Consider the following 57,671-nt stretch of genomic DNA (forward strand, 5'->3'; position numbering starts at 1 on the left):
GGTCAAATTATCGGTGCTGTCGCGATATTTCGCGATGTGTCTCAACAGCATAAGGTCGAGTCTGAACTCAAGTCCGCATTAAACAAGGTACATGAGCTTAGCGAGCAATTAAAAGATGAGAACGCCTACTTGCTAGAAACCCTGAATGAAGACTGGCAGGAGGCGGGTTTAGTGGGGCACAGTGCCATTTTTCAAACCATGCTGGCGCAACTAGAGCTCGTCAGTCAAACCGACAGTACCGTGCTTATTCTCGGTGAAAATGGCACCGGGAAAGAGTTAGTGGCTAGAAATTTACACCGCCTGAGCACGCGAGCAGAGCAACCCTTTGTAAAAGTGAACTGTGCGGCTTTTTCACCCACCTTGATTGAATCAGAGCTGTTTGGTCACGAAAAAGGAGCCTTTACCGGAGCGAACGAACGCCGTAAAGGGCGTTTTGAGTTGGCTCATGGCGGCACATTATTTCTTGATGAAATTGGCGAGTTGCCACTGGAAGCCCAAAGTAAGCTGCTCAGAGTGTTGCAAGAGCGCGAGTTTGAACGGGTAGGGGGAAGTCAGACAATTGCCGTTGATATTCGGGTGGTTGCCGCCACAAACCGCGACCTTTGGCAGATGGTAGAGCAAGGCAAATTTAGGATGGACTTGTATTACCGTTTAAATGTCTTTCCCATTCAGGTTCCGGCGTTGCGCGAACGCATTGAAGATATTCCGCAATTAGCCAATAACCTTATTGTGCAATTGAATAAAAAGTTGGGTAAGCAGTTACGAGGTATAAGTAAGAGCGCCATCAACGCGCTGCAGGCTTATAATTGGCCTGGCAACATAAGAGAGCTACAAAACGTGCTAGAGCGTGAAGCGATATTGGCAAAAGGTCGGCTAATCGAGCTGACTCAGTCGTTAGGGACCGAGATACCCCAGCAAATAGCGGACGATCTCACCTTAGAGCAAGCGCAAGCAGAACACATTTTAAAAGTGGTGGAATTGTGTAACGGCAAAATTGCAGGTGCTAATGGCGCGGCGCAAAAACTAGGATTACCTGAGAGTACATTACGCTCGAAAATGAAGAAATTAAAAATACGTTAATATTCGCGATATATCGTGTGGTTCGCGATATATCACGAAACCTTCTGTTGTTATTATCAAAAACTTCTTTATATACAGTATATTACAAGCTTTCAAATTGGTCTGAAAGTTGCAGTTGTCTGCTTGTGTTTTATTAATGTAAGCAAGTGACATGAAGTTTGATATCAAAGAAGAAGACATGATAATTAAGCCCTACAAACAAGAGGGGCCCATTTATGTAAGGGAGCAGAAAGGCTTTTTTCAGAAAATCAGAAGGAACTTAGGCTGGTTCTTGATGCTCACTTTTATTCTCATTCCTTGGATCCCCTATCATGGCCAGCAAGCCGTATTATTTGATGTCGGTTCGCAGCAATTCAGAGTGTTCGGAGCCACTTTTCTACCACAAGATTTTATGATCTTAGCCTGGATTTTTATGGCTGGTGCGTTCGCACTGTTTTTTGTGACTGCATGGCTTGGGCGCGTTTGGTGTGGTTACACCTGCCCGCAAACCATCTGGATGTTAATGTTTACTTGGGTAGAGCACCGTATTGAGGGCAGCAGAAATCAGCGCATTAAGTTAGATAAATCCAGTTGGGATGCTAAAAAATGGGCCAAAAAGCTCGCTAAGCATAGCGCTTGGCTGGTTATCTCTGTGTTAACTGCGACCACATTTATGACCTATTTTGTGCCTGCAAAAACCCTGTATCTAGAAATGATTACGCTTGAGTGGTCAGGTATTATCAGCTTTTGGGTGTTTTTATTTGCCCTGTGTACTTATGGTAACGCCGGCTTTTTACGTGAAAAAATGTGCACCGTTGCTTGCCCTTATTCACGCTTTCAATCGGTGATGTTCGATAAAGACACCCTAGTTGTGAGTTATGATAGTGAGCGCGGTGAAAACCGTGGCCGCCGTAAGCGTAAAGAAGACCCTAAAGCGCTGGGTTTAGGTGATTGCGTCGATTGTAACCTCTGTGTTGAAGTATGCCCTGCAGGTATCGATATTCGTAACGGCCTGCAGTATGAATGCATCAACTGTGGTCTGTGCATCGATGCTTGTAACGACACCATGGCAAAATTTGGTTATGAGCCGAACTTAATCCAATACCAGAGTGAAAACCAACAAGCGGGGTTAAAAACCAATCCACTGCGATTAAAAATTGTCGGTTATGGTGCCATTACTGTGGCGCTGTTTGCCATTATGATTATTTGGGCTTTTAATCGCACTCCCATTGAGGCTTCCGTGATCCGAGACCGCAATGCACTGTATCGGGTTAATTATGAAGGCTTGGTAGAAAACCCCTACACCTTAAGTGTTATTAATAAAACCCAGCAAACCATGTCGTACAGCATTAGTTTATCGGGTTTACCGAATGCCACGTTAACCGCGCCAGAAGCAACAAAAATTGCCGCAGGTGACATGGCACTCATTCCGGTGACGGTGATTGCAGATGGCTATGAGCTTAAGCGTAAATCAACGCCGATTGAGTTTACCATCTCTTCCGATCAGGAGGCGTCAATCGTCATTACTAAGTCTTCGTACTTTTATAAAAACTAGCAATTAAGCATCTTCTCCTCTAGCACCTTTAGGCGAACTCATTATGGTTCGCCTTTTTTCTGTGCATATTTGCACAGCTGGCCGATAATTATCGCCTTTCCCCATCCCTAAAATCACTATATGCTGGTGTTATTGAGAATGAGTTTTATTGACTGAGATTATGTTGAAAAATACTGCAAAGGGTTATGGCCTCGTCGCCATTGTGCTCCATTGGCTAAGTGCCGCCGCCGTGTTTGGTATGTTTGGTTTGGGCTTATACATGGTTGAATTGAGCTACTATGACCCTTTTTACCGTGATGGTCTAAACATTCATAAAAGCATTGGCATTTTGTTGGCGCTGGTGATTGTAATGCGTTTACTTTGGAAGTGGGCGAACCCAAAAGTGCAGCCATTACAGCAGAGCACACCGCTCGATAAGGCACAAAACACATTAGCGACACTGGCGCACTGGCTAATGTATTTGTTGTTATTTGCTTTATTTACCAGCGGCTATTTAATTTCAACCTCAGACGGTCGAGCCATTGAAGTGTTTGGCTGGTTTGCCGTGCCCAGTTTAGGAGAGCTGTTTGACCAGCAGAGTGATATTGCCGGTACCGTGCACTTGTATTTGGCTTGGGGATTAATTGCGCTTGTTGCTGTGCATGCGTTAGCGGCATTAAAACACCATTTTGTAAATCGAGATAGAACCTTAATTCGAATGTTTAAAGTGACCAATTCAGATAACTAAGGAGTTATGATGAAAAAGACTATGTTAGCAATAAGCTTGGCCTTATTGAGTACCACTTCAGCCGTGAATGCAGCGGACTATGTTATTGATACTAAAGGCGCTCACGCGTTTGTTAATTTTAAAATAAAGCACTTAGGTTACAGCTGGTTATATGGCCGCTTTAACGATTTTGAAGGTCAATTTAGCTACGATGCTAACAACCCTAATAACGCTAAAATTAAGGTTGTTATTGATACGGCATCCATTGACTCAAATCATGCTGAGCGCGATAAGCATTTAAGAGGAGATGACTTTTTAAATGTCGAGGAGCACCCTCAGGCAACGTTTACCAGTGAGAAGATCACTTTCAGCGATGCTACAAATGGCGTAGTGCAGGGCAAATTCACGCTAAATGGTATCACTAAAGACATCGAATTTGCCATCCATAAGATTGGCGAAGGTGACGACCCTTGGGGAGGCTACCGAGTTGGTTTCTCCGGTAATACCCAGTTAAAGCTGTCAGACTATGGCATCGATTACGATTTAGGCCCAGCATCCACTCATGTGGATATTGGCTTGCACATCGAAGGGATCCGTCAATAAACGTCTGCTAGCTCAAACACCCATGTTTGAGCTAATGGCTGAATATACCGGCGAGCTTTGGCCTGAGCTGTTGTGGTAACCAGCGTGACATAGCGAGCCGGTATTGTTCATCTTGATGAACTTGTTGCAGCGCTTTATCAATGGCCACAATGTGCTGACGGCCAAGCTCGTTATTGTTACAGCCACTGTATCCTTTGGTGAGTTGTGAGGTCAGCTGCAATCTCACTTGAGTGAGCCTATTCTGCTTATCTAATTTCACTTTGTGATAATGATGCTCACTGGGGTACCCCAAAATAATATCCACCCGCTTTCTTAATAGCATTACCGTTAAGCTTTCCAGTGTATCCCTCCCAGGTCTTATCAATAGCTGCTGCTGATCTAAACTGGCAAGGGTCGCGTCAATTTCAGTGCCAAAAGAGCGGTTAGCAGCAACACCCACAGTTAATTTATGCTGCTTCATTAACGCGTCAAAGTCGATGGCGTCATTACCGAGCGCCAGCGACTTTGCTGTTTCCTTGGTTAGCGCTGCAGAGGTTGACAAGCCAGTGGTGGAGTGGTTTTCAGTAAAAGCAATATAGCGGCTTCGCTTGGGGGTTTTATAAAGTGAAATCATGCAATAGTTGCTGTTTTGCTTTGCCAGTTCATGTACCGCCCGCGAGGCCGGGAAAAGTTTATAGTCAAACTGATGCTCTGGCATGTACTGCTCTAATAATTTGATCAGTAGCTCATCTCGGCCCTGACCTGCAAGATCATCTGAAAGGATATAGTAAGGAGCAAAGTCAATCACAATCCAGGTGATCTTTTGTGCCTGTACAAACCCAGTTTGAAGCATAAACACGATAAGACACAGCGCTTTGATCACAATCCGCATACTCCTCTGTTAATTATTAAAGCATAGCAGCAAGAGTGGAATAGGTAGTTAGTGGGATGTTTATTTTATTTGTAATTATTGTTTACAGTTTTTTGCGGTATGCTAATTTAATCATAAAGGAAAGGCGCTAAGGCGTAGTGAAAATAACCCTAATAACAATCAAAGCAGTTAAGGAATAACGATGAAAATACTGGTAATCGCGGATATTTATGGCACTTCACCGCAGCTTTTGCAATTTGCATCGGAATTAGCAGGAGATGTAAGCATTATCACTGCTGGTGAAAATAGAACAAGCAAAATAAACAATAAAGCACACAGCTCTGAGGCCAACGAGCAGCAACACTACGCCAATAAAGTGGCAAGCAAAATACGCAATTTGTCGCCACATTTGCTGATAGGTTTTGGGGTTGGCAGCTCTGCAGCTTGGCAGGCATTATCTATGTTGCAAGAGGCAAATAAGCCGCAGCAGTTAATTGCTTTTTACCCCAGCCACACCCTTGACGTGCCGGTTTCACAATTAGCGTGCCCAGTCACATTCTATTTCGCGCAACACGAGTTTGACTTTGACGTGACGCCTATAGTTACTATGCTAAATAGCCAAAAGAGCGTTAGTTGTATTAGAACTCGCTATCAACATGGCTTTATGGAGTCGCTTTCAGGTCACTACGACCCTTGTGCCTACCGTCATTACTTAGGCCTTTGTCAGCAAGAGGTGGCTGATATGTCGTCATTATTAGACGAAGCGCTCTGTAATTACGCCATATAATTACGCTAAGCAATGTCTGATATTGCTTACTACACTGTCAATTTGACGTTTTAAGGAGTGAATGATGTATCCAGAATTACCTGACTATCAGCACTTTTATAGCAACCCCATTGCTAAGCCGCCATGCAGGATGCTAAATGCACAAATGTATGGCTTTTTTGTGGCGGGTAATAGAGAAAAGATTCAAACCTACTTAGATAACACTTTGAATTCAGTACCAAGTAGCGAGTTTAGTTTTAAAGCGTTAAGCGACTGGTGCTTACTGACCTTTACAGATATTGAGAACATTGCTTCTAAGGTCGAACCTTTTAGTGACTACGGCTACATGCAAGAAACCGATATCATTATTTGGCTTCCGGTTTTGCAATTAAACTTAGAAACACTGCGGGCGGAGCACCTTTACTGGTATCCAGCGTTTATTACCGTTAACAACATTAATGCCTTAATTAATGGTCGAGAAACTTGGGGCTACAACAAATACCTTTGTCGTTATGCTATGCCCTCTGAGCCGACCGCACCGTTAAACTTTTCTTTATCGTTAGATTGCTTCAAGACCTACAACCCGAATAACAAAATGGACTGGCATGAATTGCTCAGTATTAGTGCTGAGGACGATGGCGAATCTTGGCTCAAAGAAGCAATGGAAGTAGGTGAAGAAATGTTAACCCTATTCCGTGACTCGGTGGACGAGTTAAATGTCGACGAGCAGTTTTTAAAACAATTTTTATCTGGATTTACTCATCCACAAATGGATCAAATTTTGTTTAAGCAATTCCCAGATGGCATGGCTGAAAAGTCAGTGTATTCAGCAGTAGTGCATTCTCCCTCTGAGGTTAAAAAGATCCATAAAGTGGCCTTTTTAAAAGACGATTTGAAACTGCAGTTAAATAAAATAGATAGCTTCCCATTGGACAAAATGTTTGGCATTGCCTTGGGAGAGAACGAAGTGAAACTTCCTTACTACGTGAAGATGGATTTTGACCAAGCTGGCGCGGAAGAATTGGTATCAACCAATCAAGGCTTGGCTAATATACCTAGGTAAGAGGTTTCACCCACGACCTGCTTGCAGCATTGTCCACCGCGAGCAGGTCGTGGCTCTGTGGTTGCCACGATAAAGTAACAATGACCCTAGGAAGGATATGCGCTCATGAGCAAACAGAAAATTGCTGTATTAGGTGGTGGAGTGTCGGCGATGACCGCCGCAGTGTATTTAACCGAACAAGATGACTGGCAATCACGCTTTGACATTACGGTGTATCAACAAGGTTGGCGCCTCGGTGGCAAGGGAGCCAGCGGGCGCAACAGTCAGTTTGGTGAGCGCATAGAAGAACATGGCCTCCATGTTTGGTTTGGGGCATACGTTAACTCATTTAAAACCATCGAAAAGGTATACCAACAATTAGACCGTGGTGATGAGGTTGCCATTAATACTTGGCAACAAGCACTTAAGCCACATAGCTTAGTGGTATTACAAGAGTTTATTGATAATGAATGGCAAACCTGGCCGGTTGATTTCCCCCTCATACCGGGTAACCCAGCCAATGGCACACTCGATTTGCATTATTGGCAAGTGCTCAAACTGCTTATTGCCTGGCTGCATAAGTGGGTTGAAGCGTTAGAAGACGAAGTCGACCAGAGCACCAAATCAACTCAATTAACCACTCGAAAAGCCCGAGATAAAACGCTATTGGCGCATTTAGGTAATGAAGTGGAACAATTCTTTGATAGCGTTGAATCAGAGGCCAAAACGCTGTTTCAACAGGCTGCGAATCAAGTGGCCGAAGTGGTATCGACACCTAAGCTATTAATTAATCAATTGAGCCGCTTTTTGACGGTTCGCGAAGGCGATAAGCGCCTCGATAACAAAAAAGATCAACTGTTAGTATGGTATTTAGTCCGTAAGATACGGCGTTGGCTGCGCAGCGAAGTGAACGAGCTTATTGCTGAAAACCCCACCATTAGGCGTTTGTATATTTGTGTTGATTTGGCGGTGGCCATGACCCTAGGGATGGTAAGAGACAAGGTATACATTCGTGGTTTTGGTTATTTAAATCAGTATGACTTTCAACAGTGGCTAAGAAGAAACGGCGCAAACGACCCATTAAGTGTGGATTCTGCGCCGGTTCGAGGGTTTTACGATTTAGTCTTTGGCTTTGAAGATGGCGATTTTTCAAAACCCAATGTCGAGGCCGGCGTGGCGGCATTAGCGATGCTCAGGATCATGTTGTGTTACCGTGGCGGGGTAATGTGGAAAATGCAGGCAGGGATGGGCGATATCATTTTTGCCCCAATCTATGAGTTGCTCAAGCACAGAGGAGTCAAATTTAAGTTTTTCCACCAAGTTGAGTCACTGCAAGCATCCTCGCAAAATGGCCAGCAAGTGGTCAGTGAAATCAGCATCATAGAGCAGGTAAAGTTAAACGACAGTGATGACTATGAACCGCTTAAAATCATCAAGTCTTTGCCTTGTTGGCCTAGTGAACCGATTTGGCAACAAATTGAGCCACAGCAAGCGCAGTTATTACGCCAGCATCAGATTAATCTGGAATCCTTTTGGTCACCTTGGGAGTCGATTTATCAACAACACTTCAATCAACCTTTGCCGCGTAAGGTACTAAAACACGGTGAAGACTTTGATCTGGTGGTATTTGGTATTTCAGTAGCTGGGCTTACCAGCTTATGCCCAGATTTATTAGCAAAAGATCCTAAGTTACAACAGCAAGCTGAAAAAATAAAAACCGTGGCAACGCAAGCCATGCAGCTTTGGCTGACTAAGACCGATCAACAGTTAGGCTATCAGGACGGCTCGTCGAGCACAGAAAGGCCAATTTTAAGCGCCTTTTCTCAGCCCTTCGACACCTGGGCTGCGATGTCGAACTTATTAACCGTTGAAGACTGGCAAACCCCAGAACCGAGCAATATTGCTTACTTTTGTAGTGCATTTACCTGCGCCGATTATCCGCCAGCATCGGAGCATGAGTTTCCGATAAAAATGAAAGCCAAGGTGAAGCAAAATAGCTTGGCTAAGCTAAAGAATGAAATGCAGGTATTATGGCCTGAAGCCTATCGTGACGATGAATTTGACTGGCAGGTGCTGTTTGACCCGCAGCAGCAACAAGGCGAGTCGCGTTTTGACAGCCAGTACTGGCGCGTTAATATTGACCCCAGTGAGCGATATGTACTAAGCGTTGCTGGTAGCAGTGCCTACCGTTTAGCCAGTGACGGTACCGTATTCGCGAATTTATACCTTACCGGCGATTGGATCAGCACCGGTGTTAATGCCGGTTGTGTCGAGGCTGCAGTGATGGCGGGTATGCAAACCAGTCGCGCAATTTGTGGTTTCCCAAACACCATTAATGGCGAAGGTGGGTTTTTACCGTTTGATTAGTATGCCCTATGTGTAGCGAGCGTCATTGGGGAAGCTTTGGCCTTTGTTATGGATTTACTAACACAATTGTTTGGGGGGCGGGTTATTTCGGCTATACTCTTAGTGCAATTGCATGATATTACTCAGGATCTAACCAATGCATAAAAAACTGCTGGCAACACCACTTCTTTGTTCCGCGATGGCGACGACGGTCACTGCTGCCAATGAGATAGAGGTCATTGAAGTGTATGCGCAAAAGAGAAAGCAGCCGATCGATGAAGTGGCCATTGCGGTCAAGTCTTTGTCGGGGGAGGTGCTGCAACAAGCTAAACTCAAAGATACCACCGAGCTTGGCCATTTGGTGTCAAACGTTAAAGTCAGTCAGAATGCCGCAGAAGGCACGCCACCGGCGATTAATATTCGTGGTGTCGGCTTGGTAGATTACAACACCGCCAATACCTCCCCGGTGGGTATGTATTTAGATGGGGTTTCCGTGGGCTCCGCCAATAATCAAATTGTTAATTTGTTTGATATTGAGCAAATGGATGTCTTAAAAGGACCACAAGGCACCTTGTTTGGTCGCAACTCAACCGGTGGGGCGATCTTACTGCGCACAGCTCGGCCTCAAGATGGTCGGTTTGGTTACATCAGCGCAGGGGCGGGCAGTGATGAGCTGAGTAAAGCAAGGGCGATGTTTAATTACAGCTTAAATGACACCAGTGCAGTGCGTTTTGCTGCAAGCCACAATAACTATGATTACACCACCTACAATATTTACCCTGACTCGCCTGAAGCTGGCATGGAACAAAACGATCTTAGGTTAAGTTATCTTGGTGAGTTTGAACAATTTAGTGTGTTTGTAAAGCTGGATTACGGTCACTGGAATGGTTTAGTACAACCTGTTGGCAACATTGGTGTGATTGCCAACCCAATGGATGGCAGTTTATGCAGTGCACAAGCGGCAGGGAGTTTAAACTGTTTTGACCTATTTGGTTTCAATAGTGGCAGTGACGATTTTTGGGCTGTGAGTGTCAACAACGAACAAGCTCACCACAGCATCAGCAAAGGCATTACCACTGAGATAAACTACTTTTTAGACGACAACGCTGAGGTTATTTATCTCGGGGCATTTAACCGCCTAGACCGTCAGCATGGCTTTAATTGTGATGGCAGTCCGGCTAATTTATGCGAAGGGGAGTTGGGACTGAAAAACGAGCGCTTAGTGAATGAACTGCGTTATGAAAGCGGCAATGACGGCAGCTATTTGACCGTGGGCGCGTTTCATTTAGAAGAGCGCATTTATCAAGATAATTTTAATGATTTATTGCGCGACTTAAGGGCAACGCCTTTGCGTGGCAACGCGACCAACTTTTTCTACGATAATGACATCAAAGTGACATCCATGGCTTTGTTTGGCCAATACGAGTTTGATGTCAGTGACAAGCTAGCATTAACTCTGGGTTTGCGCTTTAGCGATGAAGAAGTGGATTATGACTCCTTTTCTTATGTCAATGTGATGGTCAACGACGACCTGAATGGGATCTTTTTGCCTTCTTATTCTGTGGCAGGAAAAGAGTCCGATACTAGCTGGTCGGGCAAAGCCGCACTCAAGTATCGCCTCGACCAAGACAAAAGCGTTTATTACAGCTTTGCCAATGGCACTAAAAGTGGAGGCTACAATGGTGGTTATTTATTAAGTGAAGAGCAAGCCTTGCAAGCCAACTATGGTCCAGAATCATTAAACGCCCACGAAGTTGGTTTAAAGGCCGCGTTTCAAGAGCTAGGCTTACAAAGTAACTTTGCCGCTTTTTACTATGATTATAAAGATCAACAGGTCTTTATGAATCAGGCCTCAGATATCCCTGGCACGCCGCCTTATCAGTTACTTGAGAATGTTGGCGAGTCAACCATTTATGGGGTTGAGCTGGAAAATGCATGGCGTATCACGCCACAGGCGACACTCAATCTTGATATTGGTTATATCCCTGAAGCGAACTTTGCCGAGTTTGTTGATCCGGTTGGCAATCGGCTCACCGACAACCGTTTACCATTTACCTCTAAGTGGAACGTTTCGGGTCAGCTCCGTTATGCTTTTAATTGGCAAAGCGTTGCTGTTAAAACCAGAGTAGGCTTTGATTATCAAAGTGATTATTTCTTTGATCAAAATGAGTCTGACTATGCTATGCAACCAGACTACACCTTGTGGTCTGCGGCAATACAGTTTAAATATCAACAATTTCAATTAGATATATGGGGTAAGAACCTGCTTGATGAAGAGTATAGCCATTTAAAGTTTGACCTTAGAGACTTTCTTGGAATGCTAGAAGACTTTAAAGGTGATGGACGGCGTGTTGGTGTCGATGTAAGTTATTATTTCTAAGTTATGGCTTGCCATACTTAGCGAGTTTGTATCGTGGCTGCAATAACATACGAAACCCTGTTACAGTGCTATTGATTTTGGTTTATTGTAATGAAGTTGATATAAGGTTTGGCGCTAGCATGCGTATATTTTTAATACTAATAAGCTTATTCGCATTACCAAGCCTTGCTGATGACAAAGGCTCAGAGCTTTTGCTGCAACAGCCACTGCAATTCAAAAACCTTCATGATCATGGGCAAGCCTATAGGGCTGAGGCGCGAACCAGCTTTCCTTCAAGCTGGGAAGAGGTAGCGCAGTGGCAAACCAACTTAGAACCTTTAAATCGGCGGGCGCTGTTTTCCGGTCGTTATTTTCTCATCACTAAAGTCACTAATCACACCAGTGAAAAAGACTTTGTACTTTATCCGTATAATACTTTGGTGAGTAAAATAGAGTCACGAGTGTATACCAAAGACTCAGTAACCAGGCTGTTATCTGGCGGAAAGTTTGAAAATGAATTTCACTTTCATTATGGCAATAGCATTGAGCTGGCTCCTGACCAAAGTTATTACATTGTCTCACTGTTTGAAAGTGACTTTTTCTATACGCCAATCAAGTTAACCATAGAGCCGTTACAGGAGTTTAAACAGCAAGTGGTGAATGAAAACCTAGTGATGATCCTGTGCTTTAGTGTGGGCATCGTACTAGGTTTGTATAATCTGCTGATTTATCTAGGTTCAAAAGATGTTACGCACTTATATTATGCCTTGTTCACCGCCGTTTGGGTGTTTGCATGGAGCCATTTTTTCCATATCCCGGACCAACTATTTAACTTCTATTCAGCCAACTTACATTGGCTTGGTTTTGCTTTATTGCCACTGACCAATGCCTTGTTCTATATTCATTTACTGAAGTTAAAAGAAACCCACCCAAGGTATGTAGCCATCTCGATTTGGCTAGGTGTGATTGCGGCCATTGGTTTGCCTTTTTGCATTTTATTCCCAGGTTTTGGCTTTATATGGGCCACCCTAGTTACTGGGTTAGCGCTGATTTTTGGCCTCTTTGTTGGCATCAAGCGTTGGAGTGAGGGGTTTAAGCCAGCTCGCTACTTTGTGTTTGCTTATTTAGCCATGGCGTTCCCGAATATGATTGGAAACTTAACCAATTTAGGGTTATTTCCGGAAACGTCTAGCAACTTATATCTTTATGGTTTAATTGGTTCGGCACTCGATGCCTTACTACTGGCCTTTGCGGTTGCCGATAAGTTCCGCTTAACTAACGAACAAAATATTGAGTTAAATAAGAACTTGGAAGCCAAAGTATTAAAGCGTACTTATGAACTCGAACAAGTTGCCTCTGAGCTTCGCGATGCCAGTGAAGCGAAAAGCCGCTTTTTAGCAAACATGAGCCATGAGATAAGAACCCCTATGACGTCAATCATCGGTTACGCTGATGGCATTATGTTAGGGGATATCAAGCCACATGAACGTAATCAGGCGATAGCGGTGATCCTGCAAAATTCACGGCATGTTTTAGGCTTAATTAATGATATTTTAGATATGTCTAAAATTGAGGCCAATAAGTTAGAAGTAGAGCTTTTAGAGTCCAACTTATTTCAAGCGATTGCTCATGTGGATTCGTTATTAGGTAAGCAAATTCGCGACAAGGGGCTGGAGTTTGCGCTGAATTATCAGTTTCCGCTGCCAGATTACGTGGTGATAGATCCAACCCGACTACGACAGATTTTATTAAACCTCACTTCCAACGCGCTTAAATTTACCTCAGTTGGTAAAATTTCAATCGACGTTGCGTGTCGCAATGACAAGCTCCTGATCACCGTGCGTGATACCGGGATTGGCATGACCGCGAGCGAACAAAAAGAGCTCTTTAGTGCATTCTATCAAGCTGATTCATCGACTTCTAGAAAATATGGTGGCACTGGGCTTGGGTTAAATATTTCCAAAAGCTTAGCCAAAAAGTTGGATGGCGATATTACGGTTGAGAGTGAGGTGGGCTCAGGTACGGCATTTACGTTGACGTTGTCGCTTTATACCACGGAGCGCACCACCTGGGTACAAAGCCTTGATCAGATCTCAACCAAGAAGGAACAACAACCGGTTTCACAGCTTGAAAATAGCAATGATCTCAAAGGTGAAGTGTTGCTGGCAGAAGACAATCGAGACAACGCTAAGCTTATCAAGCGCATATTAGAGCGAATGGGCCTCTCGGTGACTGCGGTTGAAAATGGCCAGCTTGCAGTGCAAGCGGTATTAGACAAAGACTTTGACCTCATTTTAATGGATATCCAAATGCCGGTAATGGACGGTGAGCAAGCGTTTAGCTTTATTCAGGCTACGGGCTGTAGTACCCCCATTATCGCACTTACCGCCAATACCATGCCCAATGAAATAGAGCGTTACTTGAAGTTAGGATTTAACGATCACTTGGCAAAACCCATTGACCGCAGTGAGTTTGCTAAAAAAGTGGCTCATTACCTAGATATTAAAGTCGATGAAGAGTTGGACCTACCTGAAGCTGAGTTTAACTTATTGAAGCAGCAATATATTGCCGGCTTAAACGAGCAAATTGTGCAGTTAAAAAACCAAGCCAAATATCAAGATTTTGAGGCTTTAGCGAAGACCACCCACGCGATTAAAGGCACGGCGGCGATGTTTGATTGTCATGATATTCATAACATTGCCACTGAAGTAGACGCTAAACTCAAGCAACAACAATGTGATGAGCGGTTAATCGACTCTCTCATTGCGGCCATGCAAGCCGCCATTCATGCCTCAAGTGACAAGGTTAAGCAGGCCTAATTCCTCACCATAAACACCTAACTGGGTTGGCTTGAGATTATCTCAACTGACCAAGACCACTAATTGTGTCAAACTCACTAACCACAATTATTGATTAATAGTAAGGAAGAACATGAAATACATCATGGCACTGGGGCTGTTCATCTGCGGCAGTACGTATGCAAATCCATTATTGGGCACCTGGGAGTTTGTCGAGGGAAGTTACGCTACCGCCAATGGCGTGGTCACCGCGGCGGCACCAGAAGTGACGTCTACCAAGCTTATCACTGCTGGCCATCACAGTTACATTACTCGTAGCAATGGTCAATTTAAGTACGCCGGTGGTGGCCGCTATGAACTAAAAGACGGTAAATTTATAGAAACGTATGAGTACGGGAATGTTACCTCGTTGCTTGGCAGAACCATGGCATTTAGCTATAAAATTGAAGGCGAATTGTGGCATCATGAACTGTACGAAGATGGCGAATTTGTTGAAAAGGAAATATGGAAAAAAGTCCGCTGATCCCAGAAAAAACGCGCTATATTAGCCATGAGAGTGGCCAATTAACGCTGCAAAGCATGGCAACACCGACGTTAGCCGCATCACAGGTGTTAATTAAAGTATCGGCTTTTGGAGTCAACCGAGCTGATCTACTACAAAGAGCTGGAAAGTACCCAGCACCCAAAGGTGACAGTCCTGTGTTGGGGTTAGAAGTCGCCGGGACGGTTGTTGCTGTGGGAGATACTGCTCACCATCACTTGATAGGCAAACGCGTGTTAAGTTTAACCGCTGGTGGAGGCTATGCTGAGTATGCCGTAGCTGAACAGGCGTTGCTTATTCCAGTGCCTGAGAAGATGCCTTTATATCAAGCCGCTGGCATTGCCGAAGTAATGTTGACGGCGTTTGATGCCATAATGCGCACTGGTAAATTAGCGCCAGGGCAAGTGTTACTTTGCCATGGTGGCGCATCTGGCGTTGGTGCGGCCGCCATTCGTATTGCCAAAGCGGTGGGGGCCACGGTCGTTACGACGCAAAGCAGTGATGAAAAAGGCCAGTTTGCCCGCTCACTGGGTGCAGATCATGTGATTAATTATAAGCAGCAAGACTTTGTTACTGAGATGAAGGCGTTGGATCTGCAAGCCAATGTCATACTTGACCCTGTAGGTGGAGAGTACCTAAAGGGGAATTTGCAGGTGGCCAGCCTTGATTGTCATTGTATTATGCTAGCTATGCTGGGAGGGCGCTTTACTGAGCTGGATTTTGCCCGCTTGCTGCAAAAACGCTTTAACCTGCATGGCAGTACGTTAAGAAACCGCACGCTTGAATACAAAGCAGAGTTAGTAAAGCAGTTTTGTCAGGAGTTTGCTGAGCAACTTGCTGAGCCTCATCTTGAGATCCCCATTTATCGCCAGTTTAATTGGCAAGAAATTGAATTAGCCCATCAAGTGTTGGAGCATAATGAAAATCTTGGGAAGGTGGTGGTGAATGTGGCTTAGGGCTGGTGGATAGAGAGTAGATTAATATGTCCTCGTGACGGGTTTCTGCGCCCGTCCATGGGCGACGACTGACGCATCGATGCTGCCTTAAGTAAAGTAAGCAAAAGAAAGGGCGCTCCCAGCATTAATTTACTTTTGTGTATAAGTTTGGTTGTCCTCGTGACGGGTTTCAACGCCCGTCCGTGGGCGCCGACTGACTTTTCTTTGCCGCCCAAAGAAAAGTAAGCAAAAGAAAGGGCGCTCCCAGCATCACACCAGGAACCTCAAGTAACCAGCCAATTTTAACGTTACCAGCATGTAAGGGCCGTCCATGGCCCTGACATGCTTTTTCGCGCTTCCCTGCGCGAAATAAGTTAATTGGCTGCTGACTTGAGGGTGTGATGAGGGAGGAGGGCGTTGCTGTTTGTTGCTGCTTTAATCCGTTCATAATTTCATTGCTAAAAATTAATGACGCCTATCGCTATTTCCTACGGTGACATTACCTTCCTAGTACAGTACTGATTTATGATGGGTGACAGTGTGATAATAGTCACTCTGCCAATAGGCGACCTGAGGTAGAGCAAGTTCGGCTGTGCCAAGAGCCACAGAACCTTGCCAAAGCGTGAAAAAATAGGTTTAATGAGACTCATAAATAACGTTGTTCAGGCAGGGATTGAGTCAGGTTATAGCGTTTAGCACCAAAAAACGATTCAAGTTAAAAGTCACTCAGCAAAAGCAAATCCCCATAGCATAAACCACATCAGCCGGACACGGCGTGCAGGTAGCAGCCCAGTTCAACAAGCGATTATGCGTACTGCGTACGCATGAATACTAAAGCGTTAGTTGCCTTTCAAAGTATGGAGTAAATAATGAGCAGGGATTGGGAATCAGTTTTCACAACGTGGTCTCAAGGGCCGAGCAAAACAGAGCAAGAACGTGTAGAAAATGCAGAAAAACAAATTAGGCAAGCTATTCAGGCCAGTGAAAAGTTAAAAAGTCGAAATGTCAAAGTGTTCACACAAGGTTCTTACAGGAATAGGGTCAATGTTAGGCAGGATAGCGATGTAGATGTAGGTGTCCTCTGTACTGATACTTATTTTCCTGATTACCCCGATGAAAATGTAAAAATGGAACTTGCTAAAAGTTTCATTCCCGCAACCTACGAATATGCAACTTTTAAAAACGAACTTGAAGAAGCACTTGTAGCTAGATTTGGAAGAGCGGCTGTTACGCGTGGAAGCAAAGCATTCGATATCAAGGCTAACACATATCGTGTTGAAGCAGATGTTGCAGCATTTTTCGAGCACAGGAGATATGTAACTGCAAGTTATTATCACAAAGGTGTCGAAATGATACCTGATGATTATAAACCTCCTAGTGTTAAGAATTGGCCGGAACAACATTACCAAAATGGTGTTTCCAAAAATGACACGACTACAAGAAGATATAAAAGAGTAGTTCGTATACTAAAAAAGCTATCGAACGAAATGGCGTCAAAAGATATTCAATCTGCGAAAGACGCTCCGAGCTTTCTTATTGAGTGTTTAGTATTTAATGCCTCAACACCTTGTTTTGAATATCAAACATTTAGGCAAATGGTGAGAGCAGTGCTCGCGGAGCTATTCAATAACACGATGTCTAATGACAAATGTTCAGAATGGGGTGAGGTAAGTGAATTAAAGTACCTTTTCAGAGGGCCCCAGCCTTGGACAAGGGAAAGTGCACATCAGTTTTTAAGTGATGCTTGGGATTATATAGGTTACGAATAATGCTAACTAGACTTCATATTTCATCTTTTATTGGTCTTACAATAGCCGTTTGGTTGGTGGCTCTTTGGTTGCAAGGCATGCCTGTTCTGAGCGCTGATTTTGTGAAACCATTTGGCACCGTCGTCGGCGTTATTACTTTATTTGTAACCCTTTTTAATAAGTATATGTGGTCTTGGAAAATATTTAAGGGTTGGTATGTAAAAAGACCAGACCTTAGAGGAACTTGGAAAGTAGAACTAAGAAGCAGCTGGGTAGATCCTGAAACAAAAAAGCAAATACCGCCGATCTATGGTTATGCAGTAATTCGACAGTCTTTGACCTTTTTAAGTGTAAGGCTTATGACTAAGGAGTCACGGTCGGTTCTTGTTGCACATAGTATAGAGCAACAAGAAGATGATGACCTTTTTAAGCTGGTTGGTGTTTATCGAAACGAACCCAAAATTGAACTGCAAGGTGTACGCAGTGAAATTCATCATGGCTCTTTTGCACTTGATGTGCATGGTTCACCAGTTTATGAGTTGCAAGGTCATTATTGGACTGATCGTGGTACAAAAGGTGGCATGACTCTCAGCGATAAAGCGGAAAAACTTTATGACACATACGAGCATGCAGAACGTGAATTCAGCAACTAACAAGTTGCAGCACTTCAGCCGCTACGCGGCTCGGACCTCAATAAGCCACGCTTATTTCGTCCGGTGTGCAAAGCGTTAGGCGATAAGGAGCATCGATGTACCCAAAAGATAAATATGAATGGATAGTCATTCTCGCAGGACTAGGGTGTATATTCTTTGGTGTCGCATTGTCACTGATTAAATCAGATTGGCAATGGCTAGAAAGGTCTGGTTCTCTTGTTGTCATTATAGCCCTTTGCTTTTTTTGGCGCGACAGAGTCGATAGAGATGAAGCTTTCATTCAGAAGATGGCAGACTACGAGAAAGAGTGTAAAGAAACCCTAGAGCCGATAACTCCAAAAACTGACTTCTCAAAAACAAAGTTGGTCCTGTATTTAAACGTCGACGAAGATAAAGCCAAAGGGCGCATAGAAATACAACGCACAAGGTATACAAACATCGAGGTAGGACTTGCTGTATTGGGCACTTTTATTTGGGGTTATGGTAGCCCATTAGCATGTGCAATCTGGGGTTTTAGCAGTTGCGCCTAACAAGTCAATCAACTTCGCGCCTACGGCGCCGGGCAGCTAAAAGCGAGGCTTCGCCACAACGCTGCCGGTTATTGAGGCGTTATACAAAATTTAAAGTATGCATTAGAGGTTAGATTTATTTATGAGCATCAGAGAGCATCTAACAGCATTAGTTATTGAATTGAAATATATTCATTCCGAAGCATTTTCTTGGGGTAAAGAACATGGCTTTCCTTGTTTTGTTACAGATGATACGCATGGATACCAAATAAGCTTCACACCTAAGGCAAATGATTATCTTAGAAAGCTTGCAATAGTTATATTTGAGAACCGTGATAAGCATTTACCAAAGATCGAACTTGGAAGTTATATTAAAGTAACACAGCAGGTTGTTGCAAATATGTTTGCAGTGGGTGATTTTGATGAAAAGTATATGGCTGGTGATAAGTCAGCAATTAAAGCTCTTAAGCAACAAATTGAGCAAGTTATTTCTGAAAATGTCAAATCGTTTACACATTATTTCCCCGCTTGGACTTTAGGTGTCGAGTCCGAAACCCCATTTCAACTGGGACCAGTTCTGTTTATCAGTCGAGAACACTGGATCGATAAAGTCGATTTTCCTCAATCGGGTAAAGATAGCTATTTGGGCGAAATTGAAGCTAATAACAACTGGAAAAAATTGCTCAAAGATGCATTAAGTAGCACAAGCCATCAAAACGAAATTCTAGGCTTGGCTTCTGATGTTTACCGTGCTGTAAAAGATTGTCCCGCACTGGTAAAAGTTACTGTTAATGGTTTTGAACGAGACTATTCTCGCAAGCTTGCTCGAATAGTTGCAAAAACTGCTCTTGATTCATTGTCATTACTTTTAGGTGGGCGCTCTTCGTTTTTGCGACAAGCTATACATGAAGAGAGGTTGGGTCCTACTCGCACTCATCGTCTAATTGAAACAAATGGAAATCTTTGGCTTCCGGGATCAGGGCTAAGTGATAGGGTGAATATGATTTCTAAACCTAAGCTTGAGGAAGCCATGACGACTATTGAATCATGGGTTCCTTCTATCGCTTTCGTTTTAGATGGATTACTAAATCCAGAGCGGCACTCTTACCCTAAGCTAGTTATGCGTTGGGCTACAGGTTTAGATTGGTATGCCGAAGCATGCCGAGAGTCAAGTGATTCAGTAGCTGTTGCAAAATTAGGTGCGAGTCTAGACGTCCTTTCCAATGGTGGTAAGTATGTTGGTATTTCAGGCATGGTTTCAAGTCTCCTTGGCGTTAACGGTAGTGATATCGTCGTTAAAGGAGATAAACCTAAAACTCTAGACCAGTTAATTAAGCAAATATATGATGACGGTCGCTCAAAGGTATTACATGGAACTTATTACGACAGATTAGAGTCCCTAGAATCAGAAAGAAAATTAGCCGAAGAGATAGTTCGAATGGTACTGATATCGGCTGCTTTGTGTTTGTCTAAATATAAAGGCGATGACGATGATAAAGCATTTAGAGATATGCAACCATAAGTGACGCTGCGTCCATTTTGTACAAGAAAGCATTTAAGAGTGATTCGCAACGCTTGGCGGTTTCGCTTCGCTCAAGTATAGCCAAGCGCCGCTCACACCTTAATGCGGCGTTACATGCCTTAAGGAGGCGGAGCATGGATAGGTACAATGAAAAGTCTAGAGAAGAGGATGCAAAGTACCTTATATCTTACATAAACGATGTACTAATTCCTGCATCAGATGAGTTTTTTAGCCAGTTAAGCGATAACAAAGTCAAGCTTCACCATGTTTATTCATTTAATGCTATTTTGGCTCATGCCATTGATTATATGTTATTTATCGCTAAGAAAATGACAAACGCTACAAGAAGCACGTTCATTAAAGAATTTGACGATAGATATGCTGTTGATGGCTGCCAGCACATCAATAATAAATTCACTTTGTTGGATGCGGTGAATAATTCATTTAAACATGTTGAACTTGATAAAGGCCGCTACAAAAATCTTATAGCAAAATATGGCGAACTATCTTTCCATAGCCTTAAGTCTGAGAACGGAAAAATATTTTTCGATATGCCGGACTATAAATTTGATTATTCAAGAGTTGTTTTAAGGCCAATTGCTGCAATTTTTAACTGCGGCCTTAAAACTACAAATGATATCGATGACTTTATAAATGGACGGATATGTGGGAGCACAGGCTACGGTCATTTTGAGTATGACTATGAGCCGCATGATGCAATTGGCCGCATGATAGATGCTTGTAATCCAGAATGTATGGATTGTGGAGAAGGCGCCGATGATTGCGATTGCCCTAATTTTATATATGACGGTAATCAAGGTGAGTTCTCAGGAAATGTTGACCCAAAATTTGATTTTGACGATGCTATGTCAGACATTAGCGGTACACGAGAGTGGAGTAAGTAAATCGGCATGTAACACATATGAACCTTCTCCGGTCAAGTAAGCATAACGATTCTTATTAGCTGCTTTGAAGTAGCTAATTTGTATTGGCAACGCTTAAACCTGTTCAACTTCGTTATGTCAGTTAGCCGTTAAAATCGTTTACGGCAAACACATATTGAGGGTCACTTATTGCGATCTCATCGCTGCCTAAATCAGTCGATACAACTTATCGTTTAGGGCCACTAGACATTCATCGGTTAACCTTAATCTTGCTCTACTCAAGGGGATGGCTCTTTCGTCCAGTTAGTTAAAGGCTCAGCTAAGGTGTAAACGATTCAATTCATTGCTTAAATAAATGCGCACCAATGGGGTGTCTAATCAAGGCGAAATAGCTTATTACTTCGACAACACTTACCTGTAGAACACAGCTTTTGCTGACAAAAACACAAATAATACGCGGTTGTTCATGCCTATCAAGTTAGATGTATAGCTCACCCCATTGTGCGACTTAGCTTTATAAAAATCGTTCATCGTCGAGTACCGTTTTGTTCTTCAACATAAAATAAACACAACGACCGAGCTTATGAGCGAGCACTGAAAGTGCTTTGGCTTTGCTCATGCGCTTTTGTAATTTGTTTAAGTAGCACCGAGCTTTGTCGTTTCCATGTAAATAAAGCACAGCGGCTTCACTGAATGCCCACTTTAAGTGACCATTTCCAATTTTATTACCGCTGGTGCCATAGGTTTTGCCAGCAGATTCTGCTTTGCACTTAACGAGTCGACAATAAGATGCGAACTTTTGTACAGACTCGAAGCGATTAATATCACCAATTTCATAAAAATAGTCATTGCTAGAATAAGGCCAATACCTGGTATGGTGCGCAGTTGCGCGTAATAGTTTGGTTGATGCTTTTTAGCTTTACTCTCTAAATAATATTCAAGCTTTTTAAGTACTTCTGCATAAGCATCGAGAATGGCTAAGTCAAAGTTAACATTGCTTTGAACGGCTTGGTCGTCAAATCGCGTTTGGAATTCTTGTCGAACACATTTGTTTTTCATGTGTAATTCGAGCGGAGGGTAGTTGTATTGACTATTAGTGTTAACAATATGCGCCTTTAATTGTGCGCCATGTTGAACCAGTCGCGTGCGCCTACGAAGTAAATCGCGTGTTGAACGCATATTAGCAGGGTAATTGTAAGCCAGCGGAAAGTTACCACCGCGCAATAGACTAGCGATTTTATAAGAATCAATCTTGTCGTTTTTGGCTTTACCACCGTGAATGGCTTTCATATAAAGCGCATGACCAAGCACAAAATTTAAATTATGTTCAGCACATAAATCACTCACCCAGTACCAACAATGCATGCATTCAACACCGATAACGATATCTTCGAGATAGGGCGAAATCAGTTTAAGTAATTCATGTTTATCAGCTTTTATTTTCTGGTGAACAACTTTATTGCTACGTTCATCAAGAATGCAAACGTATAAAATGCGTGCATGAAGGTCAATTCCACAATAATATTTATGAAAAGTAGTATAGAATTTCATTGAGCTTTCTCCTTTGGGTTTCGTCGCCTTGAAGTTTAGCTGTTCGCTAAACTTCGGGGAGAAGGTTCAATAAGTATCAAGTTACTTAAAAGGACGCAAAACGCTTGGCTTGTGCTCCTTCGTCGCTAATTTTAGCCAAGCATTTATGCGCCCATTAGTAAGGCGTTAGGCTTCTAGGGGGACATATTGGATAAAGAGGAATATTTTCCAGCTGCAGAGGACGGAAAAGACAAAATACATAGGATCATTAGAGCTGCCATCGGTATGTCACCTATAGCTAGTGGTGCAATACTTGAAGGGTTCAATTTGTTATGGAAGCCTCCAGCGGAGTCTCGAGCCGAAAAATGGATGACCGATGTTATTGAAGCCCTTAATCAACTAGCCGATAGACAAAATGATATTGAGTCATTGATTGTTGGGGAAGAGTTTCAAAGTCTCTTGATTTCTGCAAATCAATTGATATTAAAGCACCATCAACCTGAAAAAATTCAGTATTTCAAAAATGCAGTAATTAATGGCATTACTAATCATTCTCTTATGTTCGACAAAAAAGTAACCTTCTTATCACTTATTGACGAACTGACAGTTTCACACATAAAAGTATTGCGTCTATTAGCTGACGGTATTTTATGGGGTGTTGATAAAGAAACCACAGAGTCAAGATACCCATATTTTGTAGCAAAAAAATTGTTTGAATTGTCACCGGACCTTTTTGAAGAGCATCTGTTTGTTGAGAAAATGGTTCAAGATTTGTCTCAACACAAGTTATTCCATGACATACAGTTAGTTCGAGCTCAAGGAGTGGACGTAGTTCGAATGGGAAGTATTACTAATACAGATGTTGGCATCACTGGGTTTGAAATTCCTTTTTCTGAGTTACCTGACAAAAAGTTTGTATATCAAACACGTTTAAATGGCTTTGGTATTGAATTTCTCAACTATATAACTGAAATAAACGTTGAAAAATAAGCCTAACAAACTGTTCAAGAGTGATTCGCAACGCGTGGCATTTTCACTATGCGTTGCGTTTGGTGTTTAAGCTGGTATACGGCGGCTTTGGTATTGCGTTGCTCACACCTTAACAGGGCGTTAGAAGTATCAGAAGGTATGTAAGTGTCGTACTACAACCCCACAATCCTCAAGACAGCCACTAAAGTATCTTTTCTTCATATTTCGTGGTTAGTTGCACTAATAGGGATTCCAATTGTGTTTTTCCGTGATGGACTCGACTTACTGGAGAAATCTCTGCTATTCACCGGGTTGCTATTATTCTTTTGGTTAGTCTATTTGTTATGCTGTATAGCCTTCCATCGATTAAGTCTTAGAGATGAGAAAACCGTTTCGCCTATTTATCAAAAAATGATTTAGAAAAAGGGAAAGAAGTCGGAACTCATTTAGAAGGCTGGTAAGTATGACACTTCTAACAAACGACCCATGAAGCTACATCCCATCGGCGTCCTGCCTCAACCTCGATTAACTGCGAAGCGTTGCTTCGGTTTAATCTCGCCCAACTGAGGTAAGGTTTTTAGTGATGTTATTTTAGGGAATAAGAGAATTGGTACGACCGAGTGGATTCGAACCACCGACCCTTGGAGCGGGTGTATAAAGAGTATGTAGTGCTTTAATCAACTGAGCTACGGTATTTGAAATCAGGGCAAGTGTTTATTAAGGATTGGTACGACCGAGTAGATACGAACTATAGACCCTTGGCACGGGTGTATAAAGAGTAGGTAGTGCTTTAATCAACTGAGCTACATTATTTGAAATCAGGGCAAGGGTTAATAAGGATTGGTACGACCGAGTGGATTCGAACCACCGACCCCTACCATGTCAAGGTAGTGCTCTAACCAACTGAGCTACGGTCGTACAATAGAGTTTTTTCGTGCTGCTAATTCATCCTGAAGCTACATCCCATCGGCGTCCTGCCTCAACCTCGATTAACTGCGAAGCGGTGCTTCGGTTTAATCTCGCCCAACTGAGCTACGGTCGTACAATATACGAGATGTATTAAAGAGAATTGGTACGACCGAGTGGATTCGAACCACCGACCCCTACCATGTCAAGGTAGTGCTCTAACCAACTGAGCTACGGTCGTACAATCGTCACAAGCTTATTTATGAAATTAAACAATATAACTTCATCCCTTGCAACGCGTTGTAATATATAGTGAGTCCGTTATGGGATCAAGCAGCTTTAGCTAATTTTTTGATTGTTTGCCTTTTTTTTGCTCATAACGGAGTTATTTCACACAGCTTATAGAATTTTTGCCACCAAGTAACATGCGCTTTGGCTGATTGCTTTAACTCATTTAAGTGTTTTGCTGGTGCAATAGGTGGCGTTACGCCTTGTTCGTGGTAGAGCTGGGCTATTGGCAACCAAGCCTTCTCAACTTCAGCCAGTAAATTGGTTAAGCTAGCTTGATAGGGTTGCAGTTGTTTTAGATAAAACTTACTAAACACATTGTTTAATATTTCTGCGCGTTCACGATTGCCCTGTGGCTGGCAGAGTGTTTGCTCAAGCTCTACTTGCTCAAGCATGGCGGTGGTAGTGCGATTGTACTGGCTTTGTTTTCTTACGCTGCTTAATAAGCTTGGTATGTAGCGCTGCGATAGCACTTCCAGTGCCGGGGTCAGCGCTTCTGGGTCGAGTTTTTGCGGTTCTTTGAGGTGACTGGCCATTTCAGCTAATTGTTCGATTGCTTCTAAGGTTTTGCCGTGTAATGACACATTATCGATTGGTACTTCATCGCGCGTCAGCACCCCGAGCACTTGCAGTTCCCGCTCAAATGACATCATATGCATAAAATAGTGTGGCAGTTGTGCTGTTTTTTCCGCAACAGCCGTGGTGAGGGCAGCGGCTACCTTTTCACTGGTTTTAGGATGCTCGGCACAAGCAGGCGCCAGCTGAATAAAGCGAATATGATATTTTAAGCGCTCACTAGGATAACTGACTTTGCCGAGTTGGTTATTATGCTGGGCGATTAAATTCGTCACTTTACAATGCCCCAGGCTGGCAATATCCAACACCGAAATGGTGATGTCACTCTCGGGGAGTGGCACCTTTTCAAGTGTTGGGTTACTTAAGTTGGCGCTAGGCTGGTGTTCAAGCTCCAGGGTGTTAGCCAATCGCTGTTGGTATTCTTGGTTAAGCTCGCTGGGTTTCTCACTGCAGCCCAGCGCCAGCAGGCAAAATAAACTAGTTAACAGTTGTTTGTTCAAGTTCAAACCTCATTCGTCTTTTTACACAGGTAACGAGCAGAATGGCGGCGGTACTAAGACCAATAATAATACCTATCCAGAACCCTTCTGGGCCCATGGCTTTAACAATGTAGTCGGTTTTAGCGAGCACATAGCCCAAACTAAAGCCAATAAGCCAGTATGAAATAAACGTCACCCAGGTTATCGGTGTGGTATATTTTAACCCCCGCAATACCCCGTTGGCTGATACTTGCAAGGCATCGGGGAGTTGGTACAAACAGGCCAAAACCATAATGCTCGTTGCCAATGCCGCAACCTCAGTATTATTGGTATACAACCAGACAATCTGATCTCTAGTTAGATACGTAAGCAAAGCCACAAAGAGTGCAATGATAACAGCAAGAATAAATGCGGTTTTAATGGACAACTGCAACTGCGACATGGCCCGTTGCCCTGATAAGTTACCAATGCGAATGGCAATGGCCATAGACAGCGACAAAGGCATCATAAATAACATGGTGGTGACACTGGCTGCAATTTGGTGCCCAGATACGGCTATCGAACCTAAATCCGCAATAAATAAAGGAATACAGGCAAACAAAGTCACCTCAAAAAAGGTGGCTAAGGCGATAGGCAGTCCTAACGTGCAAATATATTTCATCATTTTGGCACTGGGGGCAGCGAATTGGCTGAGTAAGGCTTTGCCATCGACGTTTTTGCTCCGCAAACTATACAGCCATTGCGCTATCGCCATACTCCAAAGCACGATGGAGGTCGCAAGCCCACATCCGGCACTGCCAAGGGCTGGCGCGCCAAATTTGCCATAAATAAAAATATAGTTGGCGATGATATTGATAAATAAGCCAATAACGCTGATATAAAAAGCCGGTTTAGTAAAGCCAATGCCTTCAATTAGGTTGCGGTACACTGAAAAAAGTAAAAACCCTAACAAGCCCCACTTAACAAAATCGATATAGCCTTGTGCTAGGGACTGAACGGGCTCACTCGCCCCGATGTTGGCAAAAATAGAGCCGGTGAAGTTCGCCAAAATAAGGCCCAACGAAAACAGCAGCAGCGCAAGATACAGGCTCTGCTGAAAATACTGTTTAATGGCAGGTTGGTCATTGGCGCCATGGCAATGGGCCACAATACTGGTTAACGCTAATAGAATACCTTGCAAACTGAAAATAAGCGGGTTCCAAACCCCGGTGGCAATCGACAGTGCGGCCAAGTCTTCGGCACTTACTTGTCCAGCCATCATGGTATCGACCACGGTCATTAACACCAGTGTCACTTGAGCAAAAAATACGGGGGCGGCCAGTTGCAATAAGCGCCTCGCTTCCCAAACTGAAAAATTCATCTAACACGACTACTTAAGACATAATAGTTGCATTCTATTCTTGGCTGGTGCTAGAAGCAAAGCGATAAGTCAAAGTGCAGTACAACTTTTAGTGGTTATTCGCTACAATTGCGACATTGTAATAAAAGAGAATCTGTATGTTTACTGGAATTGTGCAAACTAAGGCGACGGTGGTATCGGCAAATCGTCATGACGACTTACTAAGGTTGGTCATTTCCGTGGCTGACGAGTTCTTAGATAAACTGACGCTCGGAGCGAGCATTGCCATCAATGGCTGTTGTTTGACCGTGGTTCATTTTGAGCAAAGCGAAAACGATGTGGTCGGGCAGGTGAGCTTTGATGTCATTGATGAAACCCTAGCGTTAACCAATTTAGGTGAACTATCAGCAGGCAGCCAAGTCAATTTCGAACGTTCAATGACTTTTGGTACTGAGCTTGGTGGCCATATCATCTCGGGCCATATTCAAACCGTTGGCGACATTGCCGAGATTGTTCGCCATGCCGGCAATCTGAAAATGCGCATTTGTGTGCCTGAGCAATGGTCAAAATTTATCATGTACAAAGGCTTTATCGCCATTAATGGCGCCAGTTTAACGGTGGGCGAGGTCGAGCCGGGGAGTTTTTGGTTGCATTTGATCCCAGAAACCTTAAAGCTGACGAACTTAGGGGATGCTAAAGTAGGCGACAAGCTGAATATTGAAATTGATCAGCAAACCTACACCATTATCAATACCGTTGAAAGCTACATGAAAAGGCAAACATTGCAACACCACTCATAATTTGCCTTTGCCAAAAATGGGCAGGTTAAAAAACCTGCTCATCATCGCTATCTACATGTAACTCTACTTTGTTGTGTAAATGATCCAAGTGCATATTTAGGTGGATCGGATTGCAACAAGCAGAGCAATCTTCATAATAATCCTGATCGCCGCTACTGGCATCCAAATTAACAAAAATATGATGCCCGCAGTGTGGGCAAGTAATGCGTTGTTGATACAGTTCTTTCATTGTTCCTCCCAGCTATTTGGCCGGATATCTACCTTTAAATTGTAGTCGAAAATGAAAGAAATATGGCAGTTATTTTAAGATCCGCTGCACTTGCTCAGAGGCTTGGTTAATGTACTTACCGGCGAACAAATTGGCTTGCACCAAAAGTGGATAAAGCTGATACAGCTCTAGCCTGGCATCAGCATGTTCATTGAGCGGATAGACTTCATTATAGCCTTGATAAAATGCTTGTGGTAATGGCGCAAACAAAGAAGCCATCGCAATATCTACCTCGCGATCGCCGTAATAACAGGCGGGTGAAAACAGCACTGGCTTGCCACTACTAAAGCCAATGTTACCGTGCCAGAAGTTGCCATGAACTAAAGAGGGTTTGGCATGGTGTGGTAAAAGTGGTTTGATCTGCTCGACAAAACGGTCGATGTTGGTTAACACGATGCCTTTTTCCGCAAGCAGCTGCAACTGCCAGCCGATGCGTTCCTCGGCAAAGAAGATTTCCCATTTTTTATGCCATTGATTGGGTTGTGGCAATTCATGAATGTAGTTGTCTTCCTCGAGGCCAAACATCTCTTGTTCATGACGTTGGTGCATTTTGGCCAAACTGGCTCCGCAGTTGGTCCAGTTTTCATTACGATGGTCAAGCTCAAGCCATTCTAGTACGATAAAGCAAAACTCAATACTTGCCCCAAGAGTGATAGTATCTGCAATGAGAAAGTCTGAATCACGGATGAGCTTAGTGCGATTAGCTGATTCACACTCAAAGCGTTCTAGCGCTTGAACAGGTGCAACCTTGACTAAAAACCGATGGTTGTTATCGGCTATCTTGTAAAGCTTTTTGGAACCGAAGCTCTTAATGGTTTGTTTTTCAGTGAATTCAAACGAAGTATGCAAGGATTCAGAAATTTGTTGGTTGACTTTATTCCACATAAGTTAATTCCAACTCATTCACATACTCTAAAATATGGTCGAAATTCTCAATATCACAACTACTTGAGCCGTTTTTACAAAAAAAATAAAATACTGGCCAACATAAAGCATAAAAGGAACCACATTGAATAAGAACATCATCACCAATTGCATCGCGCTGTTGCTGACCGCATTAGGTTATTTCCTCGATAATGCCATAGTGTTATCTATTGGCCTATTTGCAGTGTCAGGGGCAATGACGAACTGGCTTGCTGTGCACATGCTGTTTGAGCGTGTTCCTTTCCTCTATGGTTCAGGGATCATTACGTTAAAATTTGCCTCTTTTAAACAATCTATCCGCACGCTTATTCTCACTGAGTTCTTTAGCAAAGAGAAGCTTGAGCGCTTTTTAGACACCAAACAACCTAAGTTTGACTTAGCGCCTATAGCTAACCAGGTTGATTTAAACCCAGCCTTTGACCGATTGTTACAGGTGATTGAAGCCTCGCAGTTTGGCTCTATGCTGCAAATGTTTGGTGGCCGAGAAGCGGTGCAACCGTTACGCGAACCTTTTATCGCTAAAATGCGTGATGCATTAATTGAAATCGGGGAGCAACCGCAGTTCGAGCATGCCGTGAACGAGGCCATCAGTAACGGCCTACTTGGAGATGATATTCATACCACCATTGAAACGGCCGTTGATGAAAGGCTTGACGAATTAACTCCCGAGATGGTGAAAGAAATCGTGCAACAGATGATTAAAACCCACTTAGGTTGGTTAGTGGTCTGGGGTGGGGTGTTCGGAGGCTTGTTTGGATTAGTTGCCGCCGTGATCTAATACATAAAGGTGCAGGGGTAAACAGCCCCTGCAGCATCACTTTATTTCGAACCCGAAATCACCAAAGTACTGCTAGGTAACATAGCAATATCTTGAATACTGGTCTTAGTATTAGTAACACCTAAATATTCAGCTGATTGAGCAAAACCATAGCGAGCAGCAAACTTAGCAACTGGAATATCATTACAGTGCAGCTTTTCTTTAACTTCCCGTTTATTCAAGTGTGTTTCTCTTAGCGTGTTTAAGAGGTGTACTTTATTGTCTTTGACCACCGACATGCACACTTGGGTCGCTCTACTGTTATCCGCGGCAACAAAATCCGCAGCAGAAACAGAACCGACGAACGCAATAGAAGATACAAATAAGATGTTTAACAGTTTCATGATTAGCTCCTTGGCTATCTTTAAGACACATCTTAAGTATTAACAACTTCCAGAGATAAAGCTGTAAGATAAGCAATGCCAGGTGTAAAAGAGTATTACAATGTTTCGAAGGTAATGTAGGTTAATGATATAGCAGTAGTTTTTCACTTGATTTTGCAATGTTTAAGGAAAAAAAGTTTGCCTAAAAACGCGCGTTAACATGCTATTTTCAGTAATTGTTCGCCATTAACTAATTTTCTACGCAGAGGCAACTGGGTGTGTCAAAGTGTGTCAAACGTGACGCTTTTTTACCTATGTCTGTGTCTTCAGCAATTTTTCTGAGTTTCGTTATACTTACCCTGCATTCATCGTAATTACTTGTCACCAAAGTGGTTAAACACGTAAAGTAATGGCGAGTCAAACAAAGTCACGAAAAACAAATAGAGATGACAATAATGGTAAAATTCGCTCCTTCCATAGTCGTTGCCGCCGTGGCCGCAGCGCTTCTGGGTTGTCAAGACAATGGCCCAGCAAAAGAAAAAGTGTCCATAGAAAAAAATCCTTACCCTAGCACCTACACCCCAGTTCCTGCAAAATCAACCTTGATCCGCAATGCCACCGTGTTAACCGGCACCGGTGAAAAGCTAGAGCAGGGCGATGTGTATATGGTGGATGGCAAGATCCAACAAGTAGGTAAAGACTTAACGGTTGATGCTGATGTCACCATTGATGCCGAAGGTAAATGGGTAACTCCGGGGATTATTGATGTGCACTCTCACTTAGGTGCTTATCCAAGTCCAAGTGTTGAATCGCATAGCGATGGTAATGAGATGGTGAACCCAAATACATCGCAAGTATGGGTTGAGCACTCAGTATGGCCTCAAGACCCTGGATTCAATCGAGCGCGCGAAGGCGGGATCACCACACTGCAAATCTTACCCGGCTCTGCCAACCTGTTTGGTGGTCGTGGTGTAACGCTGAAAAACGTTCCTTCACCCACCATGCAAGGTATGAAATTTCCTGAAGCGCCTTATGGTTTGAAAATGGCGTGTGGTGAAAACCCCAAACGCGTTTACGGCTCAAAGGGTGTCGCGCCTTATACTCGAATGGGTAACATGGCCGGTTACCGTGAAGCGTGGGCAGAAGCAACCGAATACAAACGTGCTTGGGAACAGTATGAAGCCGAGTACGCAGCAGGTCTAAACCCAGATGCACCATCACGTGATATTAAGTTTGATACCTTGCGTGGCGTATTAGATGGTGAAATCCTCATTCATAACCACTGCTACAAAGCAGAAGAAATGGCAATGATGATTGACCTATCTAAAGAGTTTGGTTATCACGCCGGTACTTTCCACCATGGTATTGAAGCCTATAAAGTCGCCGATCTATTAGCCGAAAATGGCAACTGTGCGGCACTTTGGCCAGATTGGTGGGGCTTTAAAATGGAAGCCTACGACATGGTGCAAGAGAACGTTGCCATTGTCGATGCGGTGAAAAACTCTTGTGCAGTGGTGCACTCGGATTCCGACACCACGATTCAACGCCTAAATCACGAGGCTGCTAAAGTGATGTATACCGCCAATCAGTCTGGCTTTGATATCAACGAAGCTCACGCGATTAAGTGGATCACAGCAAACGCTGCGAAGTCACTGGGCGTAGACGATAAAACGGGCTCTTTAGAGCAGGGTAAACAGGCAGATGTTGTGATTTGGAATAGCAATCCTTTCAGTGTCTATTCACAGGCTGAGCAGGTATTTATTGATGGTGGTAAAGTGTACGACCGCGATGACGAAAAATACCAAGCTGTTAGCGATTTTATGTTAGGCCAAAAGTAAGGAGTTGATGAGATGAAAACCATGAAACTAACCATGATTGCCAGCGCTTTGTTGTCAAGCTCAGCAGCTCTTGCTCAGATCACTGCGATCACTAACGCTACCATTCACACCGCTTCAGATAAGGGCGTGCTTGAAGGCGCGACTGTGGTTATTGAAGATGGCAAGATAAAAGCCATTAACCCTGAAAACGTTTCTGCAGATACAACCATCGATGGCAGTGGCAAAGTTATCACTCCAGGGTTTATCGGCACGATGAACCAACTTGGCTTGGTGGAAGTAGGAGCGGTTGCCGCTTCTCGTGATGCCGGAGATGATGACGCGGGTGTTGATTTCGATACCAGCTCAGCGTTTAACCCACGTAGTAGCCTGATCGCCTATGCTCGCAAAGGTGGCATCACACAAAATCTAGTTACGCCTTGGGGCGGTAAAAGTGAATTTGCTGGTCTAGGTTTTGTCGCTGACCTATCAGGAGACTTTGGTAGTGTTACTGATAAGCACACTGCGTTGGTGGTTAAGTTAGGCGCCAAGAGCAAAGGTTCTAGAGCCAAAGCCCTTGATAACGTAGTAAATAAACTCACTGCGCATCAGCAAAAGCTAGACAAAGCCGAAGACAAAGAGAAAGACAGCAAACCTAGCAACGAAGAACAAGTACTAAGCGCGGTTCTAGCTGGTGAAATGCCTGTTGTTGTGTGGGTGTCTCGCGCTTCAGACATTCTAGAAGTGATTAAATTAAAGCAGCAATTTGGCCTTGATTTAATTATTGCCGGTGCTGACGATGCTGTGGTTGTTGCCGATGAATTGGCTGCGGCCGAAGTTCCTGTGATCATCAGTGCCGTGTCTAACCTACCTACAAGCTTTGACTCTTTGCATGCACATTTAGAGAATGCAGGAAAGTTAGAAGCCGCTGGGGTTAACGTCATCTTGTCAATTGGTGGTGATGCCAGTCACAACCTCTATCAACTGCGCTTTGATGCGGGTATTGCGGTTGCAAACGGCATGAGCTATGAAGGTGCAATCAAAGCCATTACAGCAACACCAGCAAAAGTATTTGGCATTGATGGTGGTGTAATTGCCGCCGGTAAGCGTGCTGATCTAGTGATGTGGAGTGCAGATCCGTTTGAGTACAGCACCAGCATTGATAAAATTTGGATTGAAGGTGAAGAAGTGACGACGGAATCACGTCATGACAAGCTCAGAGAGCGTTATACCACTGACTCTGATATGCCAAGAGCATACACTAAATAATAGTGACAAATGAAACAGCAAAAAGGCCTCTTTAGAGGCCTTTTTATTACCCAAAACGATGTTAAAAATCGCTTTTAATCAGTCTTAAAGTAACTGGTTAAGGTAACCCGCTACGGTTAAATGCATTTTGCCGGCTTGGGTAAGCCAGCGATTTTCGTTGCTTGTTTTGCCGGCCCTTTCGGAAACAACTTGTACAAGTAAATGCTGTTTCCTTTGTCTTCACCCAATGCCTTTGCCATAGCCTTTACCAACATGCGTATGGCTGGGCTGGTGTTGTATTCTAAGTAAAAGTTTCTAACAAACTCTATCACTTCCCAATGGGCTTCACTGAGTTCAATGTTTTCTTGCTCGGCAATAATAGGGGCTAACTCTCTAGACCATAAGGTATAGTCTAATAAGTAGCCTTGTTTGTCGGTTTCAATGGTTTCACCGTTTAGTTCTAGCATTGTAGTCATTACCAAGTTATTACGTTATTACAGTGGCAGCTCAACTCGACCCATTGGCTGTCGTCGATGAGTTCGAGTGTTGTTTGGCTATCCAGTCCGCGAGCTTGTGCGCATGTCTCTAACATCACGATTTTAGCAGGCTGTTGGCCGATGATTTGCTCAGTAAAACAACCGTCATCACACAATACAATAACGTCGTCTTTAGCGCAGTATTGTAACGCCTGAGCGGCGGCAGTAGAGCTGATAATATGAAGTGTACTCATAGTGTCACCACCATGTCTTGCTTGGCGATAAGAGAGCGAATAGCATCGCTTTCCAAGGCAATGACAGGAATACTTAAATTGCCACTGTCGAGGTTAAATCGAGCCAGAGCTTCGGCACAGACATAGACATTTTCAACGTCGTATATCTCAAGCGTTTTAAGCTGCTTGAAGCTGTCTTTTAAACCCAACATACTAGGGTTCAACTTAGCGTCTAATGCCAATACGGCGTGTTGGGTAAAAAGCCAGCTCACTTCTTGATCAATGGCGGCATAAATTAATGCCATGTCTAAGGCTTCTTTAATAGCAGCATGATCAAACGGACTTTTATTTGAAATAATTAATACATTACCACTCATTTAAATTGCACCCATTTATCCGCCGCAGCCGAGAGCATGGCGAACTCAGCCAGTCCAGCCACCTTAAAGGGGGCAGTGTCTTGGGTATCAAGGCCACGTTTTTCTGCGGCAGTAACACATAACAATAATGGAATTTCCAAGTCGGCAAAACGTGCCCAAATTGCCTGTGTCTGCAGCTCGTCAGCCGCTTGAGCAATTTTATTACTGGCATGGTAAACGCCATCTTGATAAAGAAAGATACAACTGATCTGATGGTTTGCAGATAGCGCGGCTTCAACGTAGCGTTCTAATAAGGTTAACTTAGATTGCGCTGTGACGCCAAAGTGAACCGATAAAGCGATTTGACTCAAACTATACTCATAAAAAAAGCCCCAATGTGGGGCTTATTTTATCAGAATTTATTACTTAGTCATCCGACGCGCCCAAAAGAGCAAGGATACTGGTGAATAAATTATAAATGCTAAGGTACAAACTTACCGTAGCCATTACATAGTTGGTTTCACCGCCATTGATGATACGGCTAGTGTCATACAAAATGAAACCAGACATAATAAGTACTACTGCAGCATTAATCGCCATAAATGCGATGCTGCTGCCAATGAACAAGTTCACTAAGCTAGAGATAATCACTACGATTAGGCCAACCGTTAAAAAGCCACCCATAAATGAGAAGTCTTTTTTGGTGGTTAGGGCATACGCTGATAAGCCAAAGAAAATCAGCGCAGTCGTGCCTAAAGCCTGGGCAATAAGCATGGCGCCATTTGGCATTGCCGCGTAGTAGTTCAGCATTGGGCCTAAGCCAAAACCTAATAGACCGGTAAACAGAAATACCAAGCCAATAGCAGAAGATGAGTTTGCTTTCTTACCGATAACAAACAATAAACCGAAAGCAACCAATGAACAGACGATACCAGTGAAAGGTGGTAGGGTCATTGTCATTGAAATTGCCGCTGTAACTGCACTAAACGCCAATGTCATGGCAAGAAGGAAATAAGTGTTTTTCAACACTTTATTCGTTTCTACCGTCGACATCATTGGTTTTGCAGTATTGTATGAATGATTGAATGCCATGATTCAAGCTCCTTAGTCGAACATACTGTTCCCAAAAATAACTAGAACTAGAGTATCAATAGTTATATGTTGGGGCAATGATTTGTGGATCAATATTCTCTTAGCTATTTAATTTGAATAGTAAAAATCTAATTACTCTGACCTGTTTGCGCGACAAAGGTTCGAGTAATTTAAGCAAACAGTGACAACCTTGGCTAGATTCTGTGCCGATCAGTCGTTTTTTATGCAAACGATCAAAAATTTGCAAAAAAAGCTTCACAACTGAAATTGGATTCTCTATTATTCGCCCCGCTGCGGAGAGATGGCTGAGTGGTTGAAAGCACCGGTCTTGAAAACCGGCATACGTTAATAGCGTATCTAGGGTTCAAATCCCTATCTCTCCGCCACCTAATTTTTAAATCATGCAGACATGCGTGGTTTCAGGTTTTGGAGAGATGGCTGAGTGGTTGAAAGCACCGGTCTTGAAAACCGGCATACGTTAATAGCGTATCTAGGGTTCAAATCCCTATCTCTCCGCCATATTAAAGGCCCTCGTATTCGAGGGCCTTTTTTGTTTGTGGCGCAAAAGGTATTGGTTACTTGCTACGGCGATTTTAGCTAAGTGCGAAACTAACGTTAGCGACTTACCGTAGTGCTGAGGTATAAGACCAAAGTCGGCTACAGAGATAAGCCAAGATAGACAATACTCATTTTTACAAACGGTAACCGTTTACCGTGTGAGTTAACGTTGGAGTATTGGCAATGAAAAGTGTTGGTAAAGGGGTCGGGTTTTCACTCTTAGCCCCATTAATCGTCGGTGGCGTGCTTGGGGTATACTACAGCATTAGCCTAAACAGCAGTGAAGTGTTTTTTAACTTATTGCTCAGTGCCATTTCGAATGCTTATATTGTGGGCTTAGCGATGGCTTTGTTTGTGGTTCCGGGCTACATCTTCATGTTTAAGCGTGGCAAGGTACAGTACGGTGGCATTCTCACCTTAGGTCTGCTCGGTGGTGCGATTTTCAGTTATGTTTTTGCCGCGCAATCAGGCATGGGTTTTATTGTTAATGCCGTGATGTCCATGATTGCAGCAGGGCTATTCCTGTTTGGTTTACGCCGAGGTAATACTCAAGTTGCCTGAATATTGAGCGTACACTCATAGTTTTACAGATAATTAATACTTTTTCAGCCGAAAAGGTTTTAATTGCCGCGCTGAAAGAGTACCTTTAGCTTTTGTAGTTCAATTGTTGAATTTGATAGTAATGCAAAAGCAAGATTTTTATCATTCACTGGTTAAGCAAGCTCAAGGTCTTATCAGTGGTGAACATAACATGATTGCCAATATGGCAAACCTGAGCGCTTTGTTATTCACTTCATTAGAAGACATCAACTGGGCGGGGTTTTACCTAACAGACAGCGATGACGAGCTGGTACTTGGCCCATTTCAAGGCAACCCGGCGTGCATTCGCATCCCGTTTGGTAAGGGCGTTTGTGGCACCGCAGCCGCGCAGGCCAGTACCCAACTTGTTGCTGATGTGCATGCTTTCGCAGGCCACATAGCATGTGATGCGGCGTCAAATTCAGAAATTGTCATTCCTGTATTTAAAGACGATAAAGTCATTGCTGTGCTAGACATTGATAGCCCTAGTCTGGCAAGATTTGATGAACAAGATAAAGCAGGGTTAGAAGCCTTTGTGCGCGCGTTTGAGGAAACGCTGTAATGAAGGATATGCTGCAAGTTCAAGACTATTTATTTTCCTACGCTGATGTTGGCGATTGGGAAGGCGAAGAAGAGGTCGTTGCCGAACGCCTCAATGAACTCATCCACCACGCTTGGAATATACTTCCTGAAGATTTGGACTGTGAGACCATTGATAGGTTAATAGAAGGCATATGGCAGCATCTTCGCGGTGATTTAGCACTTTTAGAAGCAGATATAGAAGAGCTAACTGACTGGGTAACACACTATATAAACTCGTCGCTCGATGAGCAGATGTAATTAATAGGTTCAAAAATGGAAACCACAAACAAGCTAAAAGACATAAATGAAGTCCTGGACTTCTTATTTACCGAGTTCCCTAACTGCTTTAAGCAGAAGGATGGCATTAAGCCTCTTAAAGTCGGTATCTTCAAAGACATTGCCGAGCGCATCGAAGGCTCTGAAAAAGTCAGTAAGACTCAGGTGCGCCAAGCGCTTCGTAAGTACACCTCTAACTGGCGTTATTTAGAAGCCGTGACTAAAAACGAGTTCCGTGTTGACCTTGATGGCAATCAAGCAGAAAAGGTTGAACAAGAACACGTTGAGCATGCTGAAAAAGCCCTTGCTGAAAGCCGTGCGAAAATGGCAAAACGTAAGAAGCCGCAACGTAACCCACGTGATGGCGACACAAAATCTTACAAAAAGAAACCGCATGGCAGAGATCGCCAAGAGCAGAAGCGCCCTAAAATGAACAATAAGCCTGCTGAAGCAAAACCAAAGCGCAGCGGCAAAGTTGAACCTTTACCAGCCGAGCAGGTCAAGGTAAATAACAAAGTAAAAGTTAAGTTAGGCCAAGCGCTTGTTAATGCCACCATCACTGAAGTGAAAAACGATGAAGTGCATGTTGAGCTAGTGACAGGAATGCAGGTAAAAACCAAAGCAGACAGCCTATTTATCCAGTAAGGAGTTGTATATGAGTAAAAAGTTGCCACTCATTTCCGCCGTAGCCGCTTTTGTATCGAGCATTGCCTTTGCCTCGACGAGCACTGTAACGATTGAGGACTTGCCTGTTCTCAAGCCCGAAGTGCAGCACACTACGGCAAGCAAACGGGTGACAAACTTATTTACTCGACAACACTACAAGCGCTTCAGCTTGAACGACAGTTTATCTGAAAAGGTATTTGATCGTTACGTTGAAGCGATTGACTTCAATAAAGCGTTGTTATTACAAAAAGATATTGCTCAGTTTGAGCAATATCGTAAGCAGTTCGACGACGCTTTGATCTCTGGCAAACTGGGTTTTGCTTATGAGCTGTTCAATTTAAGCATGAAGCGGCGCTTTGAGCGCTATGATTTCGCCGTAGCTCTGCTAGACCAAGAAATGAATTTTGAGCAACCTGATGAGTTTGTGTTTGATCGAGAAGACGCCAGTTATGCAACAACGGTGGCTGAGCTTGATGAATATTGGCGACAACGGGTTAAGTCTGATGCTTTACGCTTAAAGCTTACCGGTAAAGAATGGCCAGAAATCAAAGAAATTCTGACTAAGCGTTATAAAAATGCCCAGAAGCGATTGGTGCAAACCAACAGTGAAGATGCATTTCAAGTTATTATGAATGCCTTCGCTCGCAGTATCGAGGCGCATACTTCTTACTTATCGCCGCGTCGTGCCGAACAATTCAAAATGGACATGGATCTAGAGTTAGAAGGCATAGGTGCGGTATTAAGCTATGACGAAGATTACACTGTGATCCGTAGTTTAGTGCCTGGTGGTCCTGCTGATAAAACAGAAAAACTGAAGCCGGAAGATAAAATCATTGGCGTTGCTCAAGACGACGAAGAGTTTGTAGATGTTATCGGTTGGCGTTTAGATGACGTGGTCGATTTAATCAAAGGCCCCAAAGGCACCACAGTTAGGCTGCAGTATTTATCTGGTACTGATACCCACGGTACGCCCAAGGTGGTTGAAATCGTCCGTGATAAAGTCAAGCTTGAAGACCGTGCCGTGAAATCTGAGGTCTTTGAAGCCGATTATTCTGACCTACAAAGTAAAATTGGGGTGGTTGAAATCCCAAGTTTTTACAACAATCTGTCACAAGACGTAAAGACTGAGATTGCCAAGCTTAAAGAAGCCAAAGTTGATGGCATTATTATCGACCTGCGGCAAAATGGCGGTGGCTCTTTGTATGAAGCCACGCAATTATCAGGCTTGTTTATTGATCAAGGCCCCGTGGTACAAATTCATACCGCCTATAATCGCGTCGAAAGTCAAAAAGACCGTGACGGTATCACTTTCTACGATGGCCCATTAACGGTATTGGTCGACCGCTATAGCGCTTCGGCCTCTGAGATTTTTGCTGCGGCCATGCAAGATTATGGTCGTGCCGTTGTCATCGGTGAACAAACCTTTGGTAAAGGCACCGTGCAACAGCATCGCGGCCTAGGCAAAAATTATGATATTTTTGACAACCCATTGGGCAGCGTTACCTATACCATAGCTAAGTTCTACCGCATTGACGGTGGTAGTACACAGCACAAAGGTGTTATCCCAGACGTATTGTTGCCATCGGCTATCGAACCTGAAGAGTGGGGCGAAAGCCAAGAAGACAATGCCCTGCCATGGGACAGCATTGTCAGAGCTAAGTATTCCAGTTTGGACAACTTATCGCCGGTGGTGAAGTATCTTAATGACAGACACAATAAACGGGTTAAAAACGAACCTGAGTTTGCCTATATTTATCAAGATATTGAACAGTACAAAGAACGTAAAGACGATAAGACCATCTCCTTAGTCGAGGCGGAGCGCATTAAAGAACGTGAAGAAAGAGATGCACTGATGTTGAAACGGGCAAACGAGCGCTTAAAGCGACTGGGCTTAGAGCCAGTTGAAGATCTCGATGATGCCCCAGACATTGTTTCTGAGCTGGACCCCTATCTAGAAGAGGCGGCGTTAATTACGCAAGACCTTATCTCCTATGGTCGTTTAGCAAAAAACGACTCATAAAGATAAAAGGCGCAATTAAGCGCCTTTTTTCATTACTTTTACTTTACAATTTTTGCTATCATCTGGCAGATCCAATTATCGATACCAAATTGAGCCAATGCCGCTTTACATGATGCGGTAACAGTTACCGATAGAGTAACAGTGCGCGGTATCGTTAAGAATAATTATAAGCATGTGTCGTCGTGCGTGGGAGTAATCCGTTTGAAACAACAAAAACAACCGTCATTTATCGATGCCTTAATTCCAATTTCGTTGTTGGTGGCATTACTTGGGGCCGCTGTTTACTTATATGGTGACAGTTCTTCATCTGGCCCAAATCAAATTGCATTATTATTTGCAACCTTCACTGCAGCCTTAATCGGCTTGAAAAATGGCTATACCTGGAAAACCCTTGAAGAAGCAATGATCAAAGGGATCACCATTTCACTCGGTGCCATTATTATTCTTCTTATGGTCGGGGCCTTGATTGGTACTTGGCTGTTATCGGGGACTGTACCAACACTCATTTATTATGGCTTACAGATTATCAACCCCAGCTGGTTTTACGCGGCGAGCTGCTTAATATGTGGCATTGTGGCTATGAGCATTGGTAGCTCTTGGACTACTGCAGCCACCATTGGTGTTGCCTTGCTGGGAGTTGCCACTGGTTTGGGTTTAGATCAAGTTGTTACGGCAGGGGCGGTTATTTCTGGCGCTTACTTTGGCGACAAACTAAGCCCCTTATCTGAAACCACTAATTTGGCTCCAGCGGTCGCTGGCAGCGATTTATTTGAGCACATTCAGCACATGCTTTGGACCACGGTACCAAGCTTTATTATTGCGCTGATTATCTTTATTTTTATGGGCTTTAACGCTGAGGTATCCAGTGAAGCGGGGCGCATAGAAGAAATCGTTTCTATCCTTGAGGCCAATTTTAATATCAACATCATGATGTTGGTGCCGCTTATTGTGTTATTGGCGTTAGCGATTAAAAAAATGCCTGCTTTTCCAGCCATTTCAATTGGTGCCGTAATGGGGGCTGTGTGGGCGGTGCTGTTCCAAGGGGAGCTCATTGCAAGCCAAATTGATGGCAGTCAAGGTGAGCTTATCGGCCAAGTAAAATTGGTGTGGGCAACGTTTTTTGACGGCTTTAGCTTGCAAACCGGTGATAGCAACATGGACGACTTACTGAGCGGTGGCGGAATGTCATCGATGCTAACCACCACTTGGTTGGTGATGACGGCATTAATGTTTGGTGCCATTATGGAAAAAACCGGCTTATTGGATGTGTTTGTGCGCAGCATACTTAAAATCGCGAAAAGCACAGGCTCCCTTATCGCTTCTACTATCGCTACGTGTATCGGTACCAACTTAGTGGCGGCCGATCAGTATATTGCCATTGTGGTGCCGGGGCGTATGTTTAAAGAAGAATATAAAAAGCGCGGCCTGAAAAGCGTCAACCTGTCACGCACACTCGAAGATGGTGGTACCATCACCAGTCCGCTGATCCCGTGGAATACTTGTGGTGCCTATATGCAAAGCGTCCTGCTAATTAACCCATTTGATTACGCTATGTATGCCTTTTTCAATCTGATCAATCCGTTTTTAGCGGTCATTTATGCATACCTTGGAGTGAAAATTTTAAAAATTGACCCACCGCATATGACAGCTGAAAAACAGAACTAAATATACCCTGTTGCGTATCCTATAATGTGAGATAGGATAGGCGATAATGAAGTCTCTCAATCGCCCCATTTTGTTGGGGCGTTTTTGTAAGGAATAATTATGACCGATAAACCACAGGCCAAGCGCTTGGCCGACTATCAAGCTCCTAGTCATGCGGTATCTGATTTAGCGCTTACCTTTGAGCTCAGTCCGAGAAACACCTTGGTAACGGCAGTCAGTAATATGACGGCTCAGCAAGGCGCAACGGAGTTGACCCTAGATGGCGTAGATTTAGAGCTGGTAAGCTGCGAAGTAAACGGCCAAGCTTGGCCGCATACACAATTGGCTGAACAAAGTCTTACTTTGACCGAGTTACCTGCTGCATTCGAGCTCAAAATTGTCACTCGCTTATCGCCGCAAACTAACACCTCGTTGGAAGGCCTGTACTTATCCGATGGTGCGTATTGCACCCAGTGCGAAGCCGAAGGCTTTCGTAAAATCACCTATTTCCTTGACCGCCCCGATGTCTTAACCACTTACACGGTTGAGATTATTGCCGAAAGCAAATTTAAACATTTATTGTCCAATGGTAATAAAGTTGCTGAAGGCTATCTAGAAGATGGTCGCCACTTCAGTAAATGGCACGATCCCCATAAAAAGCCCAGCTATTTATTTGCTCTTGTTGCTGGTGACTTTGATGTGCTTGAAGACAGCTATGTTACTAAGTCGGGTCGTACTGTGGCGCTGGCCTTGTACGTTGACAAAGGTAATTTAAACAAGGCCCCGCATGCCATGACCTCTTTGAAAAAGGCCATGGCTTGGGATGAAGAGCGCTTTAATCTGGAATACGACTTAGACATTTACATGATAGTGGCTGTTGACTTTTTCAACATGGGGGCCATGGAGAATAAAGGCCTTAATGTGTTTAACAGTGCTTGCGTGTTAGCCAGTCAAGAAACCGCCACAGATAGGGACTTTCACACTATTGAATCAATTGTGGGACATGAGTATTTTCACAACTGGACTGGTAACCGAGTAACGTGTCGTGATTGGTTCCAATTGAGCCTCAAAGAAGGGTTAACGGTATTTCGCGATCAAGAATTTAGTAGCGATCTGGGCTCCCGAGGACTCAATCGCATTGATGCAGTGATGGCGATGCGCAATCATCAATTTGCAGAAGACGCCGGGCCAATGGCGCATCCAATTCGACCGCAACAAGTGATCGAAATGAACAACTTCTACACTGTCACCGTGTATAACAAAGGGGCAGAAGTCATCCGTATGATGCACACCTTGTTAGGTGAAGAGAAGTTCCAACAGGGCATGCAATTGTATTTTCAGCGCCATGATGGCCAAGCGGTCACCTGTGATGACTTTGTTAATGCCATGATGGATGCCTCAGGTACTGACTTAACTCAGTTTAAGCTTTGGTACGAGCAGTTTGGTACACCAACATTGACGGTTGAAACCCAGCACTGTCAACAAACCCAGCGCTATACCTTAACCGTCACTCAGCAACATGCGGCAAATGATCCAGTGAGCGCTCCACTGCATATCCCATTCAAGTTAGAACTACTTGACCCTGCTGGCAATAGCATTGCCCTGAAAACCAACGGCAGCGAAATAGAACACGCTTTAGACATCACCGAAATGACGCAGTCATTTGTGTTTGAAAACGTTGCAGAGAAGCCTATTCCAGTATTACTAGAAGATTTCTCGGCGCCAGTTAAGTTGAATTATGAGTATCAGTTTGCAGAGCTTATTCATATTCTAAAATACGCGCGCAGTGATTACGCTCGTTGGGAGGCGGTGCAACAGGCTTATATCTTGGCGGCAAAACATGCGGTTGCCAAAGGCGAAGCTAAGCTGGAGCAGGGCGTATTGGATGCCTTATTGGCACTAGTTGAGTCGCGCTCGGGAGATTTAGCGCTATTAGCTGAGTTGCTGGCATTGCCGACCTTTGACACCTTAGCCGCGCATTTTGACGTTGTTCCTGTTGATGAGCTCAATGATATTATTGCTCAATTTGAGCTACAAATCGCCACTCACTTACAGTCGAGTTTAGAGCAAGCTTACCAAGCGTTAGAACAAAGTGGCAGTCTCAGTGCCGCTGACATTGCAGTACGGGCATTTAAAAACAATGCCTTGTTTTACTTGGCTAAAACCGATGCCAATATGGTCAATGCCGCCATTGAACAGCAATTTGCCAGCAGCAATATGACCACTAAGTTAGCGGCGTTAAAAGCCGTTGTTGCGGCGAAACACGATGCCATGCCCAGCTTGTTTGAGCAATTTGATAGTCAATGGCGTCATGATAGCTTGGTAATGGATAAGTGGTTTGCCCTTCGAGCCAGCTTTGATGACGAAGCGGTGATCACTGACATTCAATCACTGTATAGCCACCCGTGTTTTGATAAAGGCAACCCGAACCGAGTACGCGCGTTAGTGGCCAGCTTCGCTCGCGCGAATCCGAGGCAGTTCCATCGCGCTGACGGTAAGGGCTATCAATTACTGGGCGATTTACTGATAGAGCTTAATGAGATTAATCCGCAAAACGCTTCGCGCATGATCACGCCATTTATGGCATGGCAACGTTATGACTTAACTCGACAGCAACTTATGCGTGCCCAGCTGCAGCGTTTAGCCGACTTGCCTAATCTCAGCGACGACTTGTATGAAAAAGTAGTAAAAGCACTGGAGCGATGATGTTAGATGAAAGAGTACTTTTTTTACATGGATCTCAGCTATAAGCAGTGTCTTGGCTACTACTATGGCCATTACACTTCTGTGCAAGTACTTGAAGATGGCGGGAAAACAATTCGTTTTCCCGCTGAACACCTACGCCGGTTTATTTCTTCAATTGGCATAAGGGGACGCTTTCGCCTTATTTTGGATGATAATAATAAGTTTTTGTCGTTAGAAAAGGTAATTTAAACGTACCTAACTGCAAAACATATTTTATTTTTGTTAAATGGGTTTGTTATAAGCTTAAATTACGTGTTATAAATTATCTGGTAGGACGTCTTACCAAGAGTAAAATGCGCCCCTAGAAGCGAAAATGCGTTGATTTAGTAGAGCAGTATTTGTATTTTCGTTATTTCGCTTCTAATGTTTAGACAACAAAAAACAATAACTTCAGAGTCAGTTGGCTCTAGAAATGACCCGCCAAAAGGGGGAGATATAATGATAAAAAGATCGCTCTTTGTGAAAAACAAAATCATGCTCGGTCTTAGTGCGGCAGCAATGGGAATGGCCGCGTCATCGGTACATGCTGCCAGCTTTGATGTTGGTGAATTTGAAGTGACATTCGATTCGACGTTTTCTTACGGACAAAGCATCCGTGTAGAAGACCGCAACTTTGATTACATTGGTAAAAGTAATCATCCACGATTCGATTGGACAGGATACAAAGCCAGTACTGGCAATACCATTTATTCTTCAGCGCAAATTTGGTCACAACCAGGTGCTTATTCAAACAATGGTGATGCTGGTAACCTTAACTTCGATTCTGGTGATACTTTCTCGCAACTGCTCAAAGGCACGCATGATCTTGGCATTAGCAAAGATAACTTCGGTCTCTTTACCCGTTTCATGTACTTTTATGACTTTGCCATGGAAGACGGTGACTTTGCGTACAAAAACCCTGTTTCAGGCCGCCAAGTAGACCCTTGTGAAGACGACAACACCAGTGAACAAGTATGTTCTGACCTGCGTTTACTCGATGCCTTTGTATGGGCGGATTTTGATCTGAACAATGGCATGAACCCATTGTCGATTCGCCTTGGTCAACAAGTAGTGAACTGGGGTGAAAGTACACTTATCTCGCACGGCATCAACGTCAACCCAGTTGATATTGATCGTCTTAAAGCGCCGGGCTCTGAAGTGAAAGAAGCGTTTATTCCGGTTGGCATGTTATGGGCATCCATGGTGTTGACTGATAACATTACCCTGGAAGGCTTCTATCAATATGACTGGCATGAAACCCGCCTACCTGCGTCAGGTAGCTATTTCTCGACCAATGACTTTGCGTCTGAAAGCGGCTACATGCAGAACATTCAGTTGGGCTTTACCTCTAACCCAGACATCGACCTATACCACCTGACTGACGCATTAAACAGTTTATATACTGATGCGGCGGCGATGTTAGTTGCCCAAGGTGTAGAACCTACGCAACAAGCGGTGGCCAGCGCCGCGGCGTCTATGTACTTGTCTTATCCAACTAAAGTGGCACTAAAAGGCAAGGGCAACAATGGTAAAACAGAGCCTGATGACGGCGGTCAATATGGTTTACGTTTAGGTATTTACTCTCCAGAGCTAAACGACACTGAATTCGGCCTGTATTATATTAATTATCATAGCCGTCGCCCTTATATTTCTGGTAAGGCGTCTAACTTTACTGACCAAGCAATCATGTCAGACCTGGCTTACATTGCTGGTAACCAAATCACAGAAGACAACATCACCAATCTACAAGCGTTCACGCAAGGCCAGATTGTCTACCCTGAAGACATTAAACTTTATGGTTTAAGCTTCAACACCGCAATCGGTGAAACGGCGTTGTCGGGTGAAGTGTCATTCCGTCAAGATGAGCCGCTGCAAATTGATGACGTTGAATTACTTTATGCCGGTATGGTTGAGCAACTTGCTCTTGCAGGTCGCCGCGATGACTTCGCTGGCTTATCTCAACTAAGCCAAGGCGATGACGTAGCTTACGTCGACCCAGGTGAAGTCGCGCAGGGTTTCATTTTGCGTGATACCATTCAAGCACAAATGACAGCAACACACCTATTTGGCCCATCTTTGGGCGCCGATAGCTGGGCTGTGGTTGGTGAAGTGGGTGCGGTTACCATTAAAGACATGCCAGAATACGACGAACTGCGCTTAAACGTTGCCGGTACTGGTCGTAGTGGCGTGATTGAGGGACTGTCGGGTCGTGATTACGGCTTATTGCACCAAGCTGTTTCAAATGGCCCTGAAGTGAACCCGTTCCCGACGGCGTCTGCATGGGGTTACCGTTTAATTGCTAAAGGTCAGTACAACAATCTATTTAGCGGCGTAAACTTCTCACCAAAAGTGGTGTTCTCTCACGATGTTAATGGTATTACACCAGATCCAATGTTCTTATTCATTGAAGATCGCAAGTCACTGGGGCTGAACCTTAACTTTAACTACCTCAATAAGTGGTCGTTTGACTTTGGTTACAACACCTTCTGGGGTGGTGGTAAAACCAATACATTTGCCGACCGTGACTTCGTTTCATTTAATATCAAGTATTCAATTTAAGGGCTTTCGATATGTTTAGAAAACCTAGTGTTATTGCAGCAACAATAATAACAATGATGTCAGCCTCTAGTGCGATGGCCAAAATGACTGCCGAAGAAGTCGCTCGCCTTGGCAAAGACTTAACACCCATTGGTGCCGAGAAGGCAGGCAATGAGGATGGCAGTATTCCGGCGTGGACCGGTGGTATTACTAAGCCGCCTGCAGGCTATGAGCCGGGAATGCACCATCCAGACCCTTATGCAGATGACAAAGTGCTATTCACCATCGATAAATCAAACCTGGATCAGTACAAAGAGTTTTTAAGCCCAGGCCAAATTGCCATGTTCGAAACGTATCCTGATACGTTCAAAATGAACATTTACCCAACTCGCCGCAGTGCTGCGTATCCTGAGTTCGTGTATGAAGCGACAAAAAAATACGCCACAACAGCAGAGTTAATTGAAGGTGGTAACGGGATTAAAAATACGGCCATCGGTATTCCGTTTCCAGTGCCAGAAAATGGTCTAGAAGCGATTTGGAACCACTTGCTGCGTTTCCGTGGTCTTTCAATTGCCCGCTACGGCGGTCAAGCGATGCCAACTGAGTCGGGTGCTTATAACGTCATTGGTTTTGATGAAAAGTTATTGGTTAAGTACTCGGCCAAAGACGCCACACCAGAGGCACTGCAAGAATCAAATATTCTGTTCAAGTTCAAGCAGAAGGTCACTGAGCCTGCTCGTCTAGCGGGTACTGCGTTACTGGTTCATGAAACCATGGACCAAATTCTAACGCCACGCCAAGCATGGACTTACAATACTGGCCAACGTCGCGTAAGGCGTGCACCAAACGTCGCGTATGATGCACCAGGAACCGCGTCAGACAGCTTACGTACAACCGATGACTTCGATATGTTCAATGGCTCACCTAACCGTTACGACTGGAAGCTAGTGGGCAAAAAAGAGATGTACATCCCTTACAACAGCTACAAGTTGCACAGTGATGAAATCAGTTATGACGACATTCTTCATGCCGGTCACATCAACCCTGATCTAGTGCGTTATGAAAAGCACCGTGTTTGGGTAGTGGAAGCGAACCTGAAAGAGGGCACACGTCACATCTATAAGAAACGTGTATTCTACATTGATGAGGACAGCTGGCAGATCCACGTTGCTGATATCTATGATAACCGCGACCAAATGTACCGTGTCGCCATGGCTCATGGTCTTAACTACTACGAAGTGCCAACGCACTGGAGTACGTTAGACGTGTATTACGATCTTAACTCGCGTCGTTACCTAGCCATTGGTTTAGATAACGAAGAAGACATGTACGACTTTAGCCAGTCGTTTAACGACAACGAATTTACCCAAGGCGCATTGCGTCGTGAGGGACGTCGTTAATAGACTATCTTAGGCTGGAGCCATCCTAGGCTCCAGCCCATTTCTCCATTCCTCTCAGAACTCGAGTGTTTTCTCATGATGAAGAAGTTAGTAGCAGCCTCGATGATTTGCATGGCACCGGTTGCGATGGCGGACGCCGATAACGCAAATGCGCCGCAACCAGCATTGATGGTGGCAAACCCACAGCAAACATTATTTACTGATATTACCGATAATGGCGATGCCATTGTGGCAGTAGGTAAACATGGCACTATTATTTATCGACCTAAACAACAAGCCCAATGGCAACAAGCTGAGGTACCAGTGCAATCCTTGTTGACCGCGGTAACATTTAAAAGCCCTGAGCTTGGCTGGGCGTGTGGCCATGATGCCAGTATTATAAAAACAACCGACGGTGGTAAAAGCTGGCAATTACAACAATATTTACCACAGTTAGAGCGCCCCTGCTTAGATATAGAGTTTATTGACAAGCAGCGGGGTTACGCCATTGGTGCCTATGGCATGTTCTATGAAACGAAGGACGGCGGGCAAACATGGCAAAAACGCTTTATCAATGAATTTGTCCACCCCGATGACGTTGACTATCTTAATGATTTAAAAGAGCAAGACCCAGAAGCCTATGAAATAGAAACCGCCTATATCTTGCCGCACTTTAACCGTATTTTGTTCGCCGCAGAGAACACCTATTTGGTTGGTGAAATGGGATTAGTGGCTGTCAGTAAGGACCAAGGCCAGTCATGGCAACGACTACCACAGTTTTATCGTGGCTCATTCTTTGCTGTTGCCAAAAGCAATGCCGACGAACTCTTGGTCGCAGGGCTAAGAGGCAATATTTATGTTCAGCAAGATGGTGAGATGCAGCACTTAGAGACATCGTACTCGGCAACGGTAAACAGCATTCTCAATGCTCCAGAGCGTACTTTCCTATTTGCCAATAGTGGCGTTATTTACCGCCTAGAAAATGGCCAACTAAGTGCCACTCAAATGAAAAATGGGCAGTCCATCATGGCTGGGGTATTACACGATGAGCAGTTAATACTGGCCACTGAGCAGGGGATTGCGGAAGTAGAGGTTAAGCCATAATGCAAGCGTTTTTAAATCAACTCGTTTATGCCATTTTTCGGCATCGTATTACCGTAGTGACCTTCTTTGCGTTGGCCACTGTGTTTTTAGGCTTTAAAGCCACTCAAATTCAGCTCGACGCTTCGTTCAACAAAAACATTCCGCTTAATCACGAATACATGAAAGTGTATACCAAGCACGAAGAGCAGTTTGGTGGCGCCAACAGCATTTTAATTTCAGTATGTGACCGCGATGGCGATATTTTTAATGAAGCCTTCTTCACTCAGTTAAAAGCGGTACACGATCAACTTTATTTTATTCCAGGGGTTAACCGCCCATTGGTTAATTCAATCTTTGCCCCCAGCGCGCGTTTTGTCGAAGTGGTTGAAGATGGTTTTGCCGGCGGGCCAATTATACCGGCAAACTTTGAGCCAACCGAGCAAGGGCTTGCTGTTGTAAAACAAAACATTGAAAAAGCAAAAATCGTTGGCCGTATGGTGGCCAGTGACTATTCCTGCGCCATGGTCAGTGCCCAGTTAATGGAGACCGATCCGCAAACCCAAGAAAAACTGGATACCTTGGCGTTTGCAGAAAAACTAGAAAGCCAAATTCGCGAACCATTAAGCACAGACAAAGTCAGCATTCATATTATTGGTTTTGCCAAAATGGCAGGTGATATTGCCGATGGCGCCAAAGGTGTGGTGCTATTTTTTGCCCTAGCCATCGCCTTCACGTTCGTCATGGTGTGGATGTTCTGTAAAAGCTTTAAGCTAACTCTGTTGCCTATTGCTTGTTCCTTTATTGCTGTTATTTGGCAGATGGGTTTGCTTAGCACCCTAGGCTTTGGTGTTGACCCGATGTCGATTTTGGTGCCTTTCTTAGTCTTTGCCATTGGTGTTAGCCATGGCGTTCAGATGATTAATGCCATTGGCAAAAAGGTGGCTGAAGGCGTGAGCTGTAAGGTGGCCGCTGAAGCCAGCTTTAAGGCGTTATTAATCCCTGGCGGCATCGCGCTACTGTCCGACACTGTGGGTTTTTTAACCTTACTTGCCATTGATATTGGCATCATTCGTGAGCTGGCCATTACGGCAAGTTTAGGGGTGGCGGTGATCATTTTCACCAACCTAGTGCTACTCCCTGTTTTAGCTTCCTTCTTTGACTCCGCAAAAATGCGACGCATAGGGGATGGTAAAAACACCAGTCACAGCGTGTTTGAAAGCGTGCGTGAGGCATTAGTTAAAACCACCGATAAAAAAGTCGCTCGGGTTATTCTGCTGGTCAGCGTGGTGTTATTTGCGCTTGGCTACTGGCAAGCCGATAAGATGCGCATTGGTGACCTTCATGCCGGAGCGCCGGCTCTGCATCAAGATGCCCGATACAATCAAGATACTTTTTTGATTTCAGACCGCTATTCCATCTCCTCAGACATTCTCAAAGTGATTGTTGAGGCATTCCCAGCCGCCTGTACTGATCACGATACCATGGATAGGATCAGCCGCTTCCAATGGCGAGTAGAGAATTTACCTAGTGTGCAGTCAGCCGTGTCGTTAAGCTCGGTGGCACAGTCGGTGAATGCAGGATATAACGAAGGCAACTTAAAATGGCAAACGCTACCAAGAAACAGCGCTTCTTTAGTGCAGGCAACTTCGCGGGTAGAAACCAGCACTGGGCTGTTAAATGGCGACTGTTCCGTGATGCCCATCGTGATCTTTATGGAAGACCATAAAGCGGAATCCATTGATTTGGTGGTGTCGAAAATCAAAACCTTTGCTGAGGAAGAAGGCACCGATAAAGTGGCATTTCGTCTTGCCTCTGGCCCCATTGGTGTGATGGCTGCAACAAATGAGTCGGTGTCGGCAGCACAAGTTCCGATGATGATCTATGTCTATGGGGCGGTCATCTTGCTGTGCTTAATCAGCTTCAGAAGCGTAAAAGCAACCATTGCTGTGGTGTTGCCGCTGTATATTGTATCAACACTGGCACAAGCATTAATGGTGCAACTAGAGATTGGCTTAACGGTATCCACCTTACCCGTTATTGCGTTAGGTGTGGGTATAGGTGTCGATTATGGCATTTATATTCTATCCTCTATGATGGGACAGCTAAAACAAGGTATGCCGCTGTCAGTTGCATACAGAAATGCATTGGCTGAACGAGGAAGCGCGGTACTGTTTACGGGGATCACCTTAGCAATTGGTGTGAGCACGTGGATTTTCTCTGCGCTGAAGTTCCAGGTTGATATGGGGATACTATTAACCTTCATGTTCTTGGTCAATATGCTGGGTGCTGTGTTGCTTTTACCAGCAATTGGAACGCTGATCTGGTCTGACCAGAAAAAATAATGTGAATAAATGTGCTCCTTTTTATTTGGTATTGGCGATTAATATCTATTTTTTGTGAATAGAACAGCAAACAGCTGAAAAGCTTGAAATGTTTTCGCCAAAAAGGCTGTTTATTAGCGTCAGAAAGGTTAGAATTTACCTGACTCCACGCTAATAAACAGCTGTACAAATAATCTACCGTTCAAAGGTGGTATAGATTAAGGAACACATAATGACACAAAATGAAGGCACAGCTTCAGTTATCCTAGATAACGTCTGCAAGCTCATCCACAAAAAAGTCCATGCTGACAAAGTGTCACTAGTCGAAACGTTTGCCAAAACCTTGTACAGCAACATGTCTAAAGAGGATTTGGCACTCCGTAACGACAGTGACCTATATGGCGCAGCATTGAGCCTTTGGAACTCGCTGGAAAAAAACACCTCGGATGATGCAGTCATTCGTGTATTTAATCCAGAAGTGGCAAAAGATGGATGGCAATCATCGCATACAATCGTCGAGATCATAGCTAAAGATATGCCGTTTTTGGTCGATTCCGTGCGCATGGCGATGAATCGCAAAAACATAGTCTCTCACCTATTATTGCACTCTCCGCTAAAATTAAAACGAAACGATGACGGTCACATCACGGCGTTATCAAACCTAAAAGCAGAACAGCAATCGACGTCAACAAAAACCGTTTTCTTCATTGAAATCGACAGACAAACGGATAACAAGGCGATTGCCGAGTTCAAAGCCGAGCTCGAGTCAGTATTAAATGACGTATCTGTGGCCGTGGCCGACTGGAAACCAATCCGTGACCGTTTAGTCAGTGTCAGCAAAGAACTCCCTAAGCGCCACTACAGCTGTTCGAAAGCAGAAGTGGACGAGGCGGTTGAGTTCTTAGACTGGCTGGTCAGCGATAACTTTACCTTTATGGGCTATCGCCAGTATGATCTCAACCCAGTAAAAGGCGACTACGAATTAAAGCCAGTTGAAGGCACCAGCCTAGGGTTAATGAAAAACTCAGGCGATGATCATACTCGCTTACTGTCTGAGCTGCCTGAAGTGGCGCGCAAAGAAGCCCGCAGTCATAATTTATTGATCCTAACCAAAACCAATTCTTTATCCCGCGTTCACCGTCCTGCCTATATTGATTATGTCGGCATTAAGCGTTTTGACGATAAAGGCAACGTGGTGGGTGAAGACCGTTTCATTGGTTTGTTCTCCTCTAGCTTCTACAACAACAGCGCAGCCGATGTGCCGGTTCTGAAAAGCAAAATCAACCGCATTATGGAGCAATGCGATTTTGCTAAAGGCACTCACGCTTATAAAGCGGTATTGAATATCCTGGAAACCTATCCACGTGATGAATTAGTGCAAGCCCGTGAAGGCGAGCTGCTGGAAGTGGCAATGGGCGTTCTGCAAACCCAAGAGCGCGATATGTGTCGCTTATTTGTGCGTAAGGATGTTTATGGTCGCTTTTTCTCTTGCATGGTGTATGTACCAAGAGAGCGCTACAACACCGCACTACGTCGCGAGACACAACAGCTGTTAGCACGTGCATTTAACTCCAATGAAAAAGTGGAGTTCACCACCTTCTTCTCAGAATCAACGCTGGCACGTACCCATTACATTGTCCGTGTTGATGACAACAATATAGATTATAACGTGAAAGATATTGAAAATAATTTGGTAGAAGCTGCCCGTACTTGGGGCGACAAACTACAAGCCGCGCTACTTGAGAAAAATGGCGAGTCACGTGGCAACGAGCTCAATCGTAAATATGCCAATGCTTTCCAGCACGCGTATCGCGATCAAGTACTACCTAGCGCTGCGGTAGTCGATATTGAGAAGTTGGAACTGTTAAACGATGAAAACAAGCTAGAAATGCTATTTTATCGTCCGCAAGAAGAAGCCAGCTCGCAGCAAGTACGCTTAAGCTTGTTCCATAAAGATGAGCCTATTCACTTATCAGACGTGATGCCAATGCTTGAAAACTTTGGTCTGCGTGTGATTGGAGAAACGCCGTATGAAGTGAAAACCACCGATGGCCAAGTGAACTGGATCATGGACTTCTCTATGCTGATCGACAGCAAAGGGGCAACGGATTTTGATAAAATCTCAGCACGCTTCCGCGCAGCACTGACCAATGTGTGGAATAATCGCCTAGAAAATGACGGCTTTAACCGTTTAGTGCTTTTAGGTGGCCTGACTGGTCGTGAAGCGTCGATATTGCGAGCTTACGCAAAATACATGCGCCAAATTGGTGTTACTTTCTCGCAATCGTATATTGAAAACACGTTTGATCGTTACCCGCATATTGCGGCGATGATCGTTGATTTGTTTGTCAAAAAGTTCAAGCCAAATAAAGTTGCCAGCGAGAAAACCTTAACCAAATTAGTCGACGCCATTCATCATGAATTAGAAAACGTCGCTAACCTAGATGATGACCGTATCATCCGTCTTTACGTTGATATGATCAACGCCACGCTGCGCACCAACTTCTTCCAAAAAGAACAAGATGGCAGCAATAAAACCTATACCTCGTTTAAGATTCAACCGAGTGCGGTTCCAGATATGCCATTGCCGCTGCCGGCGTTTGAAATCTTCGTTTACTCACCTCGTATCGAAGGTGTTCACCTACGTGGTGGTAAAGTTGCACGTGGTGGTTTACGTTGGTCTGACCGCCGTGAAGACTTCCGTACCGAGGTGCTAGGTCTGGTAAAAGCACAACAAGTAAAAAACACCGTGATTGTGCCGGTAGGCTCGAAAGGTGGCTTTGTTTGTAAACAGTTGCCAAGTGAGCGTGAAGCTTTCTTTAAAGAAGGCCAAGAATGCTACAAGATCTTTATCCGTGGTCTGTTAGACATTACCGACAACATCATTCACGGTGACATTGTGCCGCCAACCGATGTTGTTCGTCACGATGAAGATGACCCTTACTTGGTTGTCGCGGCGGATAAAGGCACAGCGACGTTCTCAGATATTGCTAACGGCATTGCCGACTCTTACAATTTCTGGCTTGGTGATGCCTTTGCATCAGGTGGTTCGATTGGTTATGACCACAAGAAAATGGGGATCACGGCGAAAGGGGCATGGGAATCGGTTAAACGTCATTTCCGTGAGATGGACATCGACTGTCAGAGCACTGACTTTACCGCTGTTGGTATTGGTGACATGGGTGGTGACGTATTTGGTAACGGTATGTTGTTGTCTAAGCATATTCGCTTACAAGCGGCATTTAACCATATGCACATCTTTATCGATCCAAACCCAGATGCGGCTTCTTCGTATGCCGAGCGTGAACGCTTATTTAATCTGCCGCGCTCAAGTTGGGAAGATTATAACAAAGAGCTTATTTCGCAAGGGGGTGGGGTATTCTCTCGTGCTGCCAAAGCCATTACCCTAACCGCCGAAATTAAGAAAATGATCGGCACTAAAAAGTCCAGTATGACGCCTAATGAGCTGATCCGCGCACTACTGAAAATGCCGGTGGACTTATTATGGAATGGCGGTATTGGTACCTACATTAAATCAGCCAGTGAAACCGATGCGGAAGTGGGCGACCGCGCTAATGATGCATTGCGTATCAATGGCGGCGAAATGGGCGCGAAAATCTTTGGCGAAGGGGGCAACCTAGGTGCGACTCAGCTTGGTCGTATTGAATTCGCCTCTAAAGGTGGCCGTATAAACACCGACTTTATTGATAACGTTGGTGGCGTTGCCTGTTCGGATAACGAAGTTAATATCAAGATCTTACTTAACGGCCTAGTTGCTGAGGGCGATCTGACTAAGAAGCAACGTGATGAGTTGCTCTATGCCATGACCGACGAAGTCTCTGAACTAGTACTGAAAGATTGTTACCGTCAAACCCACACTTTATCGGTAACCAAGTCCAAAGGTGCAGCCACACTGAAAGAAAAAGTGCGCTTTATTCATGCACTTGAAAAAGAAGGTAAACTGGACCGTAATATCGAGTTTTTACCATCTGACGAAGAATTATCAGAGCGTGCAGCCGCAGGTGAAGATTTAACTCGTCCGGAGCTTTCGGTACTGGTTTCTTACTCAAAAATGGTGCTAAAAGAAACCCTAGTGGTGGATGAGATCACTGAGAACCCATACTACCGTCAGTTATTGGTGAAGTCTTTCCCAATGCCACTACGTGAACGCTTTAATGCCGCGATGGATAACCATCCACTGCGTAAAGAGATCATTGCAACCAAGTTGGCCAACAACATCGTCAATGATATGGGTCTCAACTTTATGATCCGTATGCATGAAGAAACCGGTGCCAGTGATGCAGAAATCGCCATCAGCTACAGCATTGCCAGCGCGATTTTTGACATGAAGGAAACGTGGGGAGCCATTTCGGCCCTTGATAATAAGATCCCAGCAGCGGTGCAAACGGAAATGTTGTATCAGCTTCGTCGTACGGTTCGCCGTTCTACGCGCTGGTTCTTGCGCCACCGTGATAAGTCACTCAGCATTGAGCAAACCATTGACTTCTTCGCGCCAACATTCAAAGACTTGAGCGCTAACTTGCACAACTATATGGTTGCTGAAGAAAGCGAACAAATCATTGATAAAGCACGCGACCTTGAAAACCAAGGCGTGCCTGCTGAATTAGCGCTGCGCATTGTGTCGTTATCAAGCTTGTTCTCAGTGATGGATTTGGCAGAAGTAGCGCATAGCTCGGGCCGTAAGATTTCAGTGGTGTCTAATACCTACTTTAAACTTGGTTCGAACATGGGCTTACATTGGTTCTTAGATCAAATCACAGCGCAACCAGTGGCTAACCATTGGCAAGCACTAGCACGTGCGTCTTACCGAGAAGAGCTCGATTGGCAACAGCGCTCGCTATCGGAAGTGGTATTGCATAGCTTTGATGGTGACGACAGTGATATTGATGAGCAAATTGAGCAATGGATGGACAAGCAAGCTGGCTTGTTACACCGTTGGCAGCAAATGCTTACCGAGTTTAAGACATCGCAGAGTCACGACTTTGCTAAGTTCTCGGTGGCACTGCGTGAGTTAATGTTGTTGAGTCATAACTGTGACACTTCCAAATAATTTATAAATCGCTACAATACCCCAGCCTTGACTGGGGTATTTTTTTGTCTGACAGTGCCAGACAACATGAGTACTTCGTTAGTCCATTTAGCTAAATTTATTATCCAGTGGCTTTAGCTAAGTCGATGAATACCAATACTGAGGAGCTTCCATGTTTTACGATCTTGCGCGTCGTTATATGTTTAATAAAGATGCAGAGTGGGCCCACGATTTTGCCCTTGGCAATCTTCGCCGCTTTGCCAATACTCCGTTGAGCTTAGCATGGTCGCAATCAGTGGCTGATAAACCAGTTAATTTTCTTGGCCTTGAATTAAAAAACCCAGTTGGCTTAGCTGCAGGCCTAGATAAAAACGCCGAATGTATTGATGCCTTTGCTCAAATGGGCTTTGGTTTTATCGAAGTAGGGACGGTGACACCGAGACCACAAGCGGGTAATGACAAACCGCGAATATTCCGCTTGCCAGAAGCCCATGCCATTATTAACCGCATGGGATTTAACAATAAAGGCGTAGATAACCTAGTTAACAATGTTAAAGCAGCCAAATACGATGGTATTTTGGGGATTAACATAGGTAAAAACAAAGACACGCCAAACGAGCAGGGCAAAGATGATTACATTCACTGCATGAGAAAAGTGTTTGAGCATGCTTCGTACATTACCGTGAATATTTCGTCACCGAACACGCCAGGGTTAAGAGATCTACAATATGGTGAAGCCTTAGACGATCTTTTACAAAGCCTTAAAAATGAACAAATGGATCTGATCGCAAAGCACAATAAATCGGTACCCATGTTGGTGAAGATTGCCCCGGATGTTGACAGCGTGCAATTAAATCAAATTGCGGAGTCGTTGGTGAATAATCGCATCGATGGCGTTATTGCAACAAACACAACACTGGCGCGAGATTCCGTGGCG

General features: G+C 44.2%; 46 protein-coding genes, 4 tRNA genes and 1 pseudogene (2 of these 51 running past the window's edge). 37 read left to right on the plus strand and 14 right to left on the minus strand.

Going from position 1 to position 57,671, the window contains the following annotated elements; translation table 11 throughout:
• The 4 genes from R3P39_RS05420 to R3P39_RS05435 all read left to right on the plus strand — a co-directional run.
• Nucleotides 1–1,080, plus strand: partial view of a sigma-54 interaction domain-containing protein gene (locus R3P39_RS05420; RefSeq protein ID WP_336566140.1) — the 3' portion only. 336 nt of this gene lie to the left of the window's left edge; only the last 1,080 of its 1,416 coding nucleotides appear in the window; the start codon falls outside the window, past its left edge; the stop codon is at nt 1,078–1,080.
• 151 nt (nt 1,081–1,231) lie between these two features.
• Nucleotides 1,232–2,614 carry a cytochrome c oxidase accessory protein CcoG gene (ccoG, locus tag R3P39_RS05425; RefSeq protein ID WP_336566142.1) on the plus strand — a complete coding sequence of 461 codons (1,383 nt, stop codon included), beginning with the start codon at nt 1,232–1,234 and terminating at the stop codon, nt 2,612–2,614.
• Nucleotides 2,615–2,774: 160 nt separating this feature from the next.
• Nucleotides 2,775–3,341, plus strand: a complete 567-nt coding sequence (locus tag R3P39_RS05430; protein ID WP_336566143.1) for a cytochrome b — start codon at nt 2,775–2,777, stop codon at nt 3,339–3,341.
• 9 nt (nt 3,342–3,350) lie between these two features.
• Nucleotides 3,351–3,923, plus strand: coding sequence for a YceI family protein (locus R3P39_RS05435; RefSeq protein ID WP_336569243.1), 573 nt, complete (start codon nt 3,351–3,353; stop codon nt 3,921–3,923).
• A 31-nt stretch (nt 3,924–3,954) separates the two neighbouring features.
• Here the strand turns inward: R3P39_RS05435 and R3P39_RS05440 are convergent, their stop codons facing one another.
• Nucleotides 3,955–4,794, minus strand: coding sequence for a transporter substrate-binding domain-containing protein (locus tag R3P39_RS05440; protein ID WP_336566144.1), 840 nt, complete (start codon nt 4,792–4,794; stop codon nt 3,955–3,957).
• 181 nt (nt 4,795–4,975) lie between these two features.
• Here R3P39_RS05440 and R3P39_RS05445 point away from each other — a divergent pair, with 181 nt between their 5' ends.
• The 12 genes from R3P39_RS05445 (at nt 4,976) to R3P39_RS05500 (ending at nt 20,897) form a co-directional block, all read left to right on the plus strand.
• The gene (locus tag R3P39_RS05445; RefSeq protein ID WP_336566145.1) at nt 4,976–5,560 is read left to right on the plus strand and encodes a hypothetical protein; all 585 of its coding nucleotides are present in this window, start codon (nt 4,976–4,978) and stop codon (nt 5,558–5,560) included.
• Nucleotides 5,561–5,621: 61 nt separating this feature from the next.
• Nucleotides 5,622–6,602 carry an acetoacetate decarboxylase gene (locus R3P39_RS05450; RefSeq protein WP_336566147.1) on the plus strand — a complete coding sequence of 327 codons (981 nt, stop codon included), beginning with the start codon at nt 5,622–5,624 and terminating at the stop codon, nt 6,600–6,602.
• A gap of 105 nt (nt 6,603–6,707) precedes the next feature.
• Nucleotides 6,708–8,948: an NAD(P)-binding protein gene (locus tag R3P39_RS05455; protein ID WP_336566148.1), complete on the plus strand. Its 2,241-nt coding sequence runs from the start codon at nt 6,708–6,710 to the stop codon at nt 8,946–8,948.
• Nucleotides 8,949–9,084: 136 nt separating this feature from the next.
• Nucleotides 9,085–11,307, plus strand: coding sequence for a TonB-dependent receptor (locus R3P39_RS05460; RefSeq protein WP_336566149.1), 2,223 nt, complete (start codon nt 9,085–9,087; stop codon nt 11,305–11,307).
• A 119-nt stretch (nt 11,308–11,426) separates the two neighbouring features.
• Entirely contained in the window at nt 11,427–14,105 is a 2,679-nt protein-coding gene (locus R3P39_RS05465; RefSeq protein ID WP_336566150.1) for an ATP-binding protein, read from the plus strand.
• Between the two features lie 112 nt (nt 14,106–14,217).
• Nucleotides 14,218–14,607: a hypothetical protein gene (locus R3P39_RS05470; protein ID WP_336566151.1), complete on the plus strand. Its 390-nt coding sequence runs from the start codon at nt 14,218–14,220 to the stop codon at nt 14,605–14,607.
• A complete protein-coding gene (locus R3P39_RS05475; protein WP_336566153.1) occupies nt 14,589–15,581 on the plus strand; it encodes an NAD(P)H-quinone oxidoreductase in 993 nt (330 codons plus the stop codon). The genes R3P39_RS05470 and R3P39_RS05475 overlap by 19 nt, the downstream gene beginning before the upstream one ends.
• 848 nt (nt 15,582–16,429) lie before the next feature.
• Nucleotides 16,430–17,329, plus strand: a complete 900-nt coding sequence (locus tag R3P39_RS05480) for a nucleotidyltransferase domain-containing protein (protein WP_336566154.1) — start codon at nt 16,430–16,432, stop codon at nt 17,327–17,329.
• Entirely contained in the window at nt 17,329–17,961 is a 633-nt protein-coding gene (locus R3P39_RS05485; RefSeq protein WP_336566155.1) for a hypothetical protein, read from the plus strand. Before R3P39_RS05480 ends, R3P39_RS05485 begins: the two co-directional genes overlap by 1 nt.
• A 95-nt stretch (nt 17,962–18,056) precedes the next feature.
• The gene (locus R3P39_RS05490; RefSeq protein WP_336566157.1) at nt 18,057–18,491 is read left to right on the plus strand and encodes a hypothetical protein; all 435 of its coding nucleotides are present in this window, start codon (nt 18,057–18,059) and stop codon (nt 18,489–18,491) included.
• 121 nt (nt 18,492–18,612) lie between these two features.
• Nucleotides 18,613–19,992 (plus strand): hypothetical protein, encoded by a 1,380-nt coding sequence (locus R3P39_RS05495; protein WP_336566159.1) that lies wholly within the window; start codon nt 18,613–18,615, stop codon nt 19,990–19,992.
• Between the two features lie 134 nt (nt 19,993–20,126).
• Nucleotides 20,127–20,897, plus strand: coding sequence for a hypothetical protein (locus R3P39_RS05500; protein ID WP_336566160.1), 771 nt, complete (start codon nt 20,127–20,129; stop codon nt 20,895–20,897).
• Nucleotides 20,898–21,390: 493 nt separating this feature from the next.
• Here R3P39_RS05500 and R3P39_RS05505 read toward each other — a convergent pair.
• A pseudogene (locus R3P39_RS05505) lies at nt 21,391–22,427 on the minus strand (IS110 family transposase).
• A 186-nt stretch (nt 22,428–22,613) separates the two neighbouring features.
• Between R3P39_RS05505 and R3P39_RS05510 the strand changes: the two are divergent.
• Nucleotides 22,614–23,396, plus strand: a complete 783-nt coding sequence (locus tag R3P39_RS05510) for a hypothetical protein (RefSeq protein WP_336566162.1) — start codon at nt 22,614–22,616, stop codon at nt 23,394–23,396.
• A gap of 820 nt (nt 23,397–24,216) precedes the next feature.
• On the opposite strand, the gene R3P39_RS05515 is transcribed toward R3P39_RS05510, so the two are convergent.
• The 4 genes from R3P39_RS05515 to R3P39_RS05530 all read right to left on the minus strand — a co-directional run bounded on the left by R3P39_RS05515 (nt 24,217) and on the right by R3P39_RS05530 (nt 26,984).
• Nucleotides 24,217–24,293, minus strand: a tRNA-Val gene (locus tag R3P39_RS05515).
• A 152-nt stretch (nt 24,294–24,445) separates the two neighbouring features.
• Nucleotides 24,446–24,522, minus strand: a tRNA-Val gene (locus tag R3P39_RS05520).
• A gap of 133 nt (nt 24,523–24,655) precedes the next feature.
• Nucleotides 24,656–25,645: a DUF3080 family protein gene (locus R3P39_RS05525; protein ID WP_336566164.1), complete on the minus strand. Its 990-nt coding sequence runs from the start codon at nt 25,643–25,645 to the stop codon at nt 24,656–24,658.
• Complete coding sequence (locus R3P39_RS05530) at nt 25,623–26,984, minus strand: MATE family efflux transporter (protein WP_336566166.1); 1,362 nt, start codon at nt 26,982–26,984, stop codon at nt 25,623–25,625. Before R3P39_RS05530 ends, R3P39_RS05525 begins: the two co-directional genes overlap by 23 nt.
• Before the next feature lie 137 nt (nt 26,985–27,121).
• On the opposite strand from R3P39_RS05530, the gene R3P39_RS05535 reads away from it, so the two are divergent.
• On the plus strand, nt 27,122–27,763 hold the full coding sequence (locus R3P39_RS05535; protein ID WP_336566167.1) for a riboflavin synthase subunit alpha: 642 nt from the start codon (nt 27,122–27,124) through the stop codon (nt 27,761–27,763).
• 25 nt (nt 27,764–27,788) lie between these two features.
• On the opposite strand, the gene R3P39_RS05540 is transcribed toward R3P39_RS05535, so the two are convergent.
• Together R3P39_RS05540 and R3P39_RS05545 are read right to left on the minus strand one after the other, a co-directional pair.
• On the minus strand, nt 27,789–27,992 hold the full coding sequence (locus R3P39_RS05540; protein WP_336566168.1) for a CPXCG motif-containing cysteine-rich protein: 204 nt from the start codon (nt 27,990–27,992) through the stop codon (nt 27,789–27,791).
• Between the two features lie 69 nt (nt 27,993–28,061).
• Nucleotides 28,062–28,916: a fructosamine kinase family protein gene (locus R3P39_RS05545; protein WP_336566169.1), complete on the minus strand. Its 855-nt coding sequence runs from the start codon at nt 28,914–28,916 to the stop codon at nt 28,062–28,064.
• Nucleotides 28,917–29,040: 124 nt separating this feature from the next.
• On the opposite strand from R3P39_RS05545, the gene R3P39_RS05550 reads away from it, so the two are divergent.
• A complete protein-coding gene (locus R3P39_RS05550; RefSeq protein WP_336566171.1) occupies nt 29,041–29,733 on the plus strand; it encodes a DUF445 domain-containing protein in 693 nt (230 codons plus the stop codon).
• A 41-nt stretch (nt 29,734–29,774) separates the two neighbouring features.
• On the opposite strand, the gene R3P39_RS05555 is transcribed toward R3P39_RS05550, so the two are convergent.
• Nucleotides 29,775–30,116, minus strand: coding sequence for a DUF3718 domain-containing protein (locus tag R3P39_RS05555; RefSeq protein ID WP_336566172.1), 342 nt, complete (start codon nt 30,114–30,116; stop codon nt 29,775–29,777).
• 434 nt (nt 30,117–30,550) lie between these two features.
• Here R3P39_RS05555 and R3P39_RS05560 point away from each other — a divergent pair, with 434 nt between their 5' ends.
• Both R3P39_RS05560 and R3P39_RS05565 read left to right on the plus strand, forming a co-directional pair.
• Nucleotides 30,551–31,933 carry an amidohydrolase gene (locus R3P39_RS05560; RefSeq protein WP_336566173.1) on the plus strand — a complete coding sequence of 461 codons (1,383 nt, stop codon included), beginning with the start codon at nt 30,551–30,553 and terminating at the stop codon, nt 31,931–31,933.
• A gap of 12 nt (nt 31,934–31,945) precedes the next feature.
• Nucleotides 31,946–33,178 (plus strand): amidohydrolase family protein, encoded by a 1,233-nt coding sequence (locus R3P39_RS05565; protein WP_336566174.1) that lies wholly within the window; start codon nt 31,946–31,948, stop codon nt 33,176–33,178.
• Nucleotides 33,179–33,294: 116 nt separating this feature from the next.
• Here the strand turns inward: R3P39_RS05565 and R3P39_RS05570 are convergent, their stop codons facing one another.
• From R3P39_RS05570 to R3P39_RS05590, 5 genes are read right to left on the minus strand one after another with little or no spacing between them, the layout of a single operon-like run.
• On the minus strand, nt 33,295–33,624 hold the full coding sequence (locus R3P39_RS05570) for a TusE/DsrC/DsvC family sulfur relay protein (protein WP_336566176.1): 330 nt from the start codon (nt 33,622–33,624) through the stop codon (nt 33,295–33,297).
• 8 nt (nt 33,625–33,632) lie between these two features.
• Entirely contained in the window at nt 33,633–33,887 is a 255-nt protein-coding gene (locus R3P39_RS05575; RefSeq protein WP_336566177.1) for a DsrH/TusB family sulfur metabolism protein, read from the minus strand.
• Nucleotides 33,884–34,243: a sulfurtransferase complex subunit TusC gene (tusC, locus tag R3P39_RS05580; protein WP_336566178.1), complete on the minus strand. Its 360-nt coding sequence runs from the start codon at nt 34,241–34,243 to the stop codon at nt 33,884–33,886. The genes R3P39_RS05575 and tusC overlap by 4 nt, the downstream gene beginning before the upstream one ends.
• Nucleotides 34,240–34,593, minus strand: coding sequence for a DsrE family protein (locus R3P39_RS05585; protein ID WP_336566179.1), 354 nt, complete (start codon nt 34,591–34,593; stop codon nt 34,240–34,242). The genes tusC and R3P39_RS05585 overlap by 4 nt, the downstream gene beginning before the upstream one ends.
• Nucleotides 34,594–34,648: 55 nt before the next feature.
• On the minus strand, nt 34,649–35,314 hold the full coding sequence (locus tag R3P39_RS05590) for a Bax inhibitor-1/YccA family protein (RefSeq protein ID WP_336566180.1): 666 nt from the start codon (nt 35,312–35,314) through the stop codon (nt 34,649–34,651).
• Between the two features lie 295 nt (nt 35,315–35,609).
• Here R3P39_RS05590 and R3P39_RS05595 point away from each other — a divergent pair.
• The 16 genes from R3P39_RS05595 to pyrD all read left to right on the plus strand — a co-directional run.
• Nucleotides 35,610–35,700: transfer RNA gene (locus R3P39_RS05595), tRNA-Ser, on the plus strand.
• A gap of 42 nt (nt 35,701–35,742) precedes the next feature.
• A tRNA-Ser gene (locus R3P39_RS05600) sits at nt 35,743–35,833 on the plus strand.
• A 222-nt stretch (nt 35,834–36,055) separates the two neighbouring features.
• Entirely contained in the window at nt 36,056–36,433 is a 378-nt protein-coding gene (locus R3P39_RS05605; RefSeq protein WP_336566181.1) for a hypothetical protein, read from the plus strand.
• 121 nt (nt 36,434–36,554) lie between these two features.
• Entirely contained in the window at nt 36,555–37,013 is a 459-nt protein-coding gene (locus tag R3P39_RS05610) for a GAF domain-containing protein (RefSeq protein ID WP_336566182.1), read from the plus strand.
• Nucleotides 37,013–37,291 carry a hypothetical protein gene (locus R3P39_RS05615; protein WP_336566183.1) on the plus strand — a complete coding sequence of 93 codons (279 nt, stop codon included), beginning with the start codon at nt 37,013–37,015 and terminating at the stop codon, nt 37,289–37,291. The genes R3P39_RS05610 and R3P39_RS05615 overlap by 1 nt, the downstream gene beginning before the upstream one ends.
• Before the next feature lie 15 nt (nt 37,292–37,306).
• Complete coding sequence (gene proQ / locus R3P39_RS05620) at nt 37,307–37,954, plus strand: RNA chaperone ProQ (RefSeq protein ID WP_336566184.1); 648 nt, start codon at nt 37,307–37,309, stop codon at nt 37,952–37,954.
• Between the two features lie 10 nt (nt 37,955–37,964).
• Nucleotides 37,965–39,995 carry a carboxy terminal-processing peptidase gene (gene prc / locus R3P39_RS05625; protein ID WP_336566185.1) on the plus strand — a complete coding sequence of 677 codons (2,031 nt, stop codon included), beginning with the start codon at nt 37,965–37,967 and terminating at the stop codon, nt 39,993–39,995.
• 201 nt (nt 39,996–40,196) lie between these two features.
• On the plus strand, nt 40,197–41,660 hold the full coding sequence (gene nhaC / locus R3P39_RS05630; RefSeq protein ID WP_336566186.1) for a Na+/H+ antiporter NhaC: 1,464 nt from the start codon (nt 40,197–40,199) through the stop codon (nt 41,658–41,660).
• Between the two features lie 99 nt (nt 41,661–41,759).
• Nucleotides 41,760–44,345: an aminopeptidase N gene (pepN, locus tag R3P39_RS05635; protein WP_336566187.1), complete on the plus strand. Its 2,586-nt coding sequence runs from the start codon at nt 41,760–41,762 to the stop codon at nt 44,343–44,345.
• Nucleotides 44,346–44,351: 6 nt separating this feature from the next.
• Nucleotides 44,352–44,573, plus strand: a complete 222-nt coding sequence (locus R3P39_RS05640) for a DUF2835 domain-containing protein (protein WP_336566188.1) — start codon at nt 44,352–44,354, stop codon at nt 44,571–44,573.
• A gap of 249 nt (nt 44,574–44,822) precedes the next feature.
• Nucleotides 44,823–46,922, plus strand: a complete 2,100-nt coding sequence (locus R3P39_RS05645) for a DUF1302 domain-containing protein (protein ID WP_336566190.1) — start codon at nt 44,823–44,825, stop codon at nt 46,920–46,922.
• A gap of 11 nt (nt 46,923–46,933) precedes the next feature.
• Nucleotides 46,934–48,301, plus strand: a complete 1,368-nt coding sequence (locus R3P39_RS05650) for a DUF1329 domain-containing protein (protein WP_336566192.1) — start codon at nt 46,934–46,936, stop codon at nt 48,299–48,301.
• Nucleotides 48,302–48,379: 78 nt separating this feature from the next.
• Nucleotides 48,380–49,384 (plus strand): WD40/YVTN/BNR-like repeat-containing protein, encoded by a 1,005-nt coding sequence (locus tag R3P39_RS05655; RefSeq protein ID WP_336569245.1) that lies wholly within the window; start codon nt 48,380–48,382, stop codon nt 49,382–49,384.
• The gene (locus tag R3P39_RS05660; RefSeq protein ID WP_336566193.1) at nt 49,384–51,705 is read left to right on the plus strand and encodes an efflux RND transporter permease subunit; all 2,322 of its coding nucleotides are present in this window, start codon (nt 49,384–49,386) and stop codon (nt 51,703–51,705) included. The genes R3P39_RS05655 and R3P39_RS05660 overlap by 1 nt, the downstream gene beginning before the upstream one ends.
• 211 nt (nt 51,706–51,916) lie before the next feature.
• Nucleotides 51,917–56,755, plus strand: coding sequence for an NAD-glutamate dehydrogenase (locus tag R3P39_RS05665; RefSeq protein ID WP_336566194.1), 4,839 nt, complete (start codon nt 51,917–51,919; stop codon nt 56,753–56,755).
• Nucleotides 56,756–56,906: 151 nt separating this feature from the next.
• Nucleotides 56,907–57,671, plus strand: partial view of a quinone-dependent dihydroorotate dehydrogenase gene (gene pyrD, locus R3P39_RS05670; RefSeq protein ID WP_336566195.1) — the 5' portion only. 246 nt of this gene lie beyond the right edge of the window; only the first 765 of its 1,011 coding nucleotides appear in the window; it begins with the start codon at nt 56,907–56,909; its stop codon lies beyond the right edge, outside the window.

It is taken from the genome of Pseudoalteromonas sp. UG3-2 (assembly GCF_037120705.1).
GTDB lineage: Bacteria > Pseudomonadota > Gammaproteobacteria > Enterobacterales > Alteromonadaceae > Pseudoalteromonas.

Excerpts from the sequence above, each read along its gene's own strand:
- ccoG (WP_336566142.1), top strand. The coding sequence starts at position 1,232 with ATGAAGTTTGATATCAAAGAAGAAGACATGATAATTAAGCCCTACAAA.
- R3P39_RS05430 (WP_336566143.1), top strand. The coding sequence starts at position 2,775 with ATGTTGAAAAATACTGCAAAGGGTTATGGCCTCGTCGCCATTGTGCTC.
- R3P39_RS05435 (WP_336569243.1), top strand. The coding sequence starts at position 3,351 with ATGAAAAAGACTATGTTAGCAATAAGCTTGGCCTTATTGAGTACCACT.
- R3P39_RS05440 (WP_336566144.1), bottom strand. The coding sequence starts at position 4,794 with ATGCGGATTGTGATCAAAGCGCTGTGTCTTATCGTGTTTATGCTTCAA.
- R3P39_RS05445 (WP_336566145.1), top strand. The coding sequence starts at position 4,976 with ATGAAAATACTGGTAATCGCGGATATTTATGGCACTTCACCGCAGCTT.
- R3P39_RS05450 (WP_336566147.1), top strand. The coding sequence starts at position 5,622 with ATGATGTATCCAGAATTACCTGACTATCAGCACTTTTATAGCAACCCC.
- R3P39_RS05455 (WP_336566148.1), top strand. The coding sequence starts at position 6,708 with ATGAGCAAACAGAAAATTGCTGTATTAGGTGGTGGAGTGTCGGCGATG.
- R3P39_RS05460 (WP_336566149.1), top strand. The coding sequence starts at position 9,085 with ATGCATAAAAAACTGCTGGCAACACCACTTCTTTGTTCCGCGATGGCG.
- R3P39_RS05465 (WP_336566150.1), top strand. The coding sequence starts at position 11,427 with ATGCGTATATTTTTAATACTAATAAGCTTATTCGCATTACCAAGCCTT.
- R3P39_RS05470 (WP_336566151.1), top strand. The coding sequence starts at position 14,218 with ATGAAATACATCATGGCACTGGGGCTGTTCATCTGCGGCAGTACGTAT.
- R3P39_RS05475 (WP_336566153.1), top strand. The coding sequence starts at position 14,589 with ATGGAAAAAAGTCCGCTGATCCCAGAAAAAACGCGCTATATTAGCCAT.
- R3P39_RS05480 (WP_336566154.1), top strand. The coding sequence starts at position 16,430 with ATGAGCAGGGATTGGGAATCAGTTTTCACAACGTGGTCTCAAGGGCCG.
- R3P39_RS05485 (WP_336566155.1), top strand. The coding sequence starts at position 17,329 with ATGCTAACTAGACTTCATATTTCATCTTTTATTGGTCTTACAATAGCC.
- R3P39_RS05490 (WP_336566157.1), top strand. The coding sequence starts at position 18,057 with ATGTACCCAAAAGATAAATATGAATGGATAGTCATTCTCGCAGGACTA.
- R3P39_RS05495 (WP_336566159.1), top strand. The coding sequence starts at position 18,613 with ATGAGCATCAGAGAGCATCTAACAGCATTAGTTATTGAATTGAAATAT.
- R3P39_RS05500 (WP_336566160.1), top strand. The coding sequence starts at position 20,127 with ATGGATAGGTACAATGAAAAGTCTAGAGAAGAGGATGCAAAGTACCTT.
- R3P39_RS05530 (WP_336566166.1), bottom strand. The coding sequence starts at position 26,984 with ATGAATTTTTCAGTTTGGGAAGCGAGGCGCTTATTGCAACTGGCCGCC.
- R3P39_RS05535 (WP_336566167.1), top strand. The coding sequence starts at position 27,122 with ATGTTTACTGGAATTGTGCAAACTAAGGCGACGGTGGTATCGGCAAAT.
- R3P39_RS05540 (WP_336566168.1), bottom strand. The coding sequence starts at position 27,992 with ATGAAAGAACTGTATCAACAACGCATTACTTGCCCACACTGCGGGCAT.
- R3P39_RS05545 (WP_336566169.1), bottom strand. The coding sequence starts at position 28,916 with ATGTGGAATAAAGTCAACCAACAAATTTCTGAATCCTTGCATACTTCG.
- R3P39_RS05555 (WP_336566172.1), bottom strand. The coding sequence starts at position 30,116 with ATGAAACTGTTAAACATCTTATTTGTATCTTCTATTGCGTTCGTCGGT.
- R3P39_RS05560 (WP_336566173.1), top strand. The coding sequence starts at position 30,551 with ATGGTAAAATTCGCTCCTTCCATAGTCGTTGCCGCCGTGGCCGCAGCG.
- R3P39_RS05565 (WP_336566174.1), top strand. The coding sequence starts at position 31,946 with ATGAAAACCATGAAACTAACCATGATTGCCAGCGCTTTGTTGTCAAGC.
- R3P39_RS05570 (WP_336566176.1), bottom strand. The coding sequence starts at position 33,624 with ATGCTAGAACTAAACGGTGAAACCATTGAAACCGACAAACAAGGCTAC.
- R3P39_RS05575 (WP_336566177.1), bottom strand. The coding sequence starts at position 33,887 with ATGAGTACACTTCATATTATCAGCTCTACTGCCGCCGCTCAGGCGTTA.
- tusC (WP_336566178.1), bottom strand. The coding sequence starts at position 34,243 with ATGAGTGGTAATGTATTAATTATTTCAAATAAAAGTCCGTTTGATCAT.
- R3P39_RS05590 (WP_336566180.1), bottom strand. The coding sequence starts at position 35,314 with ATGGCATTCAATCATTCATACAATACTGCAAAACCAATGATGTCGACG.
- R3P39_RS05605 (WP_336566181.1), top strand. The coding sequence starts at position 36,056 with ATGAAAAGTGTTGGTAAAGGGGTCGGGTTTTCACTCTTAGCCCCATTA.
- R3P39_RS05610 (WP_336566182.1), top strand. The coding sequence starts at position 36,555 with ATGCAAAAGCAAGATTTTTATCATTCACTGGTTAAGCAAGCTCAAGGT.
- R3P39_RS05615 (WP_336566183.1), top strand. The coding sequence starts at position 37,013 with ATGAAGGATATGCTGCAAGTTCAAGACTATTTATTTTCCTACGCTGAT.
- proQ (WP_336566184.1), top strand. The coding sequence starts at position 37,307 with ATGGAAACCACAAACAAGCTAAAAGACATAAATGAAGTCCTGGACTTC.
- prc (WP_336566185.1), top strand. The coding sequence starts at position 37,965 with ATGAGTAAAAAGTTGCCACTCATTTCCGCCGTAGCCGCTTTTGTATCG.
- pepN (WP_336566187.1), top strand. The coding sequence starts at position 41,760 with ATGACCGATAAACCACAGGCCAAGCGCTTGGCCGACTATCAAGCTCCT.
- R3P39_RS05640 (WP_336566188.1), top strand. The coding sequence starts at position 44,352 with ATGAAAGAGTACTTTTTTTACATGGATCTCAGCTATAAGCAGTGTCTT.
- R3P39_RS05645 (WP_336566190.1), top strand. The coding sequence starts at position 44,823 with ATGATAAAAAGATCGCTCTTTGTGAAAAACAAAATCATGCTCGGTCTT.
- R3P39_RS05650 (WP_336566192.1), top strand. The coding sequence starts at position 46,934 with ATGTTTAGAAAACCTAGTGTTATTGCAGCAACAATAATAACAATGATG.
- R3P39_RS05655 (WP_336569245.1), top strand. The coding sequence starts at position 48,380 with ATGAAGAAGTTAGTAGCAGCCTCGATGATTTGCATGGCACCGGTTGCG.
- R3P39_RS05660 (WP_336566193.1), top strand. The coding sequence starts at position 49,384 with ATGCAAGCGTTTTTAAATCAACTCGTTTATGCCATTTTTCGGCATCGT.
- R3P39_RS05665 (WP_336566194.1), top strand. The coding sequence starts at position 51,917 with ATGACACAAAATGAAGGCACAGCTTCAGTTATCCTAGATAACGTCTGC.